The sequence below is a fragment of the Paeniglutamicibacter cryotolerans genome (genome assembly GCF_014190875.1).
In the GTDB taxonomy this organism is placed as follows: Bacteria; Actinomycetota; Actinomycetes; order Actinomycetales; family Micrococcaceae; genus Paeniglutamicibacter; species Paeniglutamicibacter cryotolerans.
This window is the reverse complement of record NZ_JACHVS010000005.1, coordinates 1-57,671: the sequence shown is the minus strand read 5'-3', so window position 1 is coordinate 57,671 and position 57,671 is coordinate 1. Positions and strand designations below refer to the sequence as shown.

The 57,671-nt window shown below is 60.3% G+C and carries 50 protein-coding genes and 2 pseudogenes (1 of these 52 running past the window's edge); 29 read left to right on the top strand and 23 right to left on the bottom strand.

Translation table 11 applies throughout. The features are described from left to right. Positions 1 to 315, bottom strand: the 5' portion of a protein-coding gene (locus tag E9229_RS18380) for a hypothetical protein (RefSeq protein ID WP_221184790.1). Its footprint begins 141 nt before the window's first position; 315 of the gene's 456 nt are visible here — the first part of the coding sequence; it begins with the start codon at positions 313 to 315; the stop codon falls past the left edge of the window. A gap of 951 nt (positions 316 to 1,266) precedes the next feature. Between E9229_RS18380 and E9229_RS18375 the strand changes: the two genes are divergently transcribed. The 4 genes from E9229_RS18375 (at position 1,267) to E9229_RS18360 (ending at position 6,344) form a co-directional block, all read left to right on the top strand. Next, a complete protein-coding gene (locus tag E9229_RS18375; RefSeq protein WP_183513227.1) occupies positions 1,267 to 2,319 on the top strand; it encodes a DUF4192 family protein in 1,053 nt (350 codons plus the stop codon). 703 nt (positions 2,320 to 3,022) lie between these two features. Beyond that, a complete protein-coding gene (locus tag E9229_RS18370; protein WP_312855757.1) occupies positions 3,023 to 3,415 on the top strand; it encodes a plasmid mobilization protein in 393 nt (130 codons plus the stop codon). Further along, positions 3,412 to 5,064 carry a relaxase/mobilization nuclease domain-containing protein gene (locus tag E9229_RS18365; RefSeq protein WP_183513224.1) on the top strand — a complete coding sequence of 551 codons (1,653 nt, stop codon included), beginning with the start codon at positions 3,412 to 3,414 and terminating at the stop codon, positions 5,062 to 5,064. Before E9229_RS18370 ends, E9229_RS18365 begins: the two co-directional genes overlap by 4 nt. Before the next feature lie 53 nt (positions 5,065 to 5,117). Beyond that, the gene (locus E9229_RS18360; protein WP_183513223.1) at positions 5,118 to 6,344 is read left to right on the top strand and encodes a hypothetical protein; all 1,227 of its coding nucleotides are present in this window, start codon (positions 5,118 to 5,120) and stop codon (positions 6,342 to 6,344) included. Between the two features lie 285 nt (positions 6,345 to 6,629). Here E9229_RS18360 and E9229_RS18355 read toward each other — a convergent pair whose 3' ends face one another. The 3 genes and pseudogenes from E9229_RS18355 to E9229_RS20145 all read right to left on the bottom strand — a co-directional run. Next, on the bottom strand, positions 6,630 to 7,505 hold the full coding sequence (locus E9229_RS18355; protein ID WP_183513222.1) for a nucleotidyl transferase AbiEii/AbiGii toxin family protein: 876 nt from the start codon (positions 7,503 to 7,505) through the stop codon (positions 6,630 to 6,632). Further along, positions 7,502 to 7,885, bottom strand: a complete 384-nt coding sequence (locus E9229_RS18350) for a hypothetical protein (RefSeq protein ID WP_246380968.1) — start codon at positions 7,883 to 7,885, stop codon at positions 7,502 to 7,504. Before E9229_RS18350 ends, E9229_RS18355 begins: the two co-directional genes overlap by 4 nt. Before the next feature lie 9 nt (positions 7,886 to 7,894). Further along, positions 7,895 to 8,050, bottom strand: a pseudogene (locus E9229_RS20145) (type IV toxin-antitoxin system AbiEi family antitoxin domain-containing protein); the annotation flags it as partial. Between E9229_RS20145 and E9229_RS18345 the strand changes: the two are divergent. Further along, positions 8,049 to 8,348, top strand: coding sequence for a hypothetical protein (locus tag E9229_RS18345; protein WP_183513219.1), 300 nt, complete (start codon positions 8,049 to 8,051; stop codon positions 8,346 to 8,348). The pseudogene E9229_RS20145 and the gene E9229_RS18345 overlap by 2 nt on opposite strands. 270 nt (positions 8,349 to 8,618) lie before the next feature. Here the strand turns inward: E9229_RS18345 and E9229_RS18340 are convergent, their stop codons facing one another. From E9229_RS18340 to E9229_RS18290, 11 genes are all read right to left on the bottom strand, one after another. Further along, positions 8,619 to 9,023 carry a DUF4913 domain-containing protein gene (locus tag E9229_RS18340; protein WP_246380967.1) on the bottom strand — a complete coding sequence of 135 codons (405 nt, stop codon included), beginning with the start codon at positions 9,021 to 9,023 and terminating at the stop codon, positions 8,619 to 8,621. Positions 9,024 to 9,165: 142 nt separating this feature from the next. Continuing rightward, complete coding sequence (locus E9229_RS18335) at positions 9,166 to 11,007, bottom strand: type IV secretory system conjugative DNA transfer family protein (RefSeq protein WP_183513218.1); 1,842 nt, start codon at positions 11,005 to 11,007, stop codon at positions 9,166 to 9,168. Positions 11,008 to 11,010: 3 nt separating this feature from the next. Continuing rightward, positions 11,011 to 12,792, bottom strand: coding sequence for an ATP-binding protein (locus E9229_RS18330; RefSeq protein WP_183513217.1), 1,782 nt, complete (start codon positions 12,790 to 12,792; stop codon positions 11,011 to 11,013). Next, complete coding sequence (locus E9229_RS18325; RefSeq protein WP_183513215.1) at positions 12,792 to 14,297, bottom strand: SCO6880 family protein; 1,506 nt, start codon at positions 14,295 to 14,297, stop codon at positions 12,792 to 12,794. Before E9229_RS18325 ends, E9229_RS18330 begins: the two co-directional genes overlap by 1 nt. Beyond that, positions 14,294 to 15,811, bottom strand: a complete 1,518-nt coding sequence (locus E9229_RS18320; protein WP_183513214.1) for a hypothetical protein — start codon at positions 15,809 to 15,811, stop codon at positions 14,294 to 14,296. The genes E9229_RS18325 and E9229_RS18320 overlap by 4 nt, the downstream gene beginning before the upstream one ends. 55 nt (positions 15,812 to 15,866) lie before the next feature. After that, positions 15,867 to 16,580, bottom strand: a complete 714-nt coding sequence (locus E9229_RS18315; RefSeq protein ID WP_183513213.1) for a hypothetical protein — start codon at positions 16,578 to 16,580, stop codon at positions 15,867 to 15,869. A 16-nt stretch (positions 16,581 to 16,596) separates the two neighbouring features. Continuing rightward, the gene (locus E9229_RS18310) at positions 16,597 to 16,881 is read right to left on the bottom strand and encodes a TrbC/VirB2 family protein (protein WP_183513212.1); all 285 of its coding nucleotides are present in this window, start codon (positions 16,879 to 16,881) and stop codon (positions 16,597 to 16,599) included. After that, positions 16,878 to 17,543: a hypothetical protein gene (locus tag E9229_RS18305; RefSeq protein ID WP_183513211.1), complete on the bottom strand. Its 666-nt coding sequence runs from the start codon at positions 17,541 to 17,543 to the stop codon at positions 16,878 to 16,880. Before E9229_RS18305 ends, E9229_RS18310 begins: the two co-directional genes overlap by 4 nt. A gap of 5 nt (positions 17,544 to 17,548) precedes the next feature. Continuing rightward, the gene (locus E9229_RS18300; protein WP_183513210.1) at positions 17,549 to 18,991 is read right to left on the bottom strand and encodes an AAA family ATPase; all 1,443 of its coding nucleotides are present in this window, start codon (positions 18,989 to 18,991) and stop codon (positions 17,549 to 17,551) included. 15 nt (positions 18,992 to 19,006) lie between these two features. Then, positions 19,007 to 19,417, bottom strand: a complete 411-nt coding sequence (locus E9229_RS18295) for a hypothetical protein (protein WP_183513209.1) — start codon at positions 19,415 to 19,417, stop codon at positions 19,007 to 19,009. Positions 19,418 to 19,668: 251 nt separating this feature from the next. Further along, positions 19,669 to 20,775, bottom strand: coding sequence for a M23 family metallopeptidase (locus tag E9229_RS18290; protein WP_183513208.1), 1,107 nt, complete (start codon positions 20,773 to 20,775; stop codon positions 19,669 to 19,671). 166 nt (positions 20,776 to 20,941) lie between these two features. On the opposite strand from E9229_RS18290, the gene E9229_RS18285 reads away from it, so the two are divergent. Continuing rightward, positions 20,942 to 21,529, top strand: coding sequence for a phosphatase PAP2 family protein (locus tag E9229_RS18285; RefSeq protein ID WP_183513207.1), 588 nt, complete (start codon positions 20,942 to 20,944; stop codon positions 21,527 to 21,529). On the opposite strand, the gene E9229_RS18280 is transcribed toward E9229_RS18285, so the two are convergent. The 3 genes from E9229_RS18280 to E9229_RS18270 form a co-directional block, all read right to left on the bottom strand. Beyond that, positions 21,496 to 22,224, bottom strand: coding sequence for a hypothetical protein (locus E9229_RS18280; protein ID WP_183513206.1), 729 nt, complete (start codon positions 22,222 to 22,224; stop codon positions 21,496 to 21,498). The two genes, E9229_RS18285 and E9229_RS18280, sit on opposite strands and share 34 nt — an antisense overlap. Continuing rightward, positions 22,224 to 22,922: a hypothetical protein gene (locus E9229_RS18275; RefSeq protein ID WP_183513204.1), complete on the bottom strand. Its 699-nt coding sequence runs from the start codon at positions 22,920 to 22,922 to the stop codon at positions 22,224 to 22,226. Before E9229_RS18275 ends, E9229_RS18280 begins: the two co-directional genes overlap by 1 nt. Positions 22,923 to 23,424: 502 nt before the next feature. Then, complete coding sequence (locus E9229_RS18270; protein ID WP_183513203.1) at positions 23,425 to 23,868, bottom strand: YdeI/OmpD-associated family protein; 444 nt, start codon at positions 23,866 to 23,868, stop codon at positions 23,425 to 23,427. Positions 23,869 to 24,605: 737 nt separating this feature from the next. Here E9229_RS18270 and E9229_RS18265 point away from each other — a divergent pair. Continuing rightward, a protein-coding gene (locus E9229_RS18265; RefSeq protein ID WP_183513202.1) for an IS3 family transposase occupies positions 24,606 to 25,894 on the top strand; the annotation gives its coding sequence in 2 pieces (ribosomal slippage) (positions 24,606 to 24,879 and positions 24,879 to 25,894; 1,290 coding nt in all). Here the strand turns inward: E9229_RS18265 and E9229_RS20140 are convergent. After that, a complete protein-coding gene (locus E9229_RS20140) occupies positions 25,859 to 26,344 on the bottom strand; it encodes a DUF3592 domain-containing protein (RefSeq protein ID WP_183513201.1) in 486 nt (161 codons plus the stop codon). The two genes, E9229_RS18265 and E9229_RS20140, sit on opposite strands and share 36 nt — an antisense overlap. 344 nt (positions 26,345 to 26,688) lie before the next feature. Between E9229_RS20140 and E9229_RS18255 the strand changes: the two genes are divergently transcribed. The 3 genes from E9229_RS18255 (at position 26,689) to E9229_RS18245 (ending at position 32,052) form a co-directional block, all read left to right on the top strand. After that, positions 26,689 to 27,027 carry a hypothetical protein gene (locus E9229_RS18255; RefSeq protein WP_183513199.1) on the top strand — a complete coding sequence of 113 codons (339 nt, stop codon included), beginning with the start codon at positions 26,689 to 26,691 and terminating at the stop codon, positions 27,025 to 27,027. Positions 27,028 to 27,696: 669 nt separating this feature from the next. Beyond that, positions 27,697 to 29,253: a 5-methylcytosine-specific restriction endonuclease subunit McrB gene (locus E9229_RS18250; RefSeq protein WP_183513198.1), complete on the top strand. Its 1,557-nt coding sequence runs from the start codon at positions 27,697 to 27,699 to the stop codon at positions 29,251 to 29,253. A gap of 102 nt (positions 29,254 to 29,355) precedes the next feature. Further along, positions 29,356 to 32,052, top strand: a complete 2,697-nt coding sequence (locus E9229_RS18245; RefSeq protein ID WP_221184789.1) for a Tn3 family transposase — start codon at positions 29,356 to 29,358, stop codon at positions 32,050 to 32,052. A gap of 67 nt (positions 32,053 to 32,119) precedes the next feature. On the opposite strand, the gene E9229_RS18240 is transcribed toward E9229_RS18245, so the two are convergent. Further along, positions 32,120 to 32,575, bottom strand: coding sequence for a GNAT family N-acetyltransferase (locus E9229_RS18240; protein WP_183513197.1), 456 nt, complete (start codon positions 32,573 to 32,575; stop codon positions 32,120 to 32,122). 323 nt (positions 32,576 to 32,898) lie between these two features. On the opposite strand from E9229_RS18240, the gene E9229_RS18235 reads away from it, so the two are divergent. Beyond that, positions 32,899 to 33,501, top strand: a complete 603-nt coding sequence (locus tag E9229_RS18235) for a recombinase family protein (protein WP_183513196.1) — start codon at positions 32,899 to 32,901, stop codon at positions 33,499 to 33,501. 1,152 nt (positions 33,502 to 34,653) lie between these two features. Continuing rightward, positions 34,654 to 36,411, top strand: coding sequence for a MarR family transcriptional regulator (locus tag E9229_RS18230; RefSeq protein WP_183513194.1), 1,758 nt, complete (start codon positions 34,654 to 34,656; stop codon positions 36,409 to 36,411). Positions 36,412 to 36,657: 246 nt separating this feature from the next. Here the strand turns inward: E9229_RS18230 and E9229_RS18225 are convergent, their stop codons facing one another. Both E9229_RS18225 and E9229_RS18220 read right to left on the bottom strand, forming a co-directional pair. Then, positions 36,658 to 38,100 (bottom strand): hypothetical protein, encoded by a 1,443-nt coding sequence (locus tag E9229_RS18225; RefSeq protein WP_183513193.1) that lies wholly within the window; start codon positions 38,098 to 38,100, stop codon positions 36,658 to 36,660. Continuing rightward, positions 38,078 to 38,851 carry a ParA family protein gene (locus E9229_RS18220; RefSeq protein ID WP_183513192.1) on the bottom strand — a complete coding sequence of 258 codons (774 nt, stop codon included), beginning with the start codon at positions 38,849 to 38,851 and terminating at the stop codon, positions 38,078 to 38,080. Before E9229_RS18220 ends, E9229_RS18225 begins: the two co-directional genes overlap by 23 nt. 2,069 nt (positions 38,852 to 40,920) lie before the next feature. Here E9229_RS18220 and E9229_RS18215 point away from each other — a divergent pair. Together E9229_RS18215 and E9229_RS18210 are read left to right on the top strand one after the other, a co-directional pair. After that, on the top strand, positions 40,921 to 41,484 hold the full coding sequence (locus tag E9229_RS18215) for a hypothetical protein (RefSeq protein WP_183513191.1): 564 nt from the start codon (positions 40,921 to 40,923) through the stop codon (positions 41,482 to 41,484). After that, positions 41,481 to 42,104 carry an RES domain-containing protein gene (locus E9229_RS18210; protein WP_183513190.1) on the top strand — a complete coding sequence of 208 codons (624 nt, stop codon included), beginning with the start codon at positions 41,481 to 41,483 and terminating at the stop codon, positions 42,102 to 42,104. Before E9229_RS18215 ends, E9229_RS18210 begins: the two co-directional genes overlap by 4 nt. A 220-nt stretch (positions 42,105 to 42,324) precedes the next feature. Here the strand turns inward: E9229_RS18210 and E9229_RS18205 are convergent, their stop codons facing one another. Beyond that, positions 42,325 to 43,089 (bottom strand): FadR/GntR family transcriptional regulator, encoded by a 765-nt coding sequence (locus tag E9229_RS18205; RefSeq protein ID WP_312855756.1) that lies wholly within the window; start codon positions 43,087 to 43,089, stop codon positions 42,325 to 42,327. Between the two features lie 763 nt (positions 43,090 to 43,852). Between E9229_RS18205 and E9229_RS18200 the strand changes: the two genes are divergently transcribed. The 15 genes and pseudogenes from E9229_RS18200 to E9229_RS18130 form a co-directional block, all read left to right on the top strand. Then, positions 43,853 to 44,872 (top strand): aminotransferase class V-fold PLP-dependent enzyme, encoded by a 1,020-nt coding sequence (locus tag E9229_RS18200; protein ID WP_183513187.1) that lies wholly within the window; start codon positions 43,853 to 43,855, stop codon positions 44,870 to 44,872. 29 nt (positions 44,873 to 44,901) lie between these two features. Next, on the top strand, positions 44,902 to 45,354 hold the full coding sequence (locus E9229_RS18195; RefSeq protein ID WP_183513186.1) for a Rid family hydrolase: 453 nt from the start codon (positions 44,902 to 44,904) through the stop codon (positions 45,352 to 45,354). A 26-nt stretch (positions 45,355 to 45,380) separates the two neighbouring features. Beyond that, a complete protein-coding gene (locus E9229_RS18190; RefSeq protein WP_183513184.1) occupies positions 45,381 to 46,535 on the top strand; it encodes an NAD(P)/FAD-dependent oxidoreductase in 1,155 nt (384 codons plus the stop codon). A 78-nt stretch (positions 46,536 to 46,613) separates the two neighbouring features. Further along, the gene (locus E9229_RS18185; protein WP_246380965.1) at positions 46,614 to 47,468 is read left to right on the top strand and encodes an amino acid ABC transporter ATP-binding protein; all 855 of its coding nucleotides are present in this window, start codon (positions 46,614 to 46,616) and stop codon (positions 47,466 to 47,468) included. 8 nt (positions 47,469 to 47,476) lie between these two features. Further along, the gene (locus tag E9229_RS18180; protein WP_183513183.1) at positions 47,477 to 48,100 is read left to right on the top strand and encodes an amino acid ABC transporter permease; all 624 of its coding nucleotides are present in this window, start codon (positions 47,477 to 47,479) and stop codon (positions 48,098 to 48,100) included. Between the two features lie 10 nt (positions 48,101 to 48,110). Further along, entirely contained in the window at positions 48,111 to 48,794 is a 684-nt protein-coding gene (locus E9229_RS18175; RefSeq protein WP_183513182.1) for an amino acid ABC transporter permease, read from the top strand. A 73-nt stretch (positions 48,795 to 48,867) separates the two neighbouring features. Next, positions 48,868 to 49,755, top strand: coding sequence for a substrate-binding periplasmic protein (locus tag E9229_RS18170; RefSeq protein ID WP_183513181.1), 888 nt, complete (start codon positions 48,868 to 48,870; stop codon positions 49,753 to 49,755). A gap of 175 nt (positions 49,756 to 49,930) precedes the next feature. Next, positions 49,931 to 50,707, top strand: a complete 777-nt coding sequence (locus tag E9229_RS18165) for an electron transfer flavoprotein subunit beta/FixA family protein (RefSeq protein WP_183513179.1) — start codon at positions 49,931 to 49,933, stop codon at positions 50,705 to 50,707. Between the two features lie 12 nt (positions 50,708 to 50,719). Next, positions 50,720 to 51,688, top strand: coding sequence for an electron transfer flavoprotein subunit alpha/FixB family protein (locus tag E9229_RS18160; protein ID WP_183513178.1), 969 nt, complete (start codon positions 50,720 to 50,722; stop codon positions 51,686 to 51,688). A 272-nt stretch (positions 51,689 to 51,960) separates the two neighbouring features. Next, entirely contained in the window at positions 51,961 to 52,980 is a 1,020-nt protein-coding gene (locus E9229_RS18155) for a cytochrome b/b6 domain-containing protein (protein WP_246380963.1), read from the top strand. Between the two features lie 92 nt (positions 52,981 to 53,072). Further along, a pseudogene (locus tag E9229_RS18150) lies at positions 53,073 to 53,198 on the top strand (transposase); the annotation flags it as partial. Positions 53,199 to 53,569: 371 nt separating this feature from the next. Then, positions 53,570 to 55,222, top strand: coding sequence for an IS21 family transposase (istA, locus tag E9229_RS18145; protein ID WP_183510647.1), 1,653 nt, complete (start codon positions 53,570 to 53,572; stop codon positions 55,220 to 55,222). After that, the gene (locus E9229_RS18140; RefSeq protein WP_183510337.1) at positions 55,215 to 55,988 is read left to right on the top strand and encodes an ATP-binding protein; all 774 of its coding nucleotides are present in this window, start codon (positions 55,215 to 55,217) and stop codon (positions 55,986 to 55,988) included. Before istA ends, E9229_RS18140 begins: the two co-directional genes overlap by 8 nt. A gap of 441 nt (positions 55,989 to 56,429) precedes the next feature. Continuing rightward, positions 56,430 to 57,203, top strand: coding sequence for a cyclase family protein (locus tag E9229_RS18135; RefSeq protein ID WP_183513176.1), 774 nt, complete (start codon positions 56,430 to 56,432; stop codon positions 57,201 to 57,203). A 112-nt stretch (positions 57,204 to 57,315) separates the two neighbouring features. After that, the coding region (locus E9229_RS18130) for a thiamine pyrophosphate-binding protein (RefSeq protein WP_407671401.1) at positions 57,316 to 57,671 on the top strand (356 nt) is incomplete at its 3' end.

Sequence of the window (57,671 nt, the reverse complement as noted above, 5' to 3'; positions counted from 1 at the left end):
CTTACCGGAGGCAAAGCAGGGGTCTTGGTCATAGCCCTTGTCCTGGATGATCGTGCCCACGTACTTGCGGGTTTTCACCTGCGAACCCTGATAAATGGCCACTGCATAGGACCCGGCCCATTTCTTGTGTGCCGAAATCTTCAGGCACGTGGTGTATCCCTTGACCTTGATCCTTTTCCCCGTCACCGAATTTCGCAGTTCGGTAAACGGCTTCTTATCCTTCTTCGCGACGACCTTGGTGATGGCCGCCGGACCGATGGCTGCCGCGGAAGCCGGTAGTGCCGGTCCTACCACCATCGCCAGAGCCAGAAACATACCGCACCACACGGCACCGAACTTTTTCATTCTTCCCCCAAAGATTCATCACACCCAGGTATCGGGTCTCCTCGTACTCTACTCACGTGGTGGGGACGATTTGAACCGTTCTCTGGCCGAACGCCTCGCCGTTGATACCCCCTGGGTACGGGAGGCGTTTTGCAGCCTTGATTCGACAGCTGGGGAGGAGCGCCTGAAAAGGACGATCTGTTCTCGGTGGATCCTGCTGGGGTGGGCTGGCACGGCACTGCCCGGGACCCGGTGGAACGGTCCACGCCCAGACCCAGCCCAGACCCAGGCCAGGCCGAGTTCTCGGAAGGCCCCGGGCCTTGAGCACCTCAGATCTTGAATGTCTTACTGGTGTTGATCAGCTCGTCGCGGGCTTCGGCGCACGCCACTGTCTTCACCCCCCCCCGTAATCCCCACGCACCTGCCCACCCGGTACGAGAGAGCCCAGAGGCCCGGCCATCACCCCGGCCTCGGTGAGGTGGCCAGAGCTGACCCACCGCCGGGGACCCGACACCAGCGATTCACCGGCTCCGGGGCGCGGCAACCGTTTTCGGGCCCCTGGAGTACTCGCACGCTCGCACCCCAGAACCGGACGTCCGCTACGCGTCCGGCAATCAAGCCTGAGACGCCTGCGGCGCATCAGGCAGCGGCCTGGCGGCCGCAAACCCTTTTTTGTTTGCTGTCCTGCGGAGTGTATGGGACCGGGCCAAGCACACAAGCCACTACGCTCGTTCCTCGCTCCGGGCCGTGGTGGACAAAACTTCTTGACCGCGCTCCTGCGTCGCTTCTTTCGGTCAAGAACTTTTGTCCACCACGCCCTGCGGGTTGCTGTGCTTGGCCCGGCCCCGCTCCATTTCATTGCGCCAGCAAACAAAAAACATGGGGGAGAAAGGACCACGGGGCTGGCACCGTACCCCGGTCACCAGAAATGAGGACAGAACCATGGACAAGATCACCGCCAGCACGAGCATCGACCTGATCGCCGTTGCCGTCCACGCCCTGGGCTTCACCCCCACCTCCTCGGTGGTGCTCATGCTGTTAGAGGACCACGCATTGAGCGCGACCCTGCGCTTGGATGCGGACCCGGGGGTCCCGGCCGGGGCGTGGGCTTCGGTGGTGGGTGGGTATGTGCAGCAGGTGTCGAGCATTACCGGGGTCATGTTGCTCAGCTTTGAAGATGAACGGGCGATGAGCCCGGCACAGTATCGGGCGTTGGATCTGGTGCTCACCGTGTCCCGGTGCCCGATCCGGGGTGCGGTGCGGATCAGGGACGGATTCATCACCGAGTACACCGAAACCCAGCCCGAATGCCCTGCGGGCAACCAGCCCGGGACCCCGTCCGCAAGCCCCGCCCACCACCAGGGCGGGAAGGTCCCGGTGGGTGCGGTGGCACTCTGCACGACCGCGTTGGAACTCATGGCGTCCACCACCTGCTATGCGAAGCTTGCCGCCGACATTCCGCCCTACGATCCCACCCAGACGAAGGTCTCGGAGCTTCAGAGGAGCCGGGAGGAGGCCAGCGGGTTGGATGCCGGGCATCGGGGAACGCGCACCATGGTGTGTGCCCGGCTGATCGGGTTGGTCATGGGGTACCAGTGCACCGGAACGATCACCCCGGAGCAGGGTGCGTGGTTGGCCGGGATGTGTACGAACAAGGGAATCCGGGATCTGCTCTTTGGCTTCTTGGCTACCACCGAGGATGAGATGGACAGCATCGGGGCGGTCCTGCTGGGGGAGCGGGCCCCCGATGACTGGGAGTTCTTCACCGACGGTGCAGATGCGATCTATGCGGCGTTGGAATATGTTCCACCGCAGGACCGGGTGGACCTGTTGGCTGGGTTGGGGTGGACGCGCTGGATCCAAGGCAAGGGTACCGAGGCGATGAACTTCCTGAACCTGGCCCAGTCCACTGACCCCACCCATCGGCTGACCGTGTTGTTGATGCGGTTGATCACGGACGGGCACTTGCCGGTCTCGGCGATCACGAAGCACTGAGGCCATCGAGTGGGACCAGCGGTCGGCGCACCATCGGTTCGGGGATGGGGGAGAGGAAAGTATCCTCACCTCCATCCCTTCTTTCATGCCCCGATCCCGGCCTCTGCTTTTTCTGCCCGAGCGCCGTTCCCACCCTCCGGTTCCGACCCTGCTGGTTCGCACCTGGCAGGTTCGCCCCCTGTCGGCTCCGATGCCGCGTCCGCGGGGGATCGTTCATGCGCCCGAGGGTGGGAGCCCGACGTGGTGGGGCGGGGTCGTGGTGGGTCCGTCCGCATGATGCCTGGCAAAGCTGGAAGGTGGTTCGTGCTGGGCAGGCACCCGCCGACGCGTCGTCGAGCATATGCACCGCGCGAGTGCTCGGTCCCGTGAAGGCCTGGGCTGGGCTCTGCTGGGTAGAGGTGGTGTTGAGTGTTCTGGGCTTTGCCCGAAAAGCTGCCGTCGTGCATACCGGGAAAATTCGTTCCCCGGAGGTGAGGGTGCGGATGAGAGGGGTGGAGGAAATGATCCTCATGGCGGGTGTGTCTCGAGCCCTGAATTTGGTGGGAAGACGGCTCAACCAAAAGCAGCGGAGCAAGCTATACATTTACACGGGTGTAAATGGCTTTGGCTCTGGACGCGGGGCGTCGGTGAGCGCACACTGGTGGTGTGTTCCCCTCAAGGTTTCGGGGTCGCTGCGCTGGGCTGCTGGAAGGCGGTGGTTGGGGTGTCTGAGGTACCTGGGCGTCGCTTGCGTTTGGGGAAGCGCCGGCGGGAGAACGCTCCGGCTGGTTCGAAGAAGCGTCGTGATTTGTGGGTCACTGCCGAAGAGGATGCTTTGTTGGTGGCGCGGGCTGAGCGGGAGGGCGTGACGGTGCCGCGGTTGTTGATTGCCGCGGCGGTGTCCGAGAATGTGGAGACGCCGCTGGAGCGTCGGGCGATGGTGGCTGAGTTGTTTGCGATTCATACGTTGTTGGCTCGGGTGTCGAACAACGTGAATCAGTTGGCGCGGCATGCTAATGCGGGGGATGAGTTTCCGGTGGAGGCGGCGGCCACACTGGCGTATGTGCGCCGGTTGGCGTTTCGTATCAGTGACACGGTGGAGGGGATCCGGTTGTGATTCCGAATGTGACCCGGGGTTCGCGGATGCGGGGTTTGCTCTCGTATTTGGTGTCGACGGATCTGGCGAAGACGAGCAATGTGCATCGGGATCCGCATGTGGTGGCCGGCAGTGCTGCGGTGATGGCGTGGTTTGATGATGGGGTTTTGGATCAGCAGGACGCGGCTGAGATTGCCGCGTTTTTGGATCAGCCGCATCGGCGGTTCGGTGTTCAGGTGATGCGTCGGAACAAGCGCTGGGATCCGGGTGCCGGTGAAATGGTGGATCAGGGTTTGGTGAAGGCCGATGTGTGGCATTGTTCGTTGAGCTTGGCTCCGAACGAGCGGGTGGTGACCGATCAGGAGTGGGGGGATATCGCCAACGAGTTTGTGGGGGCGATGGGTTTCACCGAATCCAGTGGCAAGGCCCCGTGCCGGTGGGTGGCGATCAACCACGGGACCAGTACGGGAGGTAATCAGCACATCCACTTGGCGGTGTCTTTGGTGCGTGAGGATGGGACGAAGGCTTCGGTGCATATGGATCAGCCGCGTTCCCAGGCGGTGTGTCGGGGGTTGGAGCAAACGTATGGGTTGGAGGAGCTTTCCTCGATTCATGCCGCACGGGGTTATGAGCGGGCCGAACCGCAGACCGCGATCCGGCAGGGCCGGGAGATGCACAGGGTGTCGTTGGAGCGCAAGGTGCGCGCTGCTGCCAGCGTTGCCCTGAACGAGGCGGGGTTTGTGTGTGAGGGACGTAATGCTGGGCTGTTGATGCGCCCCCGCTACGCGAAGGGCACCACGGATGTGGTGGTCGGTTACTCGGTGGCTGAACGACCGGTGGCGGGGGCACGTCCGGTGTGGTTTGGTGGCGGGCAGTTGGCCCGTGATCTGGGATTGGGACAGCTGCGCACCCGGTGGGCTGACACGGCGCTGGGTTCGATGGATGCGGTGGCGGAGTGGAATGCCGCGGCCCGCAATCAGCACCAGGTGAAACCGATTGGCCCGCACGTGGCTGGTGCCCGGTCGTGGGAGGAGCAGACCGCGGTAGCGCAACGGCTAGCTGAGCGCTTGCAGTCCTTGGCGGTGGGCGATCATGCCTCGTGGGCGTGGGTGGCACGGGAGGCTTCGGGGGTCTTTGCCACGTGGTCCGCACAGGTGGAGCAGGTTCCGGGACCGCTGGCTGCCACGGCTGATGAGTTGGCTAAGACGGCGCAGTTGCGTGATTATCGGGTGCATGGGGCGCCGGTGGCGTTACCGTCGCTGGCGGGAGCAGCGATGTTGCTGCTGGCCGCCGGTTCCAACAGTAAGGGTGCTGCGCAGTCGGCGTTCTTGTTGCAGTTGTTGCGCACGGTGCGGGCGATTCATGACATGCATCAGCAGTCGTTGCGGGTGCGGGAGACCCGAAATTTGGAGTTGGTTTTTGCCCGGGATTTGGTCCCGTTTGTGCGGGATATGCCCGAACCGGTGCTGGCGGGCACCCGAGCGGAGGCGGGCGTGGGCATGGGGACCGAGGTTCCTGAGTCGGTTCGGTTGGCTCGGCTCAGTTTCCCGCTGCCGATTTTCGGCACCGAGGCCGCCCCACGTTCGGGCAGTGTCGTTCCGCCGATGATCAAGCGGAACCGCACGTATGAACCGCAGACGCCGGGGCCGGAAACAGAACGCGACCGATAGGCCAAAAAAAATATCTGTTCACCAACAAGTAGGGAAGGAAACAGGTGCATGTGATGAGCGATGAAGGTGTGGAGGAGATCGTCGAGTCCCTGCTGCGTCAGGGGTTGGTGGCCGCTTCCCAGTTAGCCGAACAGCTGGCTCGGGCCCGGTCACAGTACTTGGCCAAGGCCGAGCGGGACGGTGAACGTGCTGCCCTGGAGGCACGGCGGATCATGGTGGGAGACCGGGCCATGATGCGTGCACTGATCCTGCCGACTACCGCTGATCAGTGGTGGGCCACGGCGAAGCCTGCGCAGATCATCGAGGTGCACCTGATGGCCCAGGCCTGGAAGGCTCATGATCCGGAGGCGTTGGTGGCTTCGGAAAAGATCAACCGGGAAATCAAGGACCGCTATGGGATCGACACGGCAGATGCCGGCGATGATGTCCCCTACCTGCAGGACCGTCTGGCTGTTCAACAGCTGGCGGAGCAGCAGCAACGCGTTGCCCGGGAGCACGCCGAGGCGATGGAATTGGTGGCCAGGGCCCAGAAGATTGAGCTGGCCCGGGTTGCGGCCGAGTTGCATGAGCAGATGCAGACCCACCGGGTGCCGGCGGAGTATCTGTCCAACCACGAACTGGTGACAGCCCTGCAGGGAGTGAAGGATGCCACCGGGGAGCAGGCTGAGTTGGCGGCGGAGCGGGCGGTGGCCGAGCGAATGCACCTGATCGAACAGGACGGCATCCACGGCCCGGAGGTGGGGCAGTTGCGTGATGAGATCGGGGCGCACTATGCCGGGGTGGGGGACCAAGCCTGGACTGATGCCGGCTTTGTGGTTGCGGCCCGGCGTTGGCATGAGGCGAGGATGCTGGCCACCGGCGGATTCGTGGACTCGGAGCCTGCCCAGGGCGAAAGCCGGTACCAGATCGCTGAAAAGGACCTGCTGGCCCGGAGAGATGCCCTGCACCAAGTAGGTGCGAGCAGGGAACTGCGCGATGATTCGGCGGACCGAATGAACCCGACCGGGCAGCTGCTGGGAGGCCCGACACCCGGTCTGGAAGGCAGCGCGGGGAAGGGTGGGCCGGTGTATGGGTCGGCTGAGTATTACCGGGAGTTTGAGCGGTCGTTGAGGGGCCTCGCCACTGAGGGTGAGATCACGGGTCGGATGGCTGCCGCTCGTAGTCAGGGGAAGCATCCCAGTGAAGCGGTGACCGGCCTGACGCCGGCACCCATGGTCCGCAAGACGGCATTCGAGGTCGGGCTGGAGCAGACCCGTAACCAGGAGGGGCCGGCGCGCTGACACCGGTCAGCTGGCTTGTGGTGTGGTTTGTGAGCGCTCCGGTATGCCCAGGGTCCACGGGGCTTCGCGCTGGTCTGCCAAGGGGGAGAGTCGACGGGTATCAATTTTCGCAGACGACTGCACTGAAGATCCAACGTCGGTGGCGCGGCAATGGTGTGCCCGTAAGAGGAACCTTGCGGAACGTTCCCTCCCCACCGTCTGATGTATTGGCCGCATATTTGGTGCCGGACATAGAAGACCCCGAACACCCGAGTTTAGGGTCTTCATTGCGTCTCCTCTCCAGCGTTAGGAACCTGTTCCCGCTGCCACGATCCGCGGAATGTATTCACCGTTCAGCCATTGGACGGCCCCGCCGACAGCGGGAAACACTACTGATTCCAAGCCGACGGCCGCATCAGCGTACAGAGTGTCCCACTCCCGGGTGGGGACTGCCAGGGCAGGCCAGCCGTGTTGGCGCCGAAATCTGAAGAGCCGTTCCACTGTCTGCGCCACCAAGACGTCGTCGGCAAGACCTGCCATCAGTTGCAAATCGACCAGATCGTGGGCCCGCTGGCTGCCTGGTTCGGTACATGCATGCAGTTTCTGTGCGACTTGGTGGTGAAGTGGCAGGACAGGCACCGGATTTGGTCGGGGGAGACCCAGTGCGGCGAAGAGGGCAATCAATTCCGTGGAGAGGGCTGTCTCTGTGAGATTTCCGGTTGCCTCAAGTTCGTCGAAGCCGACTTCGAGCTCCACGGTCGTGAATGACTTGTTTCGGTACTGCAGCTTCACGGCGAAAGGCTGCATGACGTAGGCGGCCGGCACGCTCTCTGGGGCGCGCGGAGTTCCTGGCACAACCGCACCGGTGAAGTCTCCCCAACCAGCGGCAAGATTCTCTCGTAACTGCTCTTCAAACTTCTGCATGTTCCCGCGAAAGGCGGTATCCAGGTCAGGAGTTTGACGCGTGAGATTCTCGCCAAGCCGTAGCTTCAGACCAGTGCCACCCTTCACTGCGGATGGTGGCAGCATCTGGCACACCACCAAGTTGGCTACCAGGGACTTGAGCCTGGTGACGGTGGAGGTCTCGGCCTTTGCCTGATCCGCGATCCTGCCCTCTAGGTACCGGACATTCTTGGGCGGAGTGATTTCTTCTGGCTGATTTTCATCCAGTGGTGTGCTCAAGATGTCTCCAATTCTTTGATGACGCGGGTTGCGGCTGCTGAGTCGAGTAACCCACGCTGCTCCGCTTTGCGGGCTGCGTCGATTAGGCGTTCAGTCATGATTCGTCCTCGGGAACCGAGCAGCGCGCTCTCGACACCCATGGCCGGGATGCCCTCAATGTAGGTCCGGTCCGAGAGGGGAACCTTACGCTGTTCAATCTCGACGGTGTTCGGGACTCTGCTTCGGACCCGCCGAGGAGTGGCCACCCTGATTTTGCGGAGATTGACCTGGCCCAAGCCGTAGGCGGCGAGTACCGATTCATCGGCAAGTACTGCGTCTTCTCCTCCGAGCGCGACGGCTTCGGCGAACTCGTCGAGGTTGTTCGAAGGAGCTTCAACCATTCGATACACGCCATGCCCGATGCGTCGAAGAGCTCCGCGTGCAGTCAGCTTCCGGAGCTCCACAGGCGGCACTCCTGCTTCGCGCGCTTCAGCCACGGTGATGACGCCATGGGTGTCGTAGGCGAGCTCCCTCAATGTTTGCCTGTACGAGCTAGTCGATCTCATGTCAAAAGCGTACCGTTATCGGTACGCTTTTGTCATCGTCATCGTCATCAGCGTCGTGGTCATCACCACCGTCACCTCGGCGACGGTCGCAATTGTTGTCCCGGCCGCCGTCGGCATCGTGGTCGACAGCAGAAAAACCCGCAATCGTTCACAATTCCGCAACTCAGCCCATCATCCCAGGCGAACAAACCTTGCGCCGCCCACCCGTTGGGTACCGGTCAGTGGATATATGCATGCTCTGGAGCTGAAAAAATCGCGCAGCGGCGCTGGAATGCTATTGGAGCTCTCCAGGGCTTAGTCCACGCCGAGGGAGTGGTGAATGAACCCTTTCTCGAATTTTCAGTGTTTATCCCGTAGGGGCCTCTCAGTGGCCCGTCCACCAAGCAGATCGGCAATGGATGGGATGTCGTGAACGTGATCGCCGGATGATCGGCAGCCGCCGCCAGATTTCTTTAGGAGCCGCTACTGTAAAAAGACCGGTCGTGGACGCTAACCGGTACATTGAGCGGCGCATGATCCCGCGCAACGAGAAATTCCGGACGGGCCAGTACTCGTAGAGCGCTGGTGGTCAACGAGATGAGCGAGGCGGTCCTTGAGCCGTGGTTTTTTCTGAGGGAAACCATCCCGCTGGCGCGTAGTCGCAGGGGAACGGCTCGGGGCTGTGGTGTCGGTCGGGCCCGCAGGCGTGGAAGGGGCCTTTTTGACTGAGAAGGATGGCCATGTGGGGATCGGCGTGGTCGTGCCACCATACGCTCATACCGGTCGCCGGAACGAGCCGGAAGTGCTCCCAGGCCTGCCACAATGCGTCCACGCGGCTGAGCGCTTCAGGGTGCAGGTACCATTGCCGGCACCATTTGCCGTTGCGGGAATCGATGATCCGGTTATAGGACGGCAGCAATTGCAGGTGGAGAAACTCTTCGGCCGATCCATAGATCAGCGAGGGTTTCTCCGGATCCTGATCCTGTGCGGTCATGCTCGGAGGCGGGGCCGGGCGCATAGGGCTGGGGCTGTTCGGAGGTGCGTTGCTTGGCCCGCTGCTTTTTGGCCAGAGGGGTTCTGCGCCACGACGGGTGGGTCCGCTGGGCGGTGGTTGGATGTTTCCCAACAGGCCATGGTCATCCATGATCTGACTCCTTGACCGCTCTTCTCCACCGGTTTCCGACCCGTGTACCCGGGACGGTGGGCGCACCCGGACTACTCTCGCCCGACATCACCGGACCTTGGGCCTTGGGAGGGCTGTTGGGTGCGTAGCGGGCCAGTGAACGGTTCACTGCGTCCTGATGCGAGCTCTTCCACCAGGGCAGGGTCTTGATCAGGGTTGCTCGTGCCCCGGAGGCAAAGACCACGGCGCGGCCCCGTTCCATCTCGGCCAGATCCGAAACATCCAGGATCCGTTCCCTGCCCTCCTGTTGGGAACTGCCGGGCCCTGCACGTCCGGCGGATCGGGAAACACTGGTGTATGAGTAGTCGCCGATCAGGTCCGAGACGGTGCGTAGGAAAGCGTCTTCTTTTACTCCTCCTCCATAGACGACGACGTTGGCGGCCGACCAGATTTTCCGCATCCCGGACTCGCCCCACAACTCGACGCCCTGGGACCAGGACTGCAAAATGGCCATGACGATGATCCCGCGCGAACCGTAGTGGCTGAACAGTTCCGGTAGTCCGGCCCAGCGCACGACATTGGCCAGCTCATCCAGGGCGAACACGGCTGGGACGCGCAGGCGGCCACCGGTCCGGGTCGCGTGCTCTTCCAGAGCCTCGGCCACTGCCGCGGTCAAGGCGGTGGTCAGCGGTGCTGCACTGCCTACTCCTTCCCTGGAGAGTACATACAGGGTCTGGGTGGAGGTGGCGAAGTGGGCGGGTTCGAACCGGGGTCGGGGGTCGGTGGCCAGCGTGGTGCCGGGTTGGGGTGTGACCCAAGAAAGTGTTTGGCGGTTTTTCAGGCATTGGAGGATTTTCTCTGCGGTGCCAAAGATCCCATCTTTTTGCTTCTCGGTTAGCCGCATGATCGATTGCAGGCCGGTGGCCTGTAGAGGGTAGTTGTTCTCGGTGAGGAGGTCGATGGCGTGGTCGCATTCTTGGGATGCGATCCATACGTACGCTTCGATGATCGAGAGGTTACCAAGGGTTGCGGCGAGGAAGAGGGAGGAGATCAGGTCTTCGGCTTTGGGGTCGAAGTAGGCATCGGTTCTGGCGCCGGTGATGCGGGAGGCTACGGCGAAGTGGTGGGTCAGTTTCGCTGCCTTGTCTTCATCGGTGACGTAGGACAGGGGGTCCCACCACCAGGAGGGTTCTTCGTGGGCGATCTGTTGCGGGTCAAAGACCCAGACCGGGGCCGTGGCCACACGGGTACCGCGGGTAGCGTCCAGGACATCACGCTTATTCGAGGTGGACAGGACACAGCCTGGTGCATCCAGGATGGCCGGGATCACGCGGGAGGCTGACTTACCGACCCTGGGCCCCCAGATATCGAGGGAGAGGTCTTCCCAGCCTTGGTAGAACGGCTGGTTGGTGGACACGACGGTGCCGACGAAGAGGCCCGGGGTGCCGGTGACGCCGAGGCGTTTCGCGGTCTTGGTGGCGCCTTTGGGCGTGTAGGCGGCGATGTCCTGACCCCGGCCCAGATATCGGGCTGCCTTATCCACCCGCGGTGTGCTCCTGCTTCTCCCGGACCGGGTTCTGAGCACACCGATACTGGCGGCCAGGAGGGCCAGCATGATGGCTAGGGTGATGGCGATGACGGTTCCCTGGACCGGCCAGAGAAGGCTTCCATCGACCAGCCCTCGTAGGACGGCCGGGAAGCTGGTGGGTGGCTCGGGGTCCCCGGCCAGCCGGGCACCGAGCTGGAAAGACACCCAGCCGCCACCCAGAATGAGCAGCACCAGCGACACCAGGATGAACGGTAGTAGTGCCTGGCCGGAGGTGCCGCTGGTTCCTTTGCGGTTGGGTGCACTCATGGTTCACTCCTCGTTTTCGTGCGGGCGGGGCCCCACGGTGAATCCTGGTTCCTGGGCTGACCCAGGTTCTTGGCTGAGCCCGGGCATGTGGGGGAGCCCTGATTCTCGGGTGAGCTCGGGACTCTGGGCGGAACCCAGGCTCTGGTTGAAGGCCTGGCTTTGAGTGGTGCCATGGGATTGGGCGGTTGCCGGGGGTTCCCGAACCACTGGAGTGCTCGGGACGGGGGCACCTGTGTGTGGGGCGCCGGTGTGAGGACCAGCCGCGGCGCCATGATCAGCCCCGGATTCATGAGCGGTCTGTGCCTGATGATCGGCCCCGGAGTGATGCTCGGCCCGGGTGTGGGTTTCGGTGATACTTCGGGCATCGGTAATGTGCTGGGCCCGCTCGGTCTCGGTCAGCGTCATCTGCACCGCGATACCCACCCGCCCCGGGATCTTCAGCAGGAACTTCCCTGCCCCGGGCGGCGGCACTGGACGTCCATCGGCCGCACGCTCCTGCTTCCACGACGGCGGAGCATTGAAACCGGCCACCGTGTCGATCTCCCGTTCATTCAACGGCTGCACCTGACTCAGATCCTGCAAATCCTCCCGCGACAAGGCCATGATCCCCAGCACCCCGGAGCGTTCGGTGAAACCCTTGGCCGTAGCCCGGTCCTTGGCATTGGGCAGGGACAGGAAATCCTTAGGGGAGTGGGTGATTTTCAATTCAGCGACACCCTTGCCCCGGTTGGTGCGCCCAATCCGGTCTACCCGGTCGATGATCCCCTCGCAGGCACGCATCGGATACCAGAACTCATCCTGCATCGCGAAGTACCCGCCCCACTGGATGGAGGGGTCGTGGCGGGAGAGTTCGTAGTGGGCGTCGATGGAGGAGAACCCGATGCTCCAGGTCGCCAACATGGCTGCCGAGAGCAGCTTGGTGTTCGATTCGGGGATCGATGAGGTGTCGAAGCAGAACCCGCCCGGGTTTCCCACCTCCACCCGCACACTGGCCCTCCCGCCGACCAGTGAGCCCATCTGCCCGGACATCACCGCGCGCAGGGACAAATGCAGTTGCCGGTATTCGCTGGTGAACTGCACCTGGTCGTGGCAGACGGTCGCCGAGAGCACCTCGGGTGGCGGATCCATGAACGCGGTGAGCAGATCCCCCATCCACGGATGGGATGTGCGGGTAATTACCGAGCGGATCAATTCACCCAGGGCCGCATCCTCACTATCCGAGAGGGGTGTTCCGCGACTGATCTGAACCACCAACGACACGGCATCCACCGCCTTACCCACGGCCTGGCGATGCATCTCCTGGCCCAGCAGGCCACCGACTTTCGCCGCCGCATCACCGAGCGCCCCGAGGTCCAGCAGGTTGATTCTATCGGTGCTGTCCGGTCCGATGCGGATCACGTTTCCGCCCATGGCCGCAACCGCGTCCCCGTGCTCGTTCTTGATCGGATCGAACACTGCCGGGGCGATGCCGCGGGCCGCCATCGAATACATGAAGCGTTGGGACAGGGAGGATTTGCCGTTGCCGTTGAGTCCGAAGAGCATCATCGAGGGGGAGGAGATCAGCCCGGAGTCATACCAGATCTTCGGATCCCCACACACCGCGGTCCCCACATGCATATCCCTACCCAGCGGGGTGCCGATGTTCGGTCGGGAGGTGCCGGCGGCGAACGGGTAGATCCCGGGTAGTTGTGCTGAGGTGGAGTACCACTGCGGGGGCTGTGGGACTTTGCCCCACCGGCCTCCACCGAAACCGGTGAATCCGCGGGCGGTTCGTTGGTGTTTCATCACAACACGGCCCTGAGCCAGAGCGGGGTGGTGGTGTAGGTCCAGGGCAGCACACCGAAGGGCAAGGTGGTGTGGAACGCGGCCGATCCCGCGTGCTCCACGAACCGGTAGGGCATCAGCAACTGCCCCATCAGGGATTTGATCTGGTTCAGCGCGTCCCGGTAGGCGTCCTGGTTCGCTTCGAAGGTAATGGTGACCATCAGGGAGAACAGTGCCAGCCGGGCGCCCTGGGCGAGTTCGAGTTCCGTCTGTTCGGCGACGGCCTTGTTCTTGGTATCGAAGGACGTGGCCCGGCCCCGTCGGGTGCTGATCTTCCAGTCGGCGGTGCTCACTAGCCGGTTCACGGTGCGGGCGGCGGTTCCCGGGTCCACCGGCCGGTAGAGGATGGCGACGCGTTTGCGCAGGAACTTCGGGTTGGGTCCAAAGAGTTGGTCGAAGGAGCGGGCAGTGATCTGGGATTCGGGCGGGATCGTCATCATCAGGGTCATGGAGGCCACCCCGTCATGAAAGACAACCCGGCCGCGGGAATCATCGAAGAACTCCGGTCCGGACTGATCCCACGCGCGGGCGGCTCGTAGCCCGGTCAACGCGTCCAACGCGAGTTCCTGGTCGCGGGCCGGCTGGTAGGCCAGATGCGCTATTTCGGCCAGCTCCGCTTCGATGAGGGGCTTGGGTGCTCCGGCACCGGCACGGGTGAGCATCTGGGATTGCTGGGGCAGGCGGGCCGCGATCTCGGCCACCGCCGGGGAAAGGTCCTTTGCGGTGGCCCCCAGAGCCTTGGCATCCCAGATCATGGTTGCGTACACGTTGAGCACCGAGGAACGGGCCGGCAGGGTGCCCACGGCCTCGTTCAGGACACGTTTGGCGAAGGCAGGGGCGTTGGGTGCCACGTCTGCCCGGACCGCAGCGCAGGTGCCGGCGGAGGACTCGGAGGCCGAATCGACCACGATGGTGGCTCCGGCCAGGCCGGTATCGATGCTCAGGGAAGAGATCCAGGAACCGAAGTGGGCGACCTGGTTGTTGATCACCGATTGTTCCTGCATGGCGGCCCCGTCGGGGGTGCACCCGAACACGGCGGCAATCTTACCGACGGCTTTGTGGTGCAGGAGCGTGTAGTCGCGGTTCAGTCCGTCCACACCGCTGAGGGTGTCCACGTTGAGCAGGGCGCCGGGGAGGCGCTGGGCGGCTTCCAAGGGCAGCGTGGAGAAGGGGCCGGTGACGTAGAACGATTCTCCGCGCCGGTTACGCCCGGCCAGGGAGATCCGGTCGCTGACCTTGGTGAAAAGGGTGCTTCCGGCGAAGGGGATCAGGGTGGTCAGGACGATCAGGAAGGTGGCCAGCAGGGTGATCAGGGCCAGTGCGTAGGCTTCACGGACCAGCGCCAGGAGCACCAGGACGGTTCCGATGCCGCACACGGTCAGGGCTCCGAGGCTCAGGCCGAAGAGGCCCGGGGCGGTGGGTTGGAGCCAATTGCCGAATTTGTCTTGTCCGGGGTTCGTACTCATGGCCCGACCACGTCCCTTCCATCAGCTTCGGCGGCCCCGTTGGCAACGGCCTGGGTCAGGGATTGAACGGCGGCGGTCTTGGCTTCACGGGCTGGGGTGGTGCCGGTCGTGCTGCTGGGGGAAAAAGTTGGGGGTGTGGTGGGGGCTCCGGCAACAGGGGAGGATCCTGCTGGGGTCTGGGCAGGTATCGAGGAACTCTCTGATCCGGCAGTATTCGGGAGCTGACTGCCCCTGGTGTCGTGCTGGTTTCCAGTGGTCTGGTTTTCTCTGGTGGGTGATCCCTGGTTGGCCTCCGACGCGGTCCCCGAGCTGGTCCCGGTCGTGCCCACGGGTGTGGGGGGTCTGTTGTGGCCGGACTCGGCCGGTGACACGGTAGTGTTTCGTCCGGTCGGCTGGGAACCGGTCCTTCCACTCCCACTGGCCGGAACAGTGATCCCGGTGCCGGCGGGGCCCGCATCATCGGGCGGCGTGTCAGTAGCGGGTCCTGAATCTCCCGACAAGGGACTGCCCGAAGAGGGCCCGCCGGAGGGCGGAGAACCATCCTCCGGTGAACCTCCCGTGCTGGTGGGCCCGGACCTACCCGTGCCACCGGCCGTTGACGGGACCAAGCCGGCCGTTCTACCCATGCCGGGACTCTTGGCCGCGCCACTGGCCATGGCCGTGCCACCACCGGAAAGCACCGCTGTCCCGGCGGCTACACCGGCCCCGGCTAGCGCGGCCGCCCCGGCCAAGGCCATGGACCCTCCGGCGGAGCTGCCCAACGCCGCGGTGCCCGGGGCCAGCAGTCGCATCATCGCCGGCAGCGCCACCACGGCCAGCACGATAAGCACCAGCCCGTTAATGGCCCCACCGATCCCATCCTCACCGGACTTCGTCTTCCACGCATACGCATAGACGATCGCGGCGATCGGCTTATAGAGGGCGAAGGCGATGATCCACGTGGTGATCTTTGAAAATGCTTGTGAGCCCCCGCCGATCATCGACGCGGCGGCAGCCGTCGGCCACACACCCACCAGCAAGGGAATCAGGGCCGAGCGCACCAGCATGATCCCCCACTGGATGATGGTGGCAATGATGCCAAAGACTCCGGCCAGGATCGCTAACCCGGGCGAGGCGGCCACCAATCCGGCAACGGGGATCTGTGCTCTGGCATCGGTGGTGATTCCGGCGCTGTCGAGGATCCAATCGGAGAACGAGTCCCCGCCGGCCAACACCACTTGGATCAGTCCGACCCCCAGTGTGCTGACCAGCACGACGGTGAACAGGGCCTTGACGACCTTGACCGCTTTCTCACCGCGGTGGTGGAGCACGGTCCAGATCGCTGCGACCATGAGCCCGATCACCGCCAGGAACGCGCTGATGGTTTCGAGTTGGGCGGTCAGCCAGGTGACGGATCCGGCGTCCAGATCCACGAGTAGGCCCACGTCCAGCCAGGAGGTAAGGAATTCCTTGGTGATCGAGTCCCACCCGGACATCATCGATTCTGCGAGGTTTTGCGCCGCGGAATCGGCCACGGAACCCACCGCATCACCGACTTTGCATCCCACCCATTTAAGGGGGTTGCCGCAATCAGGCACCGCTGTCACCCCATTCCACGAAGTCCCCGCGCTGGGGTGCAATCGGTTGCCCGCGGAACAAGGATCCGTCATCGAGGACTTCCTGTTTCCAGTCCCCGTTGACCCAGCGGAACGAGAGGGGGAGCCCGGTAAAGCTGGTAGCCGTATCTGGAGTCGAAAAGACGAGGGTCACTTGGGCGTGGTTCGGTGTGAAGGAATCAACAATGAACCCGGAGTACGAAATCGGCGATATTTGTCCAGTCAGAGGTTTGGACATCTGGATGTCTTTGCCCGGTGAATCAGCCAAGTACAACTCCAACGCCTGCTTCTCGTCGAGGATGTTCCCAGTGCTGTTAAAGCTCACGGCCAATAGTGCGGCGCCGAGGGGGGAGCGAGCGAAGCAGACCCCGAAGCCGTCCTTCATCTGGGTCGGACCATAGGTGTCAGACACCGGCCAGGTCCACCCGTCCCGGGCCTCCCAGCGCAGATCCGATGGCATCTTGGGGGTGGCCGACGTATCTCCCACAGGCACGTTGCAGCCCTCCTGGGTGGCCGGGCCAGAAGTAGCGGTTGAGGGAGTGTCGGTGAGTAGCGGCGCGGGTTTCGTCGGGGTGGTGAGCAGGATGATGGCCATGCCGGCGATGAGCGCCAGGATCAGGACCGAGATCCATAAGGTGATCTTGTTCCATCGAGCGGAGAGCTGCCGCGGGTTCTTCAGGGAGGACATGACGGGCTCTACTTTTCTAGAATCCGAGGAAGATCGGGGCGATCAGGCCTGCCAGGCCGAAAAGTACGGCGCCGGCGATCCACCAGCCGGCTTTTTCCATGAAATCGGCGCCCTGCCCGTGACGGTGGGAGAAGAACAGGGTAATGGCCAGGATCAGCAGGCCTATGACGGCAATCCCTCCGCCAATGCCTTGGACCCAGAGCTTCACGGTGTCGATGGCGTCGGTGACCTCCGGGGGGAGGGGTTTGGCCTCGGTGAGGACGTTCACGGCGCGGGCGGTGAACCGGGTCAGGGGGTTCATGGGGTTTCTCCTTCGATGGGGACACCCTGCCGGGTGAGCGCGGTGGTGAGTTTGGTGAGTTCCTTCGCCGGGATATCGGACGGGGCGATGTGATCGGAGCGTTTGAGCAGCAACCCCGGAACCCACGGGACATGTACGGTGGGGATGGCCCCGCCTAGGATCCGCAGCTCGGCCATGATCTGCCGCGGCGCCTTCCCTGGCCCGGCCGGGACGACCAATGCGAACGTGAAGGCCTCCGTCCCCTGCGTGGACAGCGCATGTCTGGCTGCGGCTATCCCATCGACGCTGGCCCGCAACACCAGGACTACCGGCCCAGTGAGCTCCCCATTCCTGTTGCTGGTGCACCAGGCTTCCAACGTGCCCCCGTCCACAGCTTCCAAGATCCGGGACCAGACCGTGGCCCCGGCCCCGCCGTGGACCGAGACCAGGACCGGGTGCAGACCGTACCGTACCGGCAGATTTTTCCCGGCAAACGCCGTGGAAGGTGCAGTGGCAGGTTCCGGGGTCCACGCTCTGGAAGGCTCCGCGGATGAATCGATAGGTGTGGTGGTGGTTGAGCTGGGGTTTATCGGAGGGGTGGTGGACTGCTGCGTGGTGGGGACGGAGCGTGCGGCCTCGAGCCACGGGTTGGTGTGCTGGCCGGTGTCCAAATGCTGGTCCATGCTCATCACAGCCCTTGGGATACGGCGGCCGCCGCGCGTAGCCACGCCCGCCGGGAAGCAGGTGAGAGAGCATCATGGATGATGCGACCGGACTTCAGGGCCGGGTCGAAGGGCACCGTGAGGACCGCACGGACGTAGGGGCGGAAACCCTCGGCGATGCGTTGGGCCATCGCATGCTCCCGGGGTTGCCACTGGGAGATGATGACGACGGCGTCCCGGGCCAGCCGGGCAGCGTGTTCATCGCGTTCTTGTAGTGCCTGGAGCATCAGCAGGGCGGCCTCGGCCCGGTCCTCCATGGTGGTGGTGGGCACCACCAGTTGATTGGTGTGGGCGATCATCGAGGTCCAGTCCGAGCCGCGGTCCACGTTGCCCGAGTCCATGACCAGCAGGCGGTAGTACTTGGCTGCGACCTGGTGGATGATTTCCACATCATCCCCGGTCATGATGTGGGTGCCGACGAGGCTGTCATCGGAGCGCAGCACGTCGAACTTGTCCGCTGGTTGGTGGTGCACGTACCGGGCGATGTCCCCGGAAACGGCGGAGGCTGCCAGTAGTTCCGTGCTGTTCTGAAGAGCATCGAGCACCGTGCCTTGGTGGTCGCCTTGTTCGGTGCGCCAGCCCAGGGTGCCTACCTCGGGATTCCCGTCATAGGCCAGCACTCCTCCACCGCCGTGGCGGGCAAAGACCGCTGCCAGGTTCTTCACCGTGGGTGTTTTGTTCGCTCCACCCTTGCGGTTGGCGACCATGATGGTGCGGGTACCGGGCCAATGCCGAGAGACCGCCTCGATGTCCGCGCGCTCCTCCTGTTCGGCATCCGAGGGTTCGATGTTGATGCCCACAGCTGAGAGCCAGCGGCGGACCCCCTGGGCATGTAGGGGATGTGGGGGAGGGGTGCTCAGGAAGGATTCTGCCTCCCGTAGGGCCCTGCGGGTAGTTGGCGCCGCTCCGGCGATCAAGGGATCACCGGGTCCTCTTGCGGAGGTCGCGGAAAGGTGGCTTGGCGGTAGCGATGCGCTCTCGTGATCCGGTGTAGCACTGATGCTTGCACCAGTACCCGGTGCGGTGCTGATTCCCTGTGCAGAGATCGGTTCGGGCGGGGGTACCTCGCTGGCCATGGCAGCGGCAGTGGCAGGTGTCTGAGGGCTTGGGGCGCCAATGTCTTGGACGGAATCTGGGGTAGCTGGCTCGTCTTCCTGCTCGACCTGCCGGTCCGGGGAAACCAGCAGCCCGGTGAGTCCGTTCTCATCCATGGTGCTGACTCGTACTGGACGTCCATGGGCGATAGCGATTTCAAACAGGCGGGTCATCAGCAGTGTGCGCATCCGGATCGCATCATCGGCGGCGAAACGTTCCTCAATGCCGTTGACACTCAGCACCCCAGTGTGATCGGCGTTAATGATCGCGCTGATGACGGGTTTGTTCTGTATCAGAGACTGGTCGATGGTCATGGAGAACCTCTTTCATCACTGTGCTGAGTCAGAATCAATAGAAGCCCGGGCGGTCACCGTCTTGACGGTGGTCGGCAGGGCTGTCGGCCTCGGGCCGGCTTGCCGGGCGGGGACTGGTTCGATGGCTTGCACCAGCCACCTCGCGCCGGGGCCGGACTGGGAGAGGACCAGGCGCCACGGGCCGTCATTGGTCGTGAAAACCACGGTGACCAGCTGGGGGTTGTGTTCCTCCTGGCTGGCGATCGGGTTGTGCTGGACCGTATCGAAGGGGATGCGGGCAGGGTCGATGTATTGGGCTTCCTCGGCGTACTCCGGGGACAGGTAGGGCAGCAGGTCGGTAAACCAGCGCCGCTCCGGCAGCTGGGGCCGGGCGAAGAGGCCCATGACCTGAACAGCAGCGGCCTCGGCGCCCGAGCCCCCGGTCATGAACGGGCTCGTGGTGCTCCCAGAGGTGGAGCTGGGCCCGGGTGTGGGCGGGGTTTGGGTCGTTGGTGCCTGGCGCGAGGATTCTTGAATCCCGGTTGCTGCGGGAGGTGCCTCGGAGGCTGGTGTTTGACCGGTGAGCAACGCACAACCGGACAGCGCCAAAACGCCGAAACCAACTCCAAATACAACCCTGAACCCGGTGGCGGCCAACCTCAGCCCCCGGACAATGAAGCACTGCACGATGGTGTTCATCAGAGGACTCCCTGTGCCGTGAGGATGGGTGCGGGGTCAATGGCGTAGCCGAAGGTGGGCTTATTCGCTGGCGCGTCGGGTGTAGCGATCTGGAAGTGCAGGTGGATGCCGGTGGCATTTCCGGTGGATCCCTCGGTACCCAGGGGCGTGCCGGCGGCTACGGTGTCCCCGGAGCTCACCTGCAGGCTGCCGTGGACCAGGTGGTGGAACTCGAAGACCAGCCCCGGGGCATCGAGCTGCTTGGCAATCACATAGGTGCCGTAGGCCGCCTTCCAACCCTGGCCCTGTTCTGCGACGGTGATTCTCATGTCGGTGGGGGCCAGTACGGTCGCGTTGGCGCCCCGGGCCATGTCGATGCCCTTGTGCTCGGTGGTGGCCGCGTTGCACAGGGCACCTGCCGGGCAGGTCCGGGAACCGAAACCGCTGGTGATGGTGGAACCGGGCAATGGGCTGACCCAAGTACCGTTACGCAGCATGCCGATGGTCTTGACGGAGATAGAGGCATCGGGGCAGTTGCCGCTGGCGCTGATGTTTTCCAGGTTCGCGGCCGATAGGGCTTTCACAATGGCCACAGCCGACGCGCGTGAGGGGGTGTAGTGGTTGGGGTCCGCGTTGCGTTGGACCCGGTGAATGGCCAGGCTGGGTTCGAGGTTCTGCCATTCTTTGACTGTGGTGAGGGCTTTGAAAAAGCTAGTGGCACTGGTGCGTGGGTCCATGCGCTGTGCATAAGAGCCCCACATGCCGTTATCGCGCTGCTGGAACAGGCCGCGGGAGTCGGGTCCGAGCTCATCGCCAAAGTCGATCATGGTGAGGGAAGATTCGCCGATGGCTGCTTGCACGCCCAGGATCTGGGCCGCAACAGGCAGCTCGAGATCCGTGGCGGCGTCCATGATCAGGGCGGCATTTTTCAGCTGGGTGCCGGAAAATCCGGCCACCGTCGTATTCCCGGCCGGTAGGGCAGCTGGTGTTTGGGCCCTGTCGGCACAGGTGCCGGTAGCGGAGGGGCTGTTGCTGGTGCCCAGGACCAGAAGGAGGAGGATTGCCACGGGGCCAAGGAACACTATGATGATGACCAGGATGATGCCGCCGGTCTTCGAAGCCTCCATGAAATCCCCCAAACGACGGGTGTTTCGGCTGGGCGGGTATTGCCGTCAAGTCGCTACGCGTAGCGTATCAATAAATATAGAAACTTGGCTATTGGTTATTTTGGTAAAAATCGTGTCAAGTGCCTGGCGCACATCCATGGCGATCAGCTGTGCGTAAACTCGCGGTGTGCATACCAGCAAGCTTCACACCACGGCCAAGGTCATTTCCGATATTGGTTCCCCGACGATCGTTGCCACGCTCTTTCTCATCGGCCTGCCACTGATCCATCCCGAGATCTCCTGGGCTCATGCGGCGCTGGCGACGTTATTTGTCACGCTGATTCCCACCTTGGCCCTTATTCTCATGCGCCACCGCGGCATGGTCGGGGACAGGCATGTGACCGTTCGATCCCAACGGGGCCCGATCATGGCCGTGGCAGGGCTCTCCATCATCCTGGGCCTGGTTCTATTGGTACTGACCAGTGCCGAGAAGCAATTGTTCGCCGAAGTGGGCGGGATATTCCTGGGCCTGGCGGTCTGTTCGGCGATCACGGTTTTCTGGAAGGTCTCCATCCACGGTGCGGTGGCGACCTATGTGGGACTGATGGCTACCGCCACGATTCCCCTCGTAGGTCCGGTCATTGCCCTGCTGTTCTCCTCGGTCATCGGGTGGTCCCGTGTGCAACTTGGACACCACACCCCCGCCCAGGTCCTGGTGGGGCAGGCCGTCGGGTGTGCCGTCTACCTAGCCAAGGTCTTGTTGTGGGGCAGCTGACGGCGCGACTGGAGGAAAGCGATCATGGGGCCCAAGGACACCAGCAGAATCGCAGCGTAGAGAAAGACATCCACCCAACCTCGTACCGAGGGGAACCAGAACTCCGCTAGGTGAATGAACGGCACCGGCACCACCAGGAAAAACCCGACGCCAAGAAACCAGAAGGCGATGCGCTGACCTTGGGGAAGCAGGGAACCGGTGGCTTCACGGAACAAGGGCCTCAACAGCACCAGGCTGCACAGCATGGGGTAGAGGAAGCTGAGCGACTTGTACGCGACGACCAGGGCCTCACCACGATAGGCGTTCAGTCCCATGGAAGAGCTCGGCACATCGGCCAGCACGAAAGTAATTACCATCAGTGCCGAAATAATGATGAGGAGAATCAAGCTCATTTTGCCGGCGATGAGGGCCGCCAGATCCGGCCGAGACAGGGCCAGCGCGACGTGCTGGCACCCAAAATACAACACCAGCCCAAAGAGCAGGTGGGACAGGAGATTAGCCCAGTTGGCCTGCCCCAACAAGCCGTCGACGAGGGAGTAGATCGGTGTGATGGCCAGCAGCAGACACACCACGATGAGGATATGGGCAACCCACAGGAGCCTGTTGCGTCCGTGCAGGGCAGCGGAGGTCCGCGCAACAGCAGAGATTCCCAACGGAAGGGCAACGGCCAAGGCTACCCAATCGCTTGAATGCATCAGCCCAGTCCTTCCTTGAAGGCGTTTACCCGCTTTTCGAACTTGTTTGCCGCCGTCACTCTATTCTCCACCACCGTCAGCAGCTCCGGGATGGGACGAGCTGAAAGGGCTTTGCTTCGCGCGTTCGCACTCCACCCTGCTTCTTCGGGGCTCAGGGCCCCGGCGGTCACGAAGGCACTGGACAGGGGGGTGCCGGCAAGTCGGGCGAACGTGATGGCCAGTGGGACTTTCAGTACCCCACGCAAACTTGAGGCAAGATTCGAGGAGGAGAGCCCTTCTGCGTCGCAGACCTTTTTGCGCAGCGAACCCGGATCGATCGCGTCCACCCAGACACGGGAACCATCGCTAAAAACAACGTCACCGAGGGAATCTTCGCAGATCTTTTCCCCCCGATAGGCCTTGCCAACACCCTGGAGAAGTTCAGGCCAGTCGATGAACGCCAGGACTTCGACGGGGTCGGGCTCACAGGCCACAAGATCGGAGTATTCACTGAACTCTTGCAGCACCTCCAGCGGGTTCAGCGAGAGGGAGCGGGCGATGGCTATGAGGGAGAGCTCGGGAACGTTGCCGCGTCTAAATTGCTGGTGCAAGGTGATGCGGGAGATATCCGCTTGCGTTGCCAGCTGGGAAATCGAAACACCAGGGGCGGTGGCTTCAAGCCACTGCCTGACCTGCTGGTTATCGACGGGCATCTTCATCCCTATCCTGGTAGTTGACGTTCCTAGCTATCCTACTCAACCGTGAAGTCATGTCTTTGTGCAAAGCATGTGGTCAGGCGCTGACCCAGTGACAGGGGGCGTGTTCCCGCAGGGAGGTCCTTGCCTCGAGCTGGAAGCCACCTCGGAGTGTATTGAAGGAATTTTATCGCCGACTGCAGCCGATCGCTCCTGCTTGAGATGAAATGGGGTAGGGCGCTTCCTTTGAAGGTGATCGGGATGGCTTGAACAGGACGGTGTTGCCCGAAGGAACCACCGGGTTTCGCAGGAGGTGTAAAGCGCTAGGGATTCCACATTAGGGGTCTTCTGAAGCCAATGTTTTGCGGGATCTCCATAATGTGATGCCGAATCTATCGCCTCAAAATTGTGCCAACCGTTGTACCGATGGTCCCCAAGGCCATGATCCGAAATGCCCGCCCTGTGGTGAAGAAGTACCTGGTGCGGCGCGGCTTCGGACGCCATTGCTCGACTTGCGGCGAGGTTCTCAGGAGTCTGCTCGCAGCAGGACCAGTGTCTTGTGGACGCGACGGGCGCGAGTGTCTTCGCTCTTGGCCTCTTCGATTGATCTCGCATGCTCTTTGCGTTGACTGTATGGCAGTTTCTCCCATGCGGCGGTAGCCCCCGGATCCTCTGCTAATAAACGACTCAGCGCCTCGGGTACCTTTACCTCGCGCGGCGCATCGTCGCGATATATCGTGACCTCGACAATATCGCCCCCAGCGAATCCGGAGGCCGCACGATGGGCGGCACTCAGGCCGACCAGGTTCAGTCCGCCCATGACCGCGGTGGTGTTGCGGTAGCTGTATTCGCCATTGATGGTGACGATGACGGGGACGCGCTTTCCGCCCAGTTCGATGAGCACTGCATCCGGAATGACGATGCCGACGTTATTGCCGCGCTGCAGCAGCTCGGTGGTGAAGCTGGGCATCGTGCAACCCTTCCGTTGGTCCGTGTCTGAACACATTCTAGAGCCTGCAGAGGGGCTCGGGAGCTGTGCAGGAGTCAACGTCTTGACCTGAGGCAGCACGGCGAAAACCGTGTTGAACTGGCTGACTCGGATGGACAGCCCAGCCATCATCGAATAAAGTAAATAAATGTGTATTTTAATAGTGCAATGTGCTTACCTTACATAATCTACACTATCGGCTTAATGAATCGTTTTATCTAATTACATATATAGAAGAATCGGGTGCACTGTCGGACGCGAGACTACAGAGGCGGCTACCCCGGACTTTTTCCTTGCGCCAGGCAGTCGCTGATGAGGGACGCAGAGCGAAACGTGGCAAAAACGGCGCGGGGCGGGCAAGGAATATATTCCTTGCCCGCCCCGCAGATTCATTTTCTGTGTTCAATTCATGTACTGCACCGGTCATCTCAAGCTGTCGACGACCGGGTACTGCTGGTGTTGCTGGTCCTGCTCCGGTCGTCTCAAGCTATCCGACGACCGGGTACTGCTGGTGTTGCTGGTCCTGCTGCGGTCGTCTCAAGCTATCCGACGACCACGCCCATAGGTTGCTGCTGGTACTGCTGCGGTCGTCTCAAGCTATCCGACGACCACGCCCATAGGGTACTGCTGGTACTACTGCGCGGGTATCCCACAAAGGAGGCAAATGCTGAACCGTCCCGGGTTTGATGCCGCTGTCTTTTTTGAGAAAGATGGCAACCATGCCCAAGAAATACCCTGCCGAAGTTCGTGACCGTGCCGTGAACATGGTCCTGGATCGAATCACCGAATATCCATCGCTCTACGCAGCATGCAAGGCACTGGCCCCGAAGCTGGATGTCGGCGCCGAGTCCTTGCGCCGTTGGGTGGTCCAATCCCAGGTGGACTCAGGCGAGAAGGACGGCCCAACCACCGATGAGATCGATGAGCTCAAGCGGCTGCGGGTCGAAAACCGGGACTTGAAGGAAGCCAACGAGATCCTGAAAGCGGCATCGATTTTCTTCGCGAGGGAACTCGACCCTCGCCGCCGCTGATTTGCCGTTTCATTGACGAACTGAGAGCCAAAGGCCATGCGGTCGAGTCGATCTGTTCCGTCCTGCGAGAGCAGGGCGTGCAGGTCGCCGCACGGACCTACCGGGCCTGGAAAACACGACTGCCGGCACTGCGGGCGGTCGAGGACACCAGGGTCATCGACACGTTACGCGCACTGAACATCCCAGACGCCAAGGGGCGGCCGCGGCCGGAAATCCTCTACGGTCGCCGGAAGATGACCGCGTGGCTGCGCCGCAATGACTTCCCTGAGGCCTCCAAACACACCGTGGACCGGCTCATGCGAGACGAAGGCATGAACGGGCTTGTCCGTGGCCGCAAGACCCGCACCACCATCCCCGGCAAGGACGGAAAACGCGCCGGGGACCTGCTGAACCGCAATTTCCAGGCCAGTGCGCCAAACCGGATTTGGGTCACCGATTTTACCTACGTTCCGGTGTATTCCGGGTTCGTTTACGTCGCGTTGGTGATCGACCTGTATTCGCGGGCCATCGTCGGTTGGGAAACTTCCACGGTCAAGGACACCGCCTTCGTGGAGCAGTGCCTCAAGATGGCACTATGGCGCCGAAAAAACGCCAATAGGCCGGTTGACAAGGGACTTCTGCACCACAGCGATGCGGGCAGTCAGTACACCTCGATCCGCTACACCGACACCCTGGAGATTGAGGGACTGATCCCTTCGATCGGCAGCGTCGGGGATGCGTACGACAATGCGGCCGCCGAAACCGTGATGGGACTCTTCAAGAACGAAGCCGTGGCCAAGGGTTCACCGTTCCGAACCGGGGCCCTGAAGACTGAATCCGACGTGATTGAGGTCGTCTTCGACTGGGTTCACTGGTACAACAATGAGCGCTTGCATTCCACTTTGGAACACCAAACCCCGGAGGAATTTGAGCGAACCTACTATGCTGAAATTTCCGGCTCGTTACCCGACGCTGCCGCCCACAAGACGGCGGCATGATTTCCGGGACGGTTCAGGGAAACGCTTGAGTATCATGGTTGGTTGGTTATCGGAGGGGTTACGGGGGTTGTAAGCCACCGAAATTGCCGAGCCAACCCGAACTGTGTCCCATAGGTCCAAGGGCAACTCCACATCGGTGCCGTATTCCTGTGTCTGGTCATCGGGAGTGAAGGTGTAGTCAATCAAAAAGTACTTACTAGAGGTTCTGCCTCCGTGCACGATTTTGCTGTGATGCTTAGTGATCGTGGCTGTTGTTTGTATTCCTAATTGTGTGAGCTCGCGTTTTTCGACGACGGACGTGGTCAACCAGATGCAAGGTAACAACACGACTGCAACGCACACGGAGATGGCAACGAAATAGACTACGAAGGTTGCGCGTTTTCGTTGCCGTTTCTTGGGCAGGGGTCTCTTCGGCTTCGGCCTGGCTGTCGTACGGGCGCGGGTATTCATCGTTGGGCGGGGAATCTTTGATCCATTCTCTGTGGGTTGCCCTGAAGTATGGGCGTTCTTCGTAGCTGTGGGCCAGCCAATGCCAGGTTATGGTCAAATAATCGACTGTTGAAATGACGGTGCCGCAGACCGCGTACAGCTGCCTTGCTGACCGTTAAACGCAGCATCAAGAATGGCGATCATAGTGATTAGGCGCTAAACTACGTGATTTTTCGAAGGCAGAACGCGTGGCACGTCCCGGAAGCTGAACGGCCGCCGGGCACAAAGAAGCGTGAAGCTGCTCGCACCGGCCGCTTTGACAAACTTTATCTGGTCCTAAAAGCCACGCTGATATGATGAAGAGCATGACCATGGCAGACAAGATTATCCAGCGCGCTCAAGTGCATGTGGAACCCGGTGAAGTAATCCAGGGAGGGTTCGCGGGGCAGTTGACCCTCCTAAACCGTGGTGGGGGGTACCGAATCGTGATCGCGACCAATCGCCGCTTCATGGTGTTCGGGTCAGGAACGTTCTCCCAGACCGTCATCAAGCGTCTCATTGAAGAGTCACCCCGCGATCAGTTCCTTGGTGAGCCCAGTGGGCTCTTCTACAACATCACGGTCGGAGGGAAAGCAATGAAGGTGAACTTCCGCTACTTCGATCAGGTAAGAGCAATCGATAGCGCTCTTGAATATCAACCATGAAGCAGAATCGAACCTGTTGCGAATGATGCATAGGTTCCTCATCGAGGCTGGCGACTCTTTGAGGCAGTAAATCAGTATTTTCCTATCGGGGGTCGGCAGCTCGGAGTCGCAACAGTGCTCAGGTAAACGTTGCGCCCTCGTACTTGCGCATGCACGGCTCCAGTGATCGTCACCGCACCAAAAGGGCATAAGCGGGTCGGCGCACGGTTCACTGAAAACAGTGCGGCACCGTTGGCAGGTCCGTGTTGGTCGTGTGCCACTGGGGAACCTCCTGCGGGACAGCAGATGCGCCCGGATAGGGGATCCTCTTGCGGGCGCAGGTGCGTCACCGAACGATCACAGAATGCCGCCGCATGGCGATCAAATCCACACCCGCCTGGACCGCATCCTGCGCGGATACCCCGGCTCCGGGCCAGACTCCCCGACCGCCCGTATCGGGGGGCGACCCACTGGCAGGACTACTTCCCGGCCCGGCACTAGGTCAGCGATCAGTATTTCCGCCTCACCGCCTCCTTCGTGGACACCTACTCCTTCGGCACCACTCCGTGGCGCGCCCAAGACCTGCTCTCCGAGTAATACGAGTTCACCCCGTGGCACACCTTCGATGCGGGTGTTTGCTTTGGCGAGCCTTCGTGGACGCCTCTTCCAGGCAGCTGACAGAATCAGCTCATGGACTCCTTCGCACCAGATCAGAACACCATCGACTCGCTCCTGCGGTTCCGGCCAGCCGCGGACATGGCGATCGCTACGGACATCAAGCCGCTGATCGATCAGATGCTCGGCGGCGGGTACTCCGTCTTGGACCCGAGCACCCGGATCTGGACGCCGGAGGCCGCCGAGGAGATCCGGGCGCGAGTCGAGGACAACCCGATCGAAGGCACTGAAAATAACCAGTGGGAAAAGCTGGACCAGCAACTGGCCGGTGCCTCACGTGAGGCGATCCTGCTGGCCGCTGAGATGGTGTTCCTGCGCGGTCACGGGCTCAAGGCGTCCCTCCCGAAGTCTCGCCGCGCCAATGTGGAGCGCGTCCTGTACTACTTGGAAGAACCTCTCACTATCCCTGAGCCCATGGCGTCCTGGCTCGCCCGACCGGCCAACACCGCTGGCTTCAATCCGGGTCCCTGGTACAACCAGCGCCTCTGGCTGCACCTGCCCTGGCTCTGCCACTTCGTTCAGCACTGGGCCTCCCTCGATGGAGTGCAAAAGGATGCCGCGCGCCATGATTCGTGGGAGCTGCAGCGCGTCATGCTGGCCTCGGGACGCGACTGCAGCGACATGCGCAACACGCTGCAGTTCTTCGCCCGGCCCGACATCTTCGAACCGATCTCCGCAGCCACCATGAAGCGGAAGATCCGTGCCGGGCTCGGTCCCTTGATCGGCGGCTCCACCGGTTCCGGCCCCGAAGCCTTGGATCGGGACCTGCTCTCCATCCGCGCAGCCCTCTCTCAGGACCGTACGGAGCCCTTCCACTTCTGGGATGACGGTGTGCACGAGCTTTGGGACGAGAAGCCCAGCTCCGCAGGGACCGATGAGCTGAATGAGCCGCGGCGTCGGCACTACTGGCTCTATTCCCCTGGCGCACAGGCCTCCGAATGGGGCGAGTTTTCCCGTGAAGGCATCATGGGCATCGACTGGGACAGCCTCGGAGACATAGCCGACTACCCCGACCGCGAATCCATCCGTACCGCACTGGACATCGAAGGCACCGGGGCCTCCAACAACAACGCCGTCCTGGCCATGTGGCAGTTCCAGAATGAGATCTCCGAGGGCGACATCGTCTACGCCAAGCGCGGCCGCCGGGAACTGGTGGGGCGCGGCGAAGTCATCTCCGAGGCGTCCTACGACCCCGAACGCGCCTCCTTCCGGAACGTCCGATCTGTCCGCTGGACCCACGACGGATCCTGGCAGCACCCGGGTGACGCCGCCACCAAGACTCTGACCGACATCACCGCGCACCGGGACTACGTGGCGAAGCTCGAAGCGCTCTTCGACGACAACGAGGCCGACGAGCCGGCATTGATCGACACCCCCGTGGAGCTGCCGCCGTATGACCGGACAGCGTTTCTGGACCAGGTCTACGTAGACGAGGCCCACTACGACCGCCTCTGCTCCGTGCTGGCCCGCAAGAAGAACATCATCCTGGCCGGCCCTCCCGGCGTCGGCAAGACCTACACCGCCAAGCGCTTGGCCGGCCTTGGGGACTACTGGTACAGCGGTTGGCGCTAAGCACTTGATCATGATCGATTAACGCAGGAGATCCAGGTTGTGCGGGGTTTCGTCGGAAGGATCTCGATCACTGGTGGGACGGCTATTGTCAGTCTCATGCCCGTGGAATTTCTGACTGATGAGCAGGCTGAGGCCTATGGAAGGTTCGCCGAGGAACCGACGCGGCCCGAGTTGGAGCGCTTCTTCTTCCTCGACGACGAGGACCGGAGCCTGATCGCGAAGCGGCGCGGTGACCACAACCGCCTGGGCTTCGCCCTGCAGATGTGCACGGTCCGGTACATCGGGCTGTTCCTGGAGGATCCATCGGCCGTGCCGTGGCCGGTCGTTGAGCATCTGGCGGAGCAGCTGGAAATTGAGGATCCCTCCTGCCTCAAGGAGTACACCGAGCGGCCGAAGACGGCGTATGAGCACGCGTGGGAGATCCGCGATGCGTACGGCTACCACCAGTACGAGGACCCGGCTCACGGCCGGATGTTCAGGGCGTTCCTGCACGGGCGGGCCTGGACGCACGCCGAGGGACCGGTCGCGTTGTTCAACCACGCGGCGGGTTGGCTGCGTCGGCACCGGGTGCTGCTACCCGGGGTGTACGTGCTGGCCCGGCAGGTTTCCGAGGTCCGCACCATCGCCGAGAAGCGGCTGCACGCCACCATTGCCAAGGCCGCCCTGCGGGCGGACCCGGCGCTGCCCGGGGACTTGGTTGCCACGCTGAAGACACCGGAGGGCACCCGGTACTCGGAACTGGAGCGGATGCGTCGACCGCCAACACGGACCACCGGCACCGCGATGAAGGGTGCGTTGCAGCGGGTTGAGGACATAGCCGCCTTCGGGTTGGGCCGGCTGAAGCTGGAACAGATACCGCCGAACCGGCTCTCCGTGCTGGCCCGGTACGGGCTGGGCACCAAGGCCCCGAAGTTGGAGCGGACCGCCGAACCCAAGCGCACGGCAATACTCACCGCGGTGATGCGCCATCTGGAGGCCAATGCGATCGATGATGCCCTGGACCTGTTCGAGATCCTGATGGCGACCAGGCTGATCAGCACCGCGAAGCGCTCCACGGACAAGCAGCGACTGTCCACCCTGCCGCAGCTGGAGAAGGCATCTCGGATCGTGGCACGGGCGGCGAAGGTGTTCATCGAGAAGCTGGAGTCCATCGAGGAGGCCGGTGGTGATGTGGATGTGGCCGCACTGTGGCAGGCATTGGAAGAGGTCGCACCCCGGTCGGTGATGTCGGGCGCGGCGGCCACCGTGGTGACCTTGGTGCCCCAAGACGGCGATTCGGCGCAGAGCGCACTGCGCGGGGCGTTGGCGCTACGCTACAACACCGTCAAGCCGTTCCTGTCTCTGTTGGGTGAGACCTCGGCGCTGGAGGCCGCGACCGGAGGGGTACGTATCTTGGCCGGGGTGAAGAAACTGCCCGCACTTTCGCGTCGGAAGGTCGGCGAGAAGCCGCTGCTGTCCCGGGAGATCGACGACACGCTTGTGCCGCCCCACTGGCGCAAGGCGGTATATGCGAACGCCGAGCTGCCGGAGGGGATGGTGGACCGCGACGCGTACGTGGTGTGTGTCCTGGAACAGCTCTTCCGCGCCCTGAAGCGTCGGGATATCTTCGCCTCTCCCTCGCACCGCTGGTCGGACCCACGTGCCCGCCTGCTCATGGGCACGGGTTGGGAGGCGGTGCGCGAGGACATCCTGGCCGGCCTGAGCCTGGAGGAGGATGCCGAGCAGCACCTGCGGGAGCTGGTCGAGGTACTGGATGCCACCTGGAGGCAGATGGCCGAGCGCCTCGAAGCAGCCGGTGATGACGCGAAGATCAGCATCGAGGTGCAGCCCAGCGGGCGGGCGAAACTGAATGTGGAGAAGCTTCACGCGCTCGGTGAGCCGAAGTCGCTGGCGTGGCTGCGCGGATGGGTGGAGAAGATGCTCCCGAATATCGACCTGCCGGACCTGCTCTTCGAGGTGAACGCCTGGACCGGATTCCTGGACGCCTTCGTGCACCTGGGCGATGGCAAGACCCGGATGAATGACCTGAGCACCTCGATCGTCGCGCTGCTTGTCTCGGAAGCCTGCAACATCGGCATGACCCCGGTGATCAACCCGGGCCAAGAGGCACTCACCCGCTCCCGGCTGGTCCACGTTGACCAGTACTACCTGCGCACCACCACCATCGCCGCGGCGAACGCTGCATTGATCGAAGCCCAGGCCCGGGTACCCATCGTGCAGTTCTGGGGCCAGGGCCTGCTCGCCTCCGTCGATGGCTTGCGCTTCGTCGTTCCCGTGCGCACCATCAACGCCGCGCCCTCGCCGAAGTACTTCGCGAAGAAGAAGGGCATCACCTGGCTGAACGCGATCAACGACCAGGTGGCCGGCATCGGACAGATGGTGGTGCCCGGCACCCCACGTGACTCCCTGTTCATCCTGGACGCCCTGTTGAACTTGGACGGCGGGGTGAAGCCGGAGATGGTTGCCACCGACAACGCCTCCTACTCCGACATGGTCTTCGGCCTTTTCAAGATGCTCGGCTACCGCTTCTCCCCGCGTTTCAGGGACCTCGAAGACCAACGCTTCTGGAAGGCCCAAATGCCCGGCGCCGAGCCGGCAGAGAGCTACGGACCGCTGGAGGGCCTGACCCGCAACAACAAAGTGAACGTGAAAAAGGTGCTCACGGCTTGGCCGGACATGCTGCGGGTGGCCGGCTCGCTGGTCACCAACCAGGTGCGAGCCTATGACCTGTTGCGGATGTTCGGGCACGAGGGGGTCGCCGCAGAAAACGGAAAAAATCGTACGCTAAGGGTGAGCTGAGCCAGGTGGCCGCTGGACTACAGCTTGCTAATGGATGTCACCCAGAGCCCGTCCGTAGCAGGAACGTTTATCGGGACGCTTCGAAGAGGACCAATTCTGATCGCCCGTCGTCGGCTGTCACTCCGTGAATCTCCGAGAATCGGCCGACGGGCCGGGAACCCAGAGTCTCGTGCATTCTGATGGATGCCGTGTTGTGTTCGTTCGCGAAGTAGTAAGCGCTCGAAGACTGAGACCAGATCCAGTCAACCCGCGCCCGGGTGAGAGTAGAACCGATTCCCCGCCGTCGGAAATCCGGAGTGACGAAGACGCCCCCTAGATAGTGGCCTGCAGCGGCTTTGCCATCGGGTTCGCCGTGGAAGTGCGTCTTGGCTACGCCGACGATCTCACCCTGTATGGCCGCTACCAATACGACCCGGTCGTTTATCGGCGCGATCATTTCTGCTGTCCAGCGTGCGCGATCGCTGGCATCACAGATCGAGTTCACATGTCTCAGGTCATCCAGGGTCGCTTCGCGGATCTGCATGCATAGAGCTTACTGGGAAGTGCTAAACGAGGCCTTTAAGGGTTCCCGTAAGCCGGTCGTTCGCCGAAGCCTGTGCAGGTGACTTGGAAATTTGCAAAGCTGCGTGCTTCCGCAGGGGGGGGGCGCATTCCCATATACGGTGCCCGAGAAAATGCCCGGTGATGGGGTGCTAACCGGGACACGCCGCGGCCGGACGTGGCATGTCGAGAAACGGTCATTTGACGACATCCCGAACCTGTCGACGACACGCCGCGGAAAGCATGTCGGAAACCCGTGCCGGAAATCAACGTCGTCAAACCATGCAGCACCGGTATTATCGACACATGTTGATCGGATACGCGCGGGTCTCCACCGCCGACCAAAACCCTGACCACCAAACGGATGCCCTGGCCCGCGCCGGTGTCGACCCGGCAAACATCTACCTCGACCATGCCAGCGGTGCCAAGGCCAGCAGGCCCGAGCTCGACAAGGCCCTCGCCTCGGCCAACCGCGCCGGCGACCAGCTGGTCATCACCCGTCTGGATAGGCTCGGACGCTCGGTGCTCCACCTGGTGACCCTCGGTGCGGCCCTCCGCGAGCGTGGTGTGGGATTGCGCGTCCTTGAGCAGGGCATCGACACCACGACCGCGGAAGGACGTGCGATGTTCGGAATGCTCTCCGTCCTGGCCGAACTCCAACGAGAACTCATCGTCGCCAACACCCGCGACGGACTCGCAGCCGCCCGTGCCCGCGGGCGAACAGGAGGAAGACGCCCGAAGCTCACCCCCGACCAGGCCTACCACGCCCAGCAGCTCTACGACGCGGGGACCCATACGGTCCAACGCATCGCCGACCTCCTCCAGGTCCCACGCTCCACCATTTACGGGCACCTCAACAAGGCAAGCATCGGACGGCGCCCCACCGCCAAAGCGACCCTGGAGGCTTAGCGCTCAATCCGTCCCCATTACTACCAAGACCCCGTTGATGTCAGAGCAACCCCGAATTCAGTATCCTTTTCGGGCTGTTGTGCCGCTGATTCCTCATGGCCGAGTGGAGCGCCGTCGACTTCTGAAGGACATCTACCCGAAGAGGTGGAGCTCTGTGAACGTCTTCCGCCTGGCTCACAGTCAAAGACCGCGATCGCACGCTGAGCGCGTGATCTCTGTACCGCTGCCTCCGAGTTCACGTGCGGCTTATGGTTTTCAACCAGACACGGGATCCAGATCGCGGCAGAGCACAACGGCATTACGTATATCTGTGCCTGTGAGGGTTAGATGCCCCTCGGCCACCCTGAACGTTGCGTGGGGCACCCCTCTTGGGAATCCGCATCGGCGGCAACCTCTTGCTATCAGCGCTTTTCCCCTTGCGAAATGAACGATTCCGTGAAAACCAGCGTGTCGTTATCGAATCGTTATAATTTTGACGCATCTAAACCAACGGTATCGTGAGTTCCTTTGGGCCTGTAGAAACGCCATCATTTTGTGCATCTTAGCGTCTAGGCTTCTACATATTTGACACCCTGAATACAGGAAATCCGCAGAATCATGAGGAATTTGACCTGTTTCAGCCAACACGTGAAGGTGGTGAAGAATGTCAAAATGCTAGATGCATAAAATGTTGCGCCCCTAAAATGCGAGGCGGGAAAACCACATCGACTTTCTTCTGGTGGAAGTGCCCTACAAACACCTCCCACCCGAGGCCGGCCATGGGAGATGCGGGAGAACGCCCGGCAAAGGCGATAGATTTGCCACATCGAGATGATTCCTGAATTCAGAAGGAGCGTGAAGACCATGGCCTTAATGAAGCCCGCTGATCTCTGGGTCGATGTTGACTCTTCACCATCCAGATGTCTCTCGTAGATATAGCACTTAAAAGCCGAAGGCCCACCTTGCAGGGTGAGCCTTTCAAGCTTCAGAACGTTTAGGTCTTGCAGGACCAAGCGTTCAGATCAATATCCGATGACTAAGCGAAAGGAGAGGCTTCGAACATCCTCTGGATCCAATCTCGAAGATTGATGTATTCAGTTCCAACATTCGTTAGGCCCCATGTAGTTTCACGACCCATGACCTAACGAACCACGGCGATGTTCGCCTACGTCTATGTTAGACACAATTCTGCCTTTCGCAACCCAGGAAACAGCCGGGCCGGTTCACAACGAGCTGTGGCGAGACCTGGTCCCCTTGCTGGCGGGCCGTGCCAGGGTACGTGTTTCGCGCGACAACGGACGCAATTATCGACAGCGCGACGAGCGGATTCTAGACGCCACATTGCCCTCGCGCCCGGCCGCGGTGATGCTCCACGACGCCACAACCGGCCTAGCCAAGATCCTTGCCATCGACTTCGATTCTGGTACCCGGGGAGTGGACCAGGTCGAGATCGACGTCCGGCGCACCCAGGCCATGCTCAGCGAGCACGGAATCCGTTGGATCCACGACCGTTCGCCCTCTGCTGGCGAACACCTCTACGTTCCGATCTCCGGAGGAATCACGACCGGTGACGCCGTGGATTTCCTACGTCTGCTCGCCTTTAGATGCCCTACCGTTGACCCGATGCCGCACATGACAGTTCAGCATGGCTGCATCCGAATGCCAGGATCCCCACACAAGCTCGGTGGTCGCCAGGAGCTCCTGATGAGCCCCAAGATGGCTCTGACGGTCGCGAATTCCCCCGCACCACGCCCACTATTCGATGCACTGCATCGCAGCCTGGAGCACCTGCGCCCGGCGACACCTGAACCCGAGCCCGTCGGCAGCGTCAATGACCGCGATGGACAAAGCGAAATGAACGCCGGCATCTTGACCGTTGCGCGCAACGGATTCCAGCCCGGTGGTAAGTATGACTCCCCCAGTGAGGCCCGATTCGCAGTGCTCCGGGCGGCCACCAATGCGGGCTTTGACACTCCGGCCATTTACCAGCGCATGAACGATGGCCGCTGGCCGGGACTCAACACCTTGTTCTCCCGGTACAGAAGCCCCCTGAAAGAACTACAGGCAGACCTGAACCGGCTCCAAAGCAAGGGCCACCGGGGCGGTCACAACACTGTCGTTAAAAACAACACAAGCCAGCCAAAAGCACAGGGGGGTACAAGGTCCGTTCGTTCAGTTGGGTTCTACGAGTGGCTGAAGATCTGGCGCAACGCCTCCCACGCTCGTGAGCTTACCTACGGCCCTTCCCGCGTGGGTCTACAGCTGCGTTTGGTGCTCCGTGCGCTAGGAGAAGCTGCCTCTAAGTCGCAATCCTCCTTCATCGAGTTTGGCTGCCGGGCCCTGGCCATCGCGACAGGCCTAGATCATTCAACCGTCTCTCGTCACCTTCGCAGGTTGCGTGCCGAAGCTGAACCGCTGGTACGGCTGAGCAGTCCTGCCCACGGCAAATATGCGGACACCTACGAACTGGTGGTCCCTGAAGGCCTCGTCAATGGTTCGCTGGCCATCAGCTACCGGGTGGGTAAGCTCCACGCCTTGCGTCCCGTGTTTCGGGCGCTGGGAGTCGTGGCGGCTTTCGTTTACGAAGCGCTGGAACAGGGCATGAAAACCGCGCCGGAAATCATGAGATCAACCGGCCTGAGCCGTTCTGCAACTCAAGACGCCTTAGCCGTCCTGGAGGGACACCACCTGGCCGTCAAGGCCAGGGAAGGATGGATTGAAACCGGGGCCAATCTTCGGTTCCTTGCGGATCTCTTGGGTGCTACCGACGACGTGGAGCAGCAACGCAATATCTACGCCCAGCAGCGCTTCTTATGGGTGAGCTGGCTCAATACGCGCCTGGTCACCCATTCCGGCTTCGCATATCCTGACCAGGACTACCCTTTCGATGAATTCGAGCCATCCGAGGATACCTACCCTCCCCCGGGCTAGTCCGCGGGTAGTTTTTATGCATTTAGTCATCTAACCATTTAGCATTTTGATGCACTGGCAGATTTGCTTACACGCTCTGGCTGAGACGCCATTCATTGGCCCGACGTTTTCGTGGCGTTGACCGGAAATTCGATGAAAACCTGTTTCGTTGCGGTACGCTGTAGGCATCTAAAGATGAGATTTTAGATAAAGGGCGTGAAAAAGGCCGGGAGGAAACTCCCGGCCTTTTTCCATTTTCCGGCGACCCTACAGTGACGCGAGCTTTCGAACCTGCTTGTTGATTTCGTACTCGAAAATTTCCAGTTCGGGCAGCGGCGGCAGACCCACATGGGCCCTGGCCTCCTGCTCGTTGCTGACACCGTCAAAACAATCGGCCGGCGCATTGGCAATGAAGAAGTCCTGCATGATCCTGTGCAGCATCGAGACGGCCGTAGAACGAACGGCTCGCAATGATGGGGGCAAGGAATTCTTGATTTCGCGTGACAAATAGCTGCTGAACTTCTTGGATTCTTCAATCTGCCGGACGGTCATCTGGAATGTGGCACGCTCCAGGCCTGAGTTGAATCCGGTGGCGAAAGTGATAGGAAGCAAGTCGTTGTAGGTGACTCCCTTTTCGTACCTGATCTTAGTCATGTTGGTCGTGAAGTCATCGAAGACACCCCAGCCTTCCGGGGTCACCAACGACGTCTCGGCGATCCGCGGATCCATCGGCCCCGTGGATGGATCGTGCGAGGCGACCGCGTGTTCATAGATCTCCAGCTCCGGCAAGGGCTGCAGCCCTACAGCGGCCCGGGCAGACTGTTCGCCTTCGACACCGTCAAAGCAATCTTGAGGGGCATTGGCGATGAAGAAGTCCTGCATGATCCGGTGCAGCATGGAGACGGCGCTGGAACGCACGACTTTCTGTCCCTCTCCCCCATTGCGTCTGATTTCGCGCCCGAGGTAGTTACTGAACTTCTTAGCTTCCTCGACTTGGTGCTGAGTCAATTGGAAGGTGGTCCGCTCAAGGCCCGAGTTGAAGCCGGTGGTGAACGTCAGTGGCAGCAGGTCGTTGTAGGTCACACCCTTTTCATAGCGGATTCTAGTCATGTTCGTGCTGTAGTCGTCGAACACTCCCCTACCGTTATCGGTGGCTAGATCTGTTTCAAGGATCACCTTGTTGAGCTGGCCCAATGCCTTGTTGTAGGCGGACATCGGAGAACGATGCCGAACCACTGGCGGTGGCATGGTAGAAACTGGCTTGCGAATGGCCGGCTGCATCGGGGCCTTCGAAATTTCCCCTCTTATCCCCTCGTCGGTCATCATCCGAGGTTCAATGTCAGGATTCGTCGCTCGCAGCGCGGTTTCCACCGGCTGCGGATAGTCGATTCCTGCCGAATCGGTCTGTGCGGGGGGCTCGTGGACCGCCGGATCGCTGGTTTGAGACGGCGGCGAGGAAGCAGAATCCACGACACCAGTCGCTTGCACCAGGTGAGGAGCGCTAGGAGCAACCGGGGCAGGCATCTCCCGAGGAGGATGCACCGCTACTTCGCCCTGCGTGCGCACTTGGGCCAGCTCGGTCAATGACTTCTTGGAGGGCTTATCGGTGTTGTTGGACTGAACCTGCTCGGCCTCAAATGTCGCGGCAATGCTTCCGGCACCTTCAATGAGGCTGCTTGCAGAACGCCTAGGCGGTCGCTTGCTGGCCACCGTTTACCTCCGCTTGCTCCTTTTCCATTGCCGCCAGAATAGACACGACCTCATTAGCCAGCTTGGTGACCTGGGTCCGTGCTCGTTGCAAGGGCCGGTCAGATGGCATGAGTGGCACGTCGACGACTGTCCCACCGTTGCGTATGGAGTCTTCGTAGGCGTTCAAGGTACTGATGACGCTGCCGATGGTGATATTGGCTAGGCCTGCGTCCTGCAGCTCTTCAGCGGCATAGGCACGGGGCTGCTGGCCTTCGCGTTGCACGATCCGGATGGTTGCCTGCGAATTCTCGTAAGCCTTGACCAGGTCAGATGTGGTCCACAGATCGCTCATCTTGGTATCGCATGGGATCAAAACAAGACTGTCGGATCCCATGATGCTGTTCAAGAGCGTCCGGTTGATCCCGGCCGAGGTGTCCACGATCATGTAGTCGAAGTTGGCGCACTGGGCCTCGATTTGCTCCGAGGTCGTGGCGTGCGGGAAAACGATGGCACCGAAGCTGGGTTCCCGTGCAGGCTGGACAGGCTTACGGCGCTTGTTGCCGATTTCGAAGTCAGCGAGTTCTTCGGCGTAGGTCTGGTTCAGGAACGAGAGAGCGTTCTCGGTGGCGGTGTAGTAACGGTAGGACGTTTCTTGGCGGTCGGCGTCAACCAGGACCGTTGTTCCGTGCTGGGCGAGGGCACCTGCCAGGTGAAAAGCGATGGTCGATTTACCGACACCGCCCTTTTCGTTGACCACATAGATCTTGCGCATATAGGAGACTTCTCCTCTAATTTGATGAGATTTTAGTTGTTCAGTTGGAGGGGAAGGGCATCCCCGCAAATTACATTAGCCGCAGAGCACTCTCCCGAACCCGCCGACAAGGCGGGTTCGACACGAGCCTCGGCCAGATCCACCATATCGTTACTGTTTCGAGACCATCTAATCCACTAAATGCACTAGTAGTTGAAAAAGTAAATTACTAGATGCACAAAAAGTTAAAATGTTAGAAGTGTGGAACGTTGAAATGCTTAATCGCTACATGCCTAACAGCGCAAACACCCAAAAATGCAAAATGACCGCTTGGGCGATCACAGGGCAACCACTCCCCCGCCTCTTAGGATCGGGGTGAGCGCAGCTCAGTTGGCAATCAATCAAGTTTTTGCGCATCCAACAATTTACTTATTCAGCATATGAACCGAGCAGTCATATGATCCAAGACCTTCAGGGGCTACCCGCTAGACCTGGGGTTAAGCCTTCGAATCCGGAGGTTCCTTGGAGCAGAGCGGCTCATCTCATGGGATTAGAATTTGTGCAATTAACAATTTACCCATCTTCTTTGGTGGACCTCCGATGGCATCAGGTGACAATCAGCCGACGTATGTGAGCATTTTGTGCATCTAACAATTTACCCAGTTCGGGCTTCGGCCTTCACTTGGACCAAGCCCCAGTGTGGCCCCACGGACCCGTTCGTTGCCTTGGATAGTGGCCATGCGACCGATGCGGGATAGTTATATAAAGTGCTAGATGCGTAAAATGTTGTTCATGTCGGATGCAGACTATGCCACACATAGAGAACGTAGCTCCTTGGAATGTCACTTGCCTAGATACCTAAAGTGTTGTTAAGCAAAAACGTTAGATGCGTAAATTGTTGTAAGACAAAATGCTTTTGCATGATCAGATGGCGTCCGGATGAGTCAGTATCAAAGATACGCAAAGACGTAATCACGTAGTAGGTTAACCATGCAAAATGTTAGATGCACAAAAAATTTAGGCAAGAAATGTAGCGGATTTTTCGGACTGGCATGATCTGGCGCGTAGCCTCTGTTGGTAGCGATAGTCCGGAGAGTTGGTGTGAAACCACGAGTCCCGGTGTCACCGAAGTGACGAGATCCGATGTCTACGAAGTGACGAGGTTACACACCAGGTACGTGGGCTACCGCTACCCAGTGAGGCTATGCGCCATGATCGCGCAGTTAGATCCTCGGGGTCACTGGTGTAAATACTTACATGCTTAGATGCACAAAAAGGGGAAGCGTTAAATACGTAAATTATTGGCCGGGATTCAGTGTGTGGGAGGTAGGCCCCGGTGAGAGCGCAATGCCCTAGGCCTGGCTGGACCTCTGCGTGCCGGCGCCCGCGTGCCACGGTGTCGAACCCCTCTGGGTCAGCTTCACCTCTCGGCGACATGAGTCGGGTGTGGTCCTTGGCCCTTTCTCTGCCGCCCGGTCGAAGGGAACTCTTGTTTGAGGCGAACTTGAATCCTAGTGATAGTCAGCGGTATTCGTCTGAATCAAAATGTGATGGATGGACGCGGTTGCCGGCCCAAAGGCTCGATTGCGGATGACTTTTGCTGGTCTGAAACCGCTTATCCCTACCCTGTAGTTGCATCGGGGCTTTGAGTAACCTCGAGGGCGGATCGGGTGCTTGCTATTGCTGCAAACGCCGACACACGAGATTTCGGTCGCGGCGAGGGCCGAAAGATCCGATTGTATGCTTGGCTACTTTGGCAAGATGCCGAGCGGCTCGAAAGGGCTTCATGCATGGTCATGCTCATCACCTCCTCTTCGAGATCCAATAGTGACTGCCGAAAGTCTGTCCCACTCGGCGCAGTATCCGAATCGTCCGCTTTGCGGGAGTACTCGGGGTATTCATTCTCCATGATGTCCGATCCATCTCGAGGATTTCCTGCTGGAGCTACCGCACGTTTGCCGGCGCGGCAATGGGTGTTCCGGGCCGACTTTGATAACCCACACCGGACTGACGCCCATGTGTTGGCATTTGCCTTGACTTGCCTTGACCAAAGGTGAAAAGGTGGAGGGGAGCGAAAAGGGGCGACGACCATGAGCGATCTCATTGACTTCACGCAGGGCGGTGCTTCGACCGCCGAGAACTGGCGCGAGCGCGTCTTGGACGGCGTGGGACGCCGCCTCGATCAGATGGTTGCCTCCCAAGAGGTCACCGACTTCTCCGGCGAGGCCGGGCGTGCCACGGTCAACGCCATGGCCGATGCCGTCCTGAGAGCCAACCGGATCAACGACCGCCTCGGGGCCTTCTACACCACGGACCGGGTGCGCAAGGTGCTGGGTGACGTGTCGCGCCAGGCAGTGAGCGAGCGGGTCAAAAACCACCGCCTGCTGCGGGTAAAGACCGCGGACGGGGTCGTGCTCTTCCCGGCCTTCCAGTTCATCAACGGCGCGGTGGCACCCGGGCTCCAGCACCTGCTGAGCGTCCTGCTGGGCACCGGGGTGGACGGCTGGACCGTCACCTACTGGCTCACCGCACGCCTGGCCCAGTTGGGGGAGAGCACGGCACTGGAGGTCCTGGCCTCGGGGGACAGTGACCGGATCGCGGAACTGGGGAAGCTCGCCGCCACCGACGCCGCCGGCTGGCACGCAGCTGCATGAGCCGGGCTTCAAGCACGCTGCGGTCCCCGGACCCGGTCAGGGACTACACCGGCTTCCCTGCCTACCGGCATCGTGCGCGGGTGTGCCGCTACCGGGCACACGGACTGCATGGCCCGTGGTACTTTTCCAACAGCGTGGGACGGTTCAACCTTCAAGCACCACGGGGCACGCTGAACACCGCCTCCTCGCAGGAGGTCGCCGTGCGCGAGTTTTTGGGTGTGGCCTTCGTGGGAGATCCTGCCATCCCGGCATCCATGGTTTCCGAACGATGGATCTCCCAGCTGGAGATCCCCGGCATCACGGCCGCGGATTTCACCGCCGGTGCGGCGTCGGCCTACGGGATCGTGGCCGGGGACATCACTGCCCCCATGGATGACGGCTACCTGATGACCCGCGCCTGGGCCGCTGCCATGGAAGCGGCCGGTTTCGAGGGGATCCAATCGCGTTCCCGCTTTGGTGCCGGGAGCAATCCCACCTGCCTCTACGTCTTCGGTCCCGCCGGGGAGCAGGAAATGGGCAGCACCAATGAAAAAGTCACGATGCGTTCGGTGATCGAGACGATGCCGGGATACACGATTGATGGCCTCCCTACCTCCGATGTCCTCGTCGTGGACCCCTGACGGAGGCCCCGGGGGGAGCTCGGAGTCATGGGCCACCTACACGGAAGCTGACAGATGTGCCGATATCGGCGATTAACCGAACATCTTCCTTGATCTGGTCCCTCAAAATACGACGGCATGATTTGTGGGATGCTTCATTCTCAGCAAGCCCGCTACATGTTCTTTCCCGTAAAACAACACCGTTTGTGACGACGCCTGTGCGGATCCAGATATCTGGTGATCAAACATCGCCTGAAATAGTGAAACCGAGCCTTTGAGCATGGGCCGAAAACTTTCGCGCGCTGACGCCTTCCCACGCCTGCTCCATCATCGCTAGGTGGCGCGACATCACTTCCGAGATGCGGTCTGGATCGCGTGAGCTAATTGCTTCGAGTGTCTGTGAGTGCATATCGAGGGTATTCTCGATTTCCTGTTCGGAGGAGTCTACGGGAAGCACGTGGCGTGCTATCTCTAATTCCCGCATGAGGCTCACCATTTGCTGGTACACAACGTCATTGTGGGTCGCCTTTGCGATTGCGAGATGAAAACGACTGTCCAGACTTCTGAAACTATGCAGATCGTTCGCCTTTCGCTGCATGCCGAGTACATCATTAATGTCATCGTAATCGCGCTCATCCATGCGGATGCTTGCAAAAAGGGCAACTGGGGGCTCGAAGAGGCGTCTCGCCTCTAAAATTTGACCTACTTCGCTGAAGCTCGGTGGCTCTCGGTTCGGGTCCAGAAGGGCAATTGGGACAAGATTTGATCGGACGAAGGATCCGCTGGCAGCACCTCGACCAGCCTTGATTGAGACTACTTCCGCGGTGACAAGCGCGCTAATGGCCTTGCGTACTGACTGGCGGCTAAGCCCGGATTGGGCAGAAAGCACTCTTTCTGACGGAAGTCGTTCGCCCGGCCGCATGTCACCCCGGCTGATCTTGCGCGCCAAGTCTAGCGCCAATGTCGAAGCGTCACTATGTGGAACCTGCTGGTGTGATGGGTTCACTTGAAATATTCCTCTGCTAGGCAATCGCTCGCAAGGAGCGTCGCTGCGTGGTGACTGAAGTTGAGGCGTTGGGTCAGGGGAACGATGAGCATGCTCCTATCGTCGCGAAAACTTCTGGAGTGGAGGTTCTCATGTGTATATCGATGAAAATATCAATATCTTAATGGTACTTGACGCGAACCATCATTGGTACGTTACTATCAATGTGAGCTACGTTACCCGGTAACCACCACACCCGTACGGCAAGCAAGATGCGAGGGAGGATTTGATTGTCCATAGCGATGTCAGCAGAAGGCATTTTTACTGTAGGGCAAGCCCGGCCGGCGTTTTGATTCCACCCAAGCGAGTGTGTGTCAGTCTCTTCAAATGAATGCCAGAGGCCCCATAAGCGGAAGCAATGCACCTTAAATTAGGCACGTACAGGCTGGCTCGTGAATGCAAGAGACTCCCTAGCTCGAATGCTTTGAAGTGCATTTTATACAACAGAATTGTCGAACATATTTATCAAATTTAATTTTTATACCTGTGAGCAGAGCGAAATACGGTCTAATTAGGTTCTTTCAGATCATCATCAACATTGTGGCTCACGGATCAACTCACTGAATTTCGCACAAATCCAGAAAGCTATAAAGAGAGGTCTCGTGCTTAACACCATTTCCCCGCTCACGCCTGAACAATTTAGGCGACAATTCCCGGCGCTCGAATTAGCTCCGCATTTCGCTAGTTGTAGCCAGGGGCGCTTTCGAACCACTTGGCGCACACTATGCAACGCATGACGGCCGGTCTTCTTTCTGATCAGGCTCCGTGGGAGACCTGGGTTGGGAAAGTCGAAGAATACCGCACACGGGCAGGACGTTTCTTAGGTGTTAGCGGAGAAAACGTGGCAGTGCTCTCTTGCGCCTCAGAGGGAGCCTTTCAAGTGGTTTCTTCGCTTGATTGGAGCGGTACTCGCAACCGACTCGTCACCTCTGACCTTGAGTTCCCCTCCGTAGGTAATGTCTGGCGCGCGCAGCATGATCCCATTGAGGTGGTTAACGTGGAGGGCATCGAAGCAGCGTTGCTCGCGGAGAACTGGATCCCCCTGATCGATGAACGCACCAAGCTCGTTTCTATTCCTTTGGTGAGTTACATCAACGGTACGCAGCCGGAGATCGAGCAGGTAGTCAAGCATGCGCACTCAGTGGGCGCATTGGTATTTGTTGATGCCTATCAAGGCGCCGGGGTCGTACCATTTTCTGCTGCAGGTATTGGCTGTGATTATCTCGTCACGGGGAACCTGAAATATCTGCTTGGGCTGCCAGGAATCGCGATGCTGTATGTACGGGACTGCATGAACGTTGAACGATCTGCGCAGCTGACAGGCTGGTTTGGAAGGACGAATCCGTTCGCTTTCGACCCAGAAGTTGTCGACTACCCTCACAACGCGCGCCGATTTGAGACCGGAACCTACCCGATCCCATCGGCCTACGCAGGGATCGCGGGGTTCGAGATGATCGAGCAAATTGACGTGGAAGATTCTTGGGAGCATGTTGTCGGTCTGCGGGAGCAACTAGCTGGGGGGCTCACAGAGCTTGGCTATCAGCTCGATTATCCCAAGGACATTGCGCACCGGGGGCCGGAGGTTGCTGTGGTTGATGAGAATCCTGTTGCGCTGGCTGAATATCTGGCTGAACGGCAAATTGGTACATCACCGCGTGGCCAGAGACTGAGGTTGTCGTTGCATGCATATTCAGCAGAGCAAGATATTGAGGCTCTGCTCACCGCACTGAAAAAGCTGCGGTAGCAGCTTGAAGGGCTATTTTCGGTCCGCACATGACTCCATATTTACTACGTTGCCCGGAAAAAGAATATTCAGAGAAAGGTAAGATTTTGGTTAGCCTAGACCGTTACAACACCAATAGCTATTTTGAGAACTTTGCTGGCTACTGTCGCGCTGTTCGAATTGGTGATCGCGTTGTCGTCAGCGGTACGGCTCCTGTAGCCACCGACGGGCAAGAACTGGCAGATCTCGACACCTATACTCAGACACGCCACGCGCTTGAAGCAGCTCTCGCCTCAGCTGAGAAGCTCGGCGGGAGCAAAGATCTCGCTATTTTTACCCGTCTCTATTTGGCGCCGGAAGCATCCTGGGAGGATGCCTCGCGGGCCCATAGCGAAGTGTTCGATAAGGCGCGTCCAGCGAATACGACACTTTACATCCATCGGCTGATCCCGCCCGGCGCCCTCGTCGAGGTTGAGGTCGAATGCGGCATCTCGAATAACTAGGCCTAAGACATAGGAAATGAGTTCGAATGACAACAGTGAATAATGCACCTGAAGTGGCCATTATTGGGGCTGGTGTAACCGGGATGGCTACCGCATGGCATCTGAGTCAGCGTGGCGTGCGCGTTGTGGTGATCGACCGAGTCGGTGTCGGCTCAGGCATGACCGCTATTCAGCCGGGAGGTGTGCGCACCCAATGGGCAGACAACGATACTTTTGAGCTCGCCAAAGAGTCGCAGAGCTTCTACGAGAATTTCGTCGAACGGACCGGTGCGCAAAAGGACCCAGAACTCGTTCACTGCGGCTACGCCTTTGTGGCGTCAAAACCGGAGACGCTTGAAGCGCTGAGAGCCACGGTGAAGGAGCAGAATGCTCAGGGCGTTGAGTCTCGTATGCTCACGCCGGATGAGCTTGCGGAGATGGTACCGGGGCTTGCAGTCGATCATATCCTTGGCGGTTCGTTCAACGGATCGGATGGATATCTCAACAGCCCCGGAGCTCCCGTCGCCGGGTTCGCCGCCGGAGCCATGCGCGAGGGGGCAGAAGTGCTTTTGGAAGCAGTGAAAAGCCTCGAACGTGTCGCAGATGGATGGGTACTGCATTTCGGCTCAGGCGAGACAATGAACGTAAAGAAGGTCGTCGTTGCCGCAGGAGCGGAGAGCGCTAAGCTTTTGGCTCCCCTCGGCGTTGAGCTGCCACTGGTGGCTGAGCCTCGCCACCTCTTCTATAGTGACCCAATCAGTGAACGCCTTATTGAACCACTTGTCATCTTTCAAGACGAACACTTCGCGGTGAAGCACCTTGCGGATGGCAGTGTGCTTGCATCTGATCTGGTACCTCTCCCTGAGGGGGCAGTGGCCGATGAATCCGCCATACGTCGCGATTTGGTTGCCAAGGGGAATCGGCTGATCGAAACACTCGCGTACGTACGGTTCCCGGTGATGGTAACGGGATATTACGACGTGACGCCCGACCAGCAGTTGCTCCTTGGTCCAGTTGGCGATCTTCCTGGTCTTGTGCTCGCATGCGGTCTTAACGGTCGGGGCATGATGCTCGCACCCGCAGTGGGACGTGTCGTCGCTGACGTGGTCGTGAGCGGGAATATCGAGGCCGTTCCCACGAGCATGCGACCGGACCGCTTTGCGGACGGAGTCATCCGAAAGCGCGAACAGATGGTTATTTAGGCTTCTGAGCTGCGGCACGAGGACATCGCGTTTCCTGATCCGCATCACCGGCAGGACATATCAAGGGAGATATGCAAAATGATCGAAGATAACGGCCACATTTCAGCTGACACTCTCAGCGTAGACATCGGCCCGAGTTCACTCATGGCAGCAGAAGGGCTCAGCGAAGACGAAGCGCTGCTGCGTCGTAAATCCCTCTCAGTGCATGGTCTGAGTAAGTCTTTTGGCAATCGGACACTCTTCTCCGATGTGTCTTTGTCCGTCAGCCGTGGTGAAATTCTCGGGCTCGTTGGGCCAAGCGGTACAGGAAAAAGCACGCTGTTACGTTGCATGAACCTGCTTGAAACGCCAACTTCGGGCGAGCTCCAGCTGGCCGGTCAAATGCTGTTCAAAGAGAAAGTGCTGCTGGACACAAAGGAGCTCATAGTTCTGCGCCGATCCCTCGGCATGGTGTTTCAGCACTTCAATCTGTTTCCGAACTTGAGTGCGCTGGATAATGTGGTGCTCGCTCAAGTGCAGGGGCTCAAACGTAGTCGAGCCGAAGCAGAAGACCGCGCCGTGGACTTGCTTACACGCGTTGGGCTGAAGAATGCCATCAACCACCGTCCCTCCGAGCTCTCCGGAGGTATGCAGCAGCGGGTGGCGATTGCTCGGGCGCTTGCACTAGATCCGAAGGTGCTCCTGCTCGATGAGCCGACTTCTGCCATCGATCCTGAACTGCGTATTGAAGTGCGCTCGGTGATTTCGGAGTTGGCAGAAAAGGACGTCACCATGGTGCTCGTTACACATGAACTCGATTTCGTCCAACGTGTGGCGACGAAGGTCGCATTTCTAGCTGATGGTGGGGTTGTGGAAGTAGGTTCGGCGCAACAGGTACTCCGCGATCCACAGCATGAGCGTACCCGTCGGTTCCTCAATGCGGTGAAAGGCTAGGTAAGCCTGTGACCGTCGAAGGAGTAGCTCGCGCGCTAGAGCAGACGCTGCTCATCTGGCTAGTGTCTCTGGGGATCGCCGCAATTCTGGCCATCTTCATCGCATACTTGCGTATGTCTAAGAGGCGTGTCTTCCGCTGGTTCGCGGTTGCTTACATACGTATTGCCCGTGGTATTCCACCATTGTCGTGGATGTTCTTGATCTATTTCGGTATCTCAATCGGAGGCATGACGCCTTCGGTTGCCGCGATCATCGCTCTTGGTTTCGTATTTGCCGCCTACATGGCTGAGGTATATCGCAGCTCTATTGAGTCAGTTTCGGGAGGCGTCTTAGAAGCCGCGACTGCTCTGGGCTTGAGTCAGACGCAAGCGATGTTTCGGGTCGTGATTCCCACCTCGGTGCGCCTCATGATTGGCAACGCGAGCTCGATCGTAATTAGCGTTCTCAAGGAGTCTTCTCTTGCGTCGCTTATCGGGGTGGTCGAATTGACGAACTATGCGGCGTCCACGGTGCAGATGAGCGGAAACGGCATGTTCGTGTATTTCATCGTGGGCTGCGTCTATCTCGTACTCAGTTCGATCGTCGGGGTAGCGGCACGATTCGGCAGCAAGCCTGTCAAAGCGACGGTATGAGGAGAGAATGATGGACGTTGTTGTAACAATGCTTCCCGCGCTCTGGGCAAGCCTGACCTTGACTCTCGCGATCTCGATTATTGGATTTCCGCTTGGTGCGATCCTCGGGTTCGGTATGTATCTGTTGCCTAAACGGGCGGGTGCCACGCTTTGGGTCATAACGGAGATCGGGCGAGGGTTCCCGGCCCTGGTCATTATCTATTTTGTTGCGTTCGGCTTGCCAAAGGTGGGTGTCGTACTTCCACCCCTTACCGCTGTGGTGCTTGCGCTGGGCTTTACCACTGCTTCGTACACAGCAGAGATTTTTAGGTCTTCTTTGATCGCAATTCCCCCAGGGCAGACAGAAGCTGCGCATGCGGTAGGCCTTGGCACGATTAAAATCCTGTGGTTCATCACCGGACGACAAGCGCTGCGCATTGCTCTCCCGCCGCTGGTCGGCTTCTTGATTTTGGTCTTTCAGGGGACGAGTCTTGCGTACAGCGTCGGCGTGCCAGAACTGATGTCGGTGGCGTACACCGACGGAGTCGTCAAATTCAAGGTTGGCGAGTACCTGATGGTCGGGGCCGGACTGTACCTGATCGTCAGCTTGATTCTCGAGTGGCTCATTGTTCGAATCACGCGCGAACGAGGCGCCAAACTACACGGTCGCTCGAAGAAGACGATCGATGGAGGGCGCGAAGCAGCACTGGTCTAGCTCGCGGCAAGTGTTCTCTGGGAACAAACTCACTTATTTGACCTGTTATAGCAAAAAATACAAAGGAGTAAATATGATCCACGCAATTCGCAATCCTCGTAACAGCAAACTAGGTCGCGCCATCGCTGCTGGTCTTGTCGGTGGTGGCTTGGTCTTCGGTATGGTTGCCTGCTCTTCGGCTGAGCCTGACCGGGCGGGAACGTCGAGCGACTGCACAGCTCGTTGGACGTTTCCCACCGTCAAGAAGGGGGTGATCTCCGTAGCTACGGTGAACAATCCACCGATGGTCGCTCTTGACCCAAATGCAGGTAAAGCTGAAGGGCTTGAAGCCGACATCCTCGAAGGCTTCGCCGCTGACGCGTGCCTGCCGCTCGAGTTCAACCGCATGACCGGCGCCGCTGCAGTCGCGGCGATGAGCGGTGGCAAGATGGACATCGGGGCGGGAGGCTGGGGTATCACCGAGGCGCGCGGTCAGATGATCGGTCAGCTCGATGAGCCGACGGTCTACAATCCGCCTGCGATTCTTTCAAATCAGGGAGTGTCGACTATCGCCCAGATGGAGGGTGTAAAGATCGGCGTTGAGGGTGGATCTCTATACCAAGAAAAGCTCGAGTCCCGCTTCGGCAAGGACCGCGTAACTTCATACCAGACCATCGACGCCGCTGTTCAAGACATGAAGAATGGACGAGTCCAGGCGACTTTTGGTGACAGCACTCAAATGGCCCAGGCTGCGACTGCTAATGGACTAAATCTAGAGGCGGATCTGCACCTGCAGAGCGAAGATACTAACTATTCGGAACTGACTACTGCTACCTTGGTCAACTTGCCGTTCACGAAGACGAACTCAGAGCTCGGCAAAGCGCTTAACGAGTACGTTACGGAGTTGCGGGAATCGGGTGAGCTGACCACGATCCTCGTTAACTGGGGGCTGACCGAGGGCAACGCGACTGGAAAGTTCTAATCGACTGAAACGCATCCTGGGAGGTGTCGGGTTCTTTGCGGGCCGAGGGCGCCGACAGGAGAGCTGAGTACACCTCCCGGGCTGCTGGTCCTCATGACTCATGCAAGATACTGAGAAATGTTCTCAGTATACCTGTTTTGCAAAATGTGCCCTAAGCCATCGGAATGGATTTGTGATGAAACTGGCTGTCCTAATTAAAGAGGTCCCGGATACCTCGAGTGATCGTCATCTGAACCTCGAAACGGGCCTCGCAGATCGTGCCGCAACTGATGCGGTACTCGATGAAATCACGGAACGGGCGCTAGAGGCAGCGCTTGTGTACAGCGCCGCAAACGAGGGCTCCGAGGTCATTGCTCTTGCGATGGCGCCGGATAGCTCCTTGGCGAATGTGCGTAAGGCTCTCGCGATGGGAGCGGACCGTGCCGTGATTGTCTCCGATGAGGCATTGCGCGGTGCAGACATTACTCTCTCCGCCGAAGTGCTTGCAGCCGCGATCGAGCGCGAGGGTATTGACCTAGTGCTTGCAGGCAACCAATCGACGGATGGCTCTAGCGGTATGCTCCCGGCAGCTATCGCTGAAATACTCGGGGTTCCTTATGCCTCAGAGTTATCGGCGCTCGAAATGAGCGCAGATAGCGTGAAAGGACCACGCTCGGTTGATGGTGGTGTGCAGTATATAAGTGCGATGTTACCCGCGGTAGCGACGATTACTGAGGCTCTGCCTGAGCCGCGATTTCCGAACTTCAAGGGAATCATGGGCGCGAAGAAGAAACCCATCGAGCATGTCTCACTGGCAGAGCTGAAAGTGAATGTTTATGACAATAATGCGGCTCGCACGATCATGCTGAGTATCGCGAAGCGACCACAACGTGAGGGTGGTATCAAGATCGTCGATGACGGGGAAGCCGGTGTAAAGCTGGCTGAGTTCCTCGTCACGAGCCGGCTGGTTTGAGGGGAGTGTGAAATGACAGAATTTGCTGCGGATTCAATTCTTATCGTTGCGGAAACCACTGCATGCGGAAAACTTGCCGATAGCGCGATCGAACTCATCGGTGCGGCTGCACAGGTTGGGACCCCGGTTGCTCTGCTGCTCGGGCCTGAGAGCTTGGCAGCAGAACTTGCTCAAGCCGGGGCAACGACAGTGGTTGTTGCTGACATCGCGCGGGAGTATCTTGGTGTGCCTGGTACCGACGCACTGCATGCTGCAAACGGCTTAGTGCAGCCCGACGCAATTCTTATTTCGAACTCGATCCAGGGTCGTGAGATCGCCGGACGATTTGCCGCGCGCACAAGACTGGCGCTCTCTGCCGATGCGATCGGAGTCAGCCGCGATGAGTTGGGTGTAATTGCACACCATTCGGTTTACGGTGGAGCCTTTGCTGTGAGCTCGACTGCGACCTTTGGCGCTCCCGTAATCACAATCCGTCAGGGGTCGATTGACGCACCGGCAGCTGCACAGCCACTTGAAGTTGTCGCACTCGAATCAAGCGATTCAGGAAAACCAGCAGCAAAGGTGGAGGCGTTTGAGTTGGTTGAAACAGTTTCGACTCGCATCGAACTCCGTGGTGCGCAGAAAGTTGTCGCAGGTGGCCGAGGTCTCAAAACAGGTGAGGGTCTCGAAATCGTGGAGCGTCTCGCAGCGTTGCTTGGTGCTGCAGTAGGCGCTTCGCGCGCGGCGGTAGACGCAGGTTGGGTGCCGCATTCATTTCAGGTCGGCCAGACCGGCGTGTCAGTATCGCCTGAACTCTACATCGCACTAGGTATCTCTGGAGCTATCCAGCACAGGGCGGGTATGCAGACCGCAAAGACCATTGTTGCGATCAACACGGACGCAGATGCTCCGATATTTGAGGTTGCTGACTTTGGCGTCGTAGGCGATCTCTTCACTGTCGTGCCCCAACTCGTTGCGGCGCTCGAGGGGCAGAAGGACTAGCTATGGCAACCTTTCGGAAAGGGGACATCCGCCAAGGCCTGCCGCGTACGGCTGGCGAAAAAGCATGGCCCGCTCGCCAGCGGAAGGGCTCTGTGCAGAATGAGAACGACAGAATCGGCCCTCGCGCATCTGAAACACAATTACGCCGTGGACTGCCTCGCGTTTTGGGAGGTGAGCCGTGGCCGAGCGCAGGACTCGTTCCGTCGAGTTCCGTAGGTGGCAGTGCGACTCTTGTGCCGGTAAGTATTGTGGGGGGCGGGAATGCACAGACCTTGAGTAACGAACTTGCTCAGGAAGTTGAGCAGGAACACACAAGACTATTCTCATCAAAAGTTCAAACGCCGTTGCCTGCTCCGATTGAGATGTCAACTGATCGTGGTCGAGCGCCGACCATGATTCGGGGTAGACGGCTGACACATTGGATCCGTGTGGTCGCACTCGGCGGCCTAGGGGCTGTTGTTGCCGCTGCCTTGGTTGTGCTCGCAGCACGCGGTGTCACGACACTGAAATTTGTGCCGGACTGGCTGGAGAAATACCCAGGCGAGTATGCCCCCGTAGCTTTGGCAGATCCCGGGTTCCCTTGGTGGGTGAGCTGGACTCACTTCTTTAATTTCTTCTTGATGGTGCTCATCATCCGTTCCGGGCTGCTCGTGCGCATACAGCAGAAGCCGCCCGCATACTGGAGCTCGCGGAAATGCGACCAGAAGATCAGCATCAATCTGTGGCTGCATACCTCCCTCGACGTGCTGTGGATGTTCAACGGATGTATTTTCGTCGTGCTGCTCTTTGTCTCTGGGCACTGGGCGCGCATCGTTCCCACGAGCTGGGCAGTATTTCCCAATGCCCTGTCGGCGCTGGTGCAGTACCTTACGCTCGACTGGCCGACCGATCACGGCTGGGTCAATTACAACAGCCTGCAGCAGCTCATGTATTTCGTGGTGGTGTTCGTCTTCGCGCCGCTCGCCATCATCACGGGCGTGCGTATGAGCACTTGGTGGCCGAAGGACGCGGCGAAGCTGAACACGCTCTTCCCTGCGACATTTGCACGCGCCGTTCATTTCCCGACGATGCTGTTCTTCGTACTTTTCAGCGTTGTGCACGTGATTCTGGTGTTTGCGACAGGTGCACTGCGCAATCTTAACCACATGTTCGCGGGTACGGATGCCGTCAACTGGACCGGGTTCTGGCTGTTCGTTCTTGCCATCGCGCTGACCGTAGGAGGGTCGATTGCCTGTAAACCGCTGATCGTCGGGCCGATCGCAGTCCGCTTCGGCAAGGTGACCAACCGCTGACAGCCTCAAGGCAAAGACCGGATGGCCCGTCTGCGTCGTGGGGTGTGACACTTGTCGTCGACTCTCGGTACCAGGAAGGCACGACAATTCACATGTCTACGAATCGCGGGACGTTTACCGATGAGTTCAAGGCCGACGCGGTCCAGCTCATGGCGCAGGAGAATCGGCCGATCGCGCAGGGCGCCAGTGAGTTAGAGATCAACGAGGGCTCGCTGGGCTCTTGAGTAAAGTCGTAGGGCGCCCAGTATTCGGATCTCGAGGTCGCCTCTTGCAAGGGAAGGCGGCGCGGTGAGTAGGCGTATCGAGTAGCGCGAGTCCACGCGTCGAGTAGCAAGGTTCCGGCGACCGAGAAGCACCCCAATTGTGCGCCTCCTGCTGGCTGCCCTGCCTTTGGGAAAGTGCAGATGGGGCATGGTGGACGTGCTGACTCTTAACGATCTGATCTGTTTAGACGGAGCTTTTGGTAGCACGTGCGTAACGATCCGGTAGCACGCGTGTAAGCAACCGGTAGCGCTTCGGGACGTTCAAAGTCAGGATTGCTTTCACCCACGACACCAGGTCGGGGACAGTGAAAGGAAGACTGACGGTAATGGCTGACTACAGACACATCATGGCCCTGCTGGTGCAGGGCCATTCGTACCGACAGGTCCAAGGCAGGGCAGGCTGCTCGCACCGCACGATCGCCAAGGCCAGCCGGGTCCTTGCCGATCAAAAGCTGACCACCCGTGAGCAGATCGACGCGCTCACCGATGAGGACCTCGACCGGCTGTTCGACGACGGCCGCAAGGCCGTGAGCGGTGAGTTCGTCCCCGTCAATGTCGAGGCCGTGGTGAAGGCACGCATCGGTCGGAAGAAGCCACCGTTGAAAGTCTTGTGGGCCCGCTACCTGGACACCGCGCACACAGACTCCGCCCGGTTTTACGGCTATGAGCGGTTCTGCCAGATTATTGCCGAGCACGTCAAGGTCAACGACCTGACCAGCCCGCTGTCCCACGAACCCGGACACACGATGCAGGTCGACTGGGCCGGCACCAAGATGCAGCTGACCGATCCGATCACCCAGGAAACCACGAAGGTCTCGCTCTTCGTGGCGTCCTTACCGTATTCGGGAATGATCTTCGCCTACGGGTCCCTGGATGAGAAGCTTCCCGCCTGGTGCCAGCTGCACCGGAAGGCCTTTGAATACTTTGAGGGTGTCAGCCAGCTGGTCATTCCCGATAACGCCTCGACCGCATCGAACCAGATCAGCCGGTATGAAAAGGCCCGGGATGTGAACCAATCCTATGAGGCCTTCCTTGAGTACTATCAAACCGCGGCAGTCCCGACCGGCGCGTATAAGCCGCAGGAGAAAGGCAACGTCGAGGCGGGGGTTAAGGTCTCGACCAATTGGATCATCCACTACCTGCAGGGGCGGCGTTTCGCGGGTCTGGATGAGCTGAACGAGGCCGTGGCCGAACAGGTGGAGATGATCAATGACCGCACGCCCTTTCGCGGGGAGAACCGCTCCCGACGCGATTGGTTCCAGGATGCTGAACGCCACGAACTCATCGGCCTCCCGGCCGAGCCGTGGCAGCAGGTTTACTGGCGCAAGGCGAAAGTCTCCAGGGACTGGCACGTGCAGGTCGACACGGTTAAATATTCGGTTCCGCACCAGCTCGCCGGGCAGATCCTGGACGTGCGGATCGTGGGTGAGCAGGTCACCGTGCTTGCCGGTGGGCTCGTGGTTGCTTCGCACCGGCGTGGTGCGCAGCGTCATTCCTACGTCACCGATCCCGAACATGCGCCGCACGGGTATGAGGACATCTCACTGCTCTGGACCCGTGCCTATTTCATCCGGCAAGCAACAAAGGTCGGCCCCTACACGGTTCAGGCGCTGGCTCGGTTGCTGGATCGGAAAAAGATCGAAGCGCAGGGCTACCGCTCCTGCATGAACATCCTGGCACTGGGCAAGGGCAACAACCGCGCCCTGCTGGAGCAGGCCTGCCATGACCTCTGCGTGCAAGACGAGCGGAACCCTGTCAGTTATACCGCGCTCAAACATCGCATCACCGCCCTGCGGGCGGCCTACGCCGGGCGTCCGGGCGTGAGCGCACCGGCATCGCCGCAGTCCGGCGCGGGGCCGGTGACCGCGGGTGCCAGGGATACCAGCAGCGCCCATCTGGGCGGGATCTCGCAGTTCAGTCTCGAGGCCTTGAGAAGCACCGCCGCAACCGAGGAAACGAAGGAGGAGGACCATGCTTGATCATCATCTGACCGACGATGACATGGGGCTGTTTACCGGGTTGCGGATGACAGCGTTCGGCCAAAGCGTCATCGACATCGCCAACGACTCGGCCTATGACGAATGGACGTTTTCGCGCAAGGTCCGTCATGCACTGGATCAGGAGATCGCGGCCCGGGCCCAGCGTCGGGTGGTGAAGCTGCTCAAGGAATCGAAAACGCCGAACCCTGCTGCCTGTGTTGAAGACATCCACTACCTGCCGGACCGGAGCCTGAACCGGGAGGTCGTGGCACGGCTCGCGTCCTGCCAGTGGATCGAGCACACCACGAACCTGGTGATCCTGGGCAAATCAAGCGTCGGCAAATCGTATTTGGCCCAAGCCCTGGTCAACGCGGCCTGCCGGCACGACTACACGGCTCGCTACTTCCGACTTGATGACCTGGCGAACAAGCTCGCGGTTTATCGTCGGGGTGATGCCGAACGGCTGACGTTCCTGGGCAGCCTGCACGACTGCGATGTTCTGGTCCTGGATGACTTCTTGACCACGCCGATTAGCCCGGAGACCGCGAGCGAACTGCTCAATATCCTGGCGGGGCGCGAACACCGTGGCGCCACGGTGGTGACTTCTCAGTTCGATCCCGAGGACTGGTACAAGTCGCTGCATGATGCGGTGATCGCCGAATCGATCCTCAACCGCATCGTTTCCAGCAGTGAGTTGGTCCAGCTTGATGGGCCCAATATGCGTCGGCGTAAGCATACGGGTCCGGGAGATGAGCCGGTGAGCTGAAGCGATCGGTGCTGGCGCGAGGGCTCGGTGCTACCGGGTCCTCGCACCGGTGCTACCGTTTCGCTCCACATGCGCTACCGAAAGCTCCGTCTATACACTGATCACCGGTTATTACTCAAGTGATACCGCCAAGTGCGCGGCCGCATACTTTGATTCTTGCGAAATTGCGCGATAGCACCATCGCCCCCACATTGTTTCCTCCCGGACCCGTTAGTGTTTTCAATCGGTCTCGGTGCCATCGCTGGTTCCGGAACAGATTGATATGGGTCGGATCGTCCGGGAGCGGACCATCGTTGATCCGCAATGTGAGAAGAATGCTTCCTAAGTAAGCCGGTCGACTACTAGTTTTAGTAGAAACAATATGTGACGATCGTCATCTAACCTCTATGTCGATTCTTGCGGGCGTAAGTTCGCCGTCCCACCCCTAACATTGGAGTTTTGTTGAGTCTTATACATGAAATCCTCGCGTCGCTGGCGACCGGTGCCGTTGAAATCCACGATCTGACGGCCCCATTATCGGCCGACACTCCGACGCTGGAACTGCCGGAGCCGTTTTCAAACCTGATCGACTTCAGTATCGATGAGGTCTCCGCCTACAACGAGCCGGGCCCGTTTTGGAAGCACCACAACATCCACACCGGCGAGCACATCGGCACACACATCGACGCTCCCATCCACTGGATTTCCGGGCGTGAGGGCAAGGACGTCTCCCAGCTGGACCCGGCGCGCCTGGTGGGACCCGCCGTGGTGCTGGACTTCAGTGCCGAGTCGGCGGCGGATCCGGACTTCCTCATCGACGTGGAGCACCTGGTTGCCTGGCAGCGGCAGAACGGCGGCTTCCCGGCGAACGCCTGGTTGCTCTTCCGCACCGGCTGGGACCAATACGGGCACGACAAGCAGGCCTTTTTGAACCTCGATGAAAACGGCTCCCACACCCCGGGCTTTACCGCCGAGTGTGCCAAGTGGATTGCCGATGAGCTGGACATCTCCGGCGTCGGCGTGGAAACCGTGGGCATCGACGCCGGCAACGCAGCGGCGTTGAACCCGCCGTTCCCCATGCACGACTACCTGCTGGGCGCCGACAAGTACGGGATCACGTCGCTGAAGAACCTGGACAAGCTGCCCGCCCACGGGGCCATGATCGTGGTGGCCCCGCTGCCGATCGTCGGCGGGACCGGTGCGCCGGCCCGCGTGCTGGCCATGGTCCAGAAGTAGTCCGGCTGCAGTCCAAGACAGTAAAACCAGGCCTGGAGCAGCGCACTGGACGTGCGCATTTTTCGGCGTCCCCTGTGCTGCTCCGGGCCATCCGCCTTGAGGAAAAATGACTATGAACGTTGCACAACTTGTCGGAAAAACCCTGGCCGAACTGGGTGTGGGACATTGCTTCGGTGTGGTGGGTTCGGGGAACTTCACCATCACCAACACCCTGATGGAACATGGAGTGCCGTTCACCGCGGCCCGGCACGAGGGCGGTGCGGCAACCATGGCAGATGCCTACTCGCGCACCAGCGGCAAGCTCGCGCTGCTCTCGGTCCACCAGGGCTGCGGGTTGACCAACGCGGCCACCGGCATCGGTGAGGCCGCCAAATCGCGTACCCCCATGATCGTGCTTGCCGCCGAGGCCGCGCCCTCGGCCGTGTACTCGAACTTCGCCATGGACCAGGGCGGTTTTGCCGCCTCGGT

Excerpts from the sequence above, each read along its gene's own strand:
- E9229_RS18185 (WP_246380965.1), top strand. The coding sequence starts at position 46,614 with ATGATCGAAGATAACGGCCACATTTCAGCTGACACTCTCAGCGTAGAC.
- istA (WP_183510647.1), top strand. The coding sequence starts at position 53,570 with ATGGCTGACTACAGACACATCATGGCCCTGCTGGTGCAGGGCCATTCG.
- E9229_RS18350 (WP_246380968.1), bottom strand. The coding sequence starts at position 7,885 with ATGGTTGAAGCTCCTTCGAACAACCTCGACGAGTTCGCCGAAGCCGTC.
- E9229_RS18325 (WP_183513215.1), bottom strand. The coding sequence starts at position 14,297 with ATGAGTACGAACCCCGGACAAGACAAATTCGGCAATTGGCTCCAACCC.
- E9229_RS18160 (WP_183513178.1), top strand. The coding sequence starts at position 50,720 with ATGACAGAATTTGCTGCGGATTCAATTCTTATCGTTGCGGAAACCACT.
- E9229_RS18335 (WP_183513218.1), bottom strand. The coding sequence starts at position 11,007 with ATGAGTGCACCCAACCGCAAAGGAACCAGCGGCACCTCCGGCCAGGCA.
- E9229_RS18140 (WP_183510337.1), top strand. The coding sequence starts at position 55,215 with ATGCTTGATCATCATCTGACCGACGATGACATGGGGCTGTTTACCGGG.
- E9229_RS18220 (WP_183513192.1), bottom strand. The coding sequence starts at position 38,851 with ATGCGCAAGATCTATGTGGTCAACGAAAAGGGCGGTGTCGGTAAATCG.
- E9229_RS18290 (WP_183513208.1), bottom strand. The coding sequence starts at position 20,775 with ATGGAGGCTTCGAAGACCGGCGGCATCATCCTGGTCATCATCATAGTG.
- E9229_RS18360 (WP_183513223.1), top strand. The coding sequence starts at position 5,118 with ATGAGCGATGAAGGTGTGGAGGAGATCGTCGAGTCCCTGCTGCGTCAG.
- E9229_RS18240 (WP_183513197.1), bottom strand. The coding sequence starts at position 32,575 with ATGCAGATCCGCGAAGCGACCCTGGATGACCTGAGACATGTGAACTCG.
- E9229_RS18340 (WP_246380967.1), bottom strand. The coding sequence starts at position 9,023 with ATGACCGCACAGGATCAGGATCCGGAGAAACCCTCGCTGATCTATGGA.
- E9229_RS18375 (WP_183513227.1), top strand. The coding sequence starts at position 1,267 with ATGGACAAGATCACCGCCAGCACGAGCATCGACCTGATCGCCGTTGCC.
- E9229_RS18235 (WP_183513196.1), top strand. The coding sequence starts at position 32,899 with ATGTTGATCGGATACGCGCGGGTCTCCACCGCCGACCAAAACCCTGAC.
- E9229_RS18345 (WP_183513219.1), top strand. The coding sequence starts at position 8,049 with ATGTCAAAAGCGTACCGTTATCGGTACGCTTTTGTCATCGTCATCGTC.
- E9229_RS18295 (WP_183513209.1), bottom strand. The coding sequence starts at position 19,417 with ATGACCGGGGGCTCGGGCGCCGAGGCCGCTGCTGTTCAGGTCATGGGC.
- E9229_RS18330 (WP_183513217.1), bottom strand. The coding sequence starts at position 12,792 with ATGAAACACCAACGAACCGCCCGCGGATTCACCGGTTTCGGTGGAGGC.
- E9229_RS18275 (WP_183513204.1), bottom strand. The coding sequence starts at position 22,922 with ATGAAGATGCCCGTCGATAACCAGCAGGTCAGGCAGTGGCTTGAAGCC.
- E9229_RS18230 (WP_183513194.1), top strand. The coding sequence starts at position 34,654 with ATGTTAGACACAATTCTGCCTTTCGCAACCCAGGAAACAGCCGGGCCG.
- E9229_RS18170 (WP_183513181.1), top strand. The coding sequence starts at position 48,868 with ATGATCCACGCAATTCGCAATCCTCGTAACAGCAAACTAGGTCGCGCC.
- E9229_RS18165 (WP_183513179.1), top strand. The coding sequence starts at position 49,931 with ATGAAACTGGCTGTCCTAATTAAAGAGGTCCCGGATACCTCGAGTGAT.
- E9229_RS18200 (WP_183513187.1), top strand. The coding sequence starts at position 43,853 with ATGCAACGCATGACGGCCGGTCTTCTTTCTGATCAGGCTCCGTGGGAG.
- E9229_RS20140 (WP_183513201.1), bottom strand. The coding sequence starts at position 26,344 with ATGAATACCCGCGCCCGTACGACAGCCAGGCCGAAGCCGAAGAGACCC.
- E9229_RS18215 (WP_183513191.1), top strand. The coding sequence starts at position 40,921 with ATGAGCGATCTCATTGACTTCACGCAGGGCGGTGCTTCGACCGCCGAG.
- E9229_RS18250 (WP_183513198.1), top strand. The coding sequence starts at position 27,697 with ATGGACTCCTTCGCACCAGATCAGAACACCATCGACTCGCTCCTGCGG.
- E9229_RS18175 (WP_183513182.1), top strand. The coding sequence starts at position 48,111 with ATGGACGTTGTTGTAACAATGCTTCCCGCGCTCTGGGCAAGCCTGACC.
- E9229_RS18210 (WP_183513190.1), top strand. The coding sequence starts at position 41,481 with ATGAGCCGGGCTTCAAGCACGCTGCGGTCCCCGGACCCGGTCAGGGAC.
- E9229_RS18255 (WP_183513199.1), top strand. The coding sequence starts at position 26,689 with ATGACCATGGCAGACAAGATTATCCAGCGCGCTCAAGTGCATGTGGAA.
- E9229_RS18310 (WP_183513212.1), bottom strand. The coding sequence starts at position 16,881 with ATGAACCCCCTGACCCGGTTCACCGCCCGCGCCGTGAACGTCCTCACC.
- E9229_RS18270 (WP_183513203.1), bottom strand. The coding sequence starts at position 23,868 with ATGCCCAGCTTCACCACCGAGCTGCTGCAGCGCGGCAATAACGTCGGC.
- E9229_RS18195 (WP_183513186.1), top strand. The coding sequence starts at position 44,902 with ATGACTCCATATTTACTACGTTGCCCGGAAAAAGAATATTCAGAGAAA.
- E9229_RS18280 (WP_183513206.1), bottom strand. The coding sequence starts at position 22,224 with ATGCATTCAAGCGATTGGGTAGCCTTGGCCGTTGCCCTTCCGTTGGGA.
- E9229_RS18300 (WP_183513210.1), bottom strand. The coding sequence starts at position 18,991 with ATGACCATCGACCAGTCTCTGATACAGAACAAACCCGTCATCAGCGCG.
- E9229_RS18190 (WP_183513184.1), top strand. The coding sequence starts at position 45,381 with ATGACAACAGTGAATAATGCACCTGAAGTGGCCATTATTGGGGCTGGT.
- E9229_RS18315 (WP_183513213.1), bottom strand. The coding sequence starts at position 16,580 with ATGTCCTCCCTGAAGAACCCGCGGCAGCTCTCCGCTCGATGGAACAAG.
- E9229_RS18305 (WP_183513211.1), bottom strand. The coding sequence starts at position 17,543 with ATGGACCAGCATTTGGACACCGGCCAGCACACCAACCCGTGGCTCGAG.